The sequence below is a fragment of the Micromonospora sp. NPDC005707 genome, from assembly GCF_040631005.1.
Lineage (GTDB): Bacteria > Actinomycetota > Actinomycetes > Mycobacteriales > Micromonosporaceae > Micromonospora.
Window position 1 is genome coordinate 113837 of sequence record NZ_JBEXYR010000017.1, and the last position, 46291, is coordinate 160127.

Annotated in this window: 47 protein-coding genes (1 of these 47 only partly in view); 25 read left to right on the forward strand and 22 right to left on the reverse strand. The window is 73.1% G+C overall.

From position 1 onward, the window contains the following. The 10 genes from ABZ452_RS27660 to ABZ452_RS27705 form a co-directional block, all read left to right on the forward strand. Positions 1 to 528, forward strand: partial view of an ABC transporter substrate-binding protein gene (locus tag ABZ452_RS27660; RefSeq protein ID WP_357948832.1) — the 3' portion only. 489 nt of this gene lie to the left of the window's left edge; only the last 528 of its 1017 coding nucleotides appear in the window; its start codon lies beyond the left edge, outside the window; it ends in the stop codon at positions 526 to 528. A 5-nt stretch (positions 529 to 533) separates the two neighbouring features. Continuing rightward, positions 534 to 1355 carry an ABC transporter ATP-binding protein gene (locus tag ABZ452_RS27665; RefSeq protein ID WP_357948834.1) on the forward strand — a complete coding sequence of 274 codons (822 nt, stop codon included), beginning with the start codon at positions 534 to 536 and terminating at the stop codon, positions 1353 to 1355. A 19-nt stretch (positions 1356 to 1374) separates the two neighbouring features. After that, entirely contained in the window at positions 1375 to 2526 is a 1152-nt protein-coding gene (locus tag ABZ452_RS27670) for a Gfo/Idh/MocA family oxidoreductase (RefSeq protein ID WP_357948836.1), read from the forward strand. Further along, a complete protein-coding gene (locus ABZ452_RS27675; protein WP_357948839.1) occupies positions 2523 to 3686 on the forward strand; it encodes a dihydrodipicolinate synthase family protein in 1164 nt (387 codons plus the stop codon). The genes ABZ452_RS27670 and ABZ452_RS27675 overlap by 4 nt, the downstream gene beginning before the upstream one ends. Before the next feature lie 58 nt (positions 3687 to 3744). Continuing rightward, positions 3745 to 4584 carry a sugar phosphate isomerase/epimerase family protein gene (locus ABZ452_RS27680; RefSeq protein ID WP_357948841.1) on the forward strand — a complete coding sequence of 280 codons (840 nt, stop codon included), beginning with the start codon at positions 3745 to 3747 and terminating at the stop codon, positions 4582 to 4584. Continuing rightward, positions 4584 to 5726: a glycerate kinase gene (locus ABZ452_RS27685; protein ID WP_357948844.1), complete on the forward strand. Its 1143-nt coding sequence runs from the start codon at positions 4584 to 4586 to the stop codon at positions 5724 to 5726. Before ABZ452_RS27680 ends, ABZ452_RS27685 begins: the two co-directional genes overlap by 1 nt. Before the next feature lie 181 nt (positions 5727 to 5907). Then, the gene (locus tag ABZ452_RS27690; protein WP_357948846.1) at positions 5908 to 6894 is read left to right on the forward strand and encodes a serine hydrolase; all 987 of its coding nucleotides are present in this window, start codon (positions 5908 to 5910) and stop codon (positions 6892 to 6894) included. 79 nt (positions 6895 to 6973) lie between these two features. Then, positions 6974 to 7486, forward strand: a complete 513-nt coding sequence (locus tag ABZ452_RS27695) for a polyketide cyclase (RefSeq protein ID WP_357948849.1) — start codon at positions 6974 to 6976, stop codon at positions 7484 to 7486. 85 nt (positions 7487 to 7571) lie between these two features. Then, positions 7572 to 7730 carry a hypothetical protein gene (locus ABZ452_RS27700; RefSeq protein WP_357948852.1) on the forward strand — a complete coding sequence of 53 codons (159 nt, stop codon included), beginning with the start codon at positions 7572 to 7574 and terminating at the stop codon, positions 7728 to 7730. A gap of 62 nt (positions 7731 to 7792) precedes the next feature. Next, complete coding sequence (locus ABZ452_RS27705; protein WP_357948855.1) at positions 7793 to 8149, forward strand: VOC family protein; 357 nt, start codon at positions 7793 to 7795, stop codon at positions 8147 to 8149. A 54-nt stretch (positions 8150 to 8203) separates the two neighbouring features. Here the strand turns inward: ABZ452_RS27705 and ABZ452_RS27710 are convergent, their stop codons facing one another. The 6 genes from ABZ452_RS27710 to ABZ452_RS27735 all read right to left on the reverse strand — a co-directional run bounded on the left by ABZ452_RS27710 (position 8204) and on the right by ABZ452_RS27735 (position 13045). Then, entirely contained in the window at positions 8204 to 8959 is a 756-nt protein-coding gene (locus tag ABZ452_RS27710; protein ID WP_357948857.1) for a hypothetical protein, read from the reverse strand. A 47-nt stretch (positions 8960 to 9006) separates the two neighbouring features. Further along, positions 9007 to 9966: a WD40 repeat domain-containing protein gene (locus tag ABZ452_RS27715; protein ID WP_357948860.1), complete on the reverse strand. Its 960-nt coding sequence runs from the start codon at positions 9964 to 9966 to the stop codon at positions 9007 to 9009. A gap of 69 nt (positions 9967 to 10035) precedes the next feature. After that, positions 10036 to 10740 (reverse strand): DUF6069 family protein, encoded by a 705-nt coding sequence (locus ABZ452_RS27720; RefSeq protein WP_357948863.1) that lies wholly within the window; start codon positions 10738 to 10740, stop codon positions 10036 to 10038. 5 nt (positions 10741 to 10745) lie between these two features. Then, a complete protein-coding gene (locus ABZ452_RS27725) occupies positions 10746 to 11744 on the reverse strand; it encodes an RNA polymerase subunit sigma-70 (protein WP_357948866.1) in 999 nt (332 codons plus the stop codon). Positions 11745 to 11945: 201 nt separating this feature from the next. Continuing rightward, on the reverse strand, positions 11946 to 12512 hold the full coding sequence (locus ABZ452_RS27730; RefSeq protein ID WP_357948868.1) for a YciI family protein: 567 nt from the start codon (positions 12510 to 12512) through the stop codon (positions 11946 to 11948). Positions 12513 to 12739: 227 nt separating this feature from the next. After that, positions 12740 to 13045 carry a hypothetical protein gene (locus tag ABZ452_RS27735; RefSeq protein WP_357948870.1) on the reverse strand — a complete coding sequence of 102 codons (306 nt, stop codon included), beginning with the start codon at positions 13043 to 13045 and terminating at the stop codon, positions 12740 to 12742. 716 nt (positions 13046 to 13761) lie between these two features. On the opposite strand from ABZ452_RS27735, the gene ABZ452_RS27740 reads away from it, so the two are divergent. After that, positions 13762 to 13965: a cold-shock protein gene (locus tag ABZ452_RS27740; RefSeq protein WP_212836447.1), complete on the forward strand. Its 204-nt coding sequence runs from the start codon at positions 13762 to 13764 to the stop codon at positions 13963 to 13965. A gap of 653 nt (positions 13966 to 14618) precedes the next feature. On the opposite strand, the gene ABZ452_RS27745 is transcribed toward ABZ452_RS27740, so the two are convergent. Together ABZ452_RS27745 and ABZ452_RS27750 are read right to left on the reverse strand one after the other, a co-directional pair. Next, positions 14619 to 16721 carry a PQQ-dependent sugar dehydrogenase gene (locus ABZ452_RS27745; protein WP_357948872.1) on the reverse strand — a complete coding sequence of 701 codons (2103 nt, stop codon included), beginning with the start codon at positions 16719 to 16721 and terminating at the stop codon, positions 14619 to 14621. Positions 16722 to 16758: 37 nt separating this feature from the next. Then, the gene (locus tag ABZ452_RS27750; protein WP_357948875.1) at positions 16759 to 17709 is read right to left on the reverse strand and encodes a LamG-like jellyroll fold domain-containing protein; all 951 of its coding nucleotides are present in this window, start codon (positions 17707 to 17709) and stop codon (positions 16759 to 16761) included. Positions 17710 to 17953: 244 nt separating this feature from the next. Here ABZ452_RS27750 and ABZ452_RS27755 point away from each other — a divergent pair, with 244 nt between their 5' ends. Genes ABZ452_RS27755 through ABZ452_RS27765 form a run of 3 tightly spaced genes read left to right on the forward strand, consistent with a single transcriptional unit; the run spans position 17954 to position 19626 of the window. Beyond that, positions 17954 to 18994: a LacI family DNA-binding transcriptional regulator gene (locus ABZ452_RS27755; RefSeq protein ID WP_357948878.1), complete on the forward strand. Its 1041-nt coding sequence runs from the start codon at positions 17954 to 17956 to the stop codon at positions 18992 to 18994. 57 nt (positions 18995 to 19051) lie between these two features. Continuing rightward, positions 19052 to 19381, forward strand: a complete 330-nt coding sequence (locus ABZ452_RS27760) for a DUF4326 domain-containing protein (RefSeq protein ID WP_357948881.1) — start codon at positions 19052 to 19054, stop codon at positions 19379 to 19381. After that, the gene (locus ABZ452_RS27765; RefSeq protein ID WP_357948883.1) at positions 19378 to 19626 is read left to right on the forward strand and encodes a hypothetical protein; all 249 of its coding nucleotides are present in this window, start codon (positions 19378 to 19380) and stop codon (positions 19624 to 19626) included. Before ABZ452_RS27760 ends, ABZ452_RS27765 begins: the two co-directional genes overlap by 4 nt. A 32-nt stretch (positions 19627 to 19658) precedes the next feature. Here the strand turns inward: ABZ452_RS27765 and ABZ452_RS27770 are convergent, their stop codons facing one another. Then, positions 19659 to 20189 (reverse strand): GNAT family N-acetyltransferase, encoded by a 531-nt coding sequence (locus tag ABZ452_RS27770; RefSeq protein ID WP_357948886.1) that lies wholly within the window; start codon positions 20187 to 20189, stop codon positions 19659 to 19661. A gap of 110 nt (positions 20190 to 20299) precedes the next feature. On the opposite strand from ABZ452_RS27770, the gene ABZ452_RS27775 reads away from it, so the two are divergent. Beyond that, positions 20300 to 21187: an alpha/beta hydrolase gene (locus ABZ452_RS27775; protein WP_357948889.1), complete on the forward strand. Its 888-nt coding sequence runs from the start codon at positions 20300 to 20302 to the stop codon at positions 21185 to 21187. Between the two features lie 19 nt (positions 21188 to 21206). Here the strand turns inward: ABZ452_RS27775 and ABZ452_RS27780 are convergent, their stop codons facing one another. Further along, positions 21207 to 21515, reverse strand: coding sequence for a TraR/DksA C4-type zinc finger protein (locus ABZ452_RS27780; protein ID WP_357948891.1), 309 nt, complete (start codon positions 21513 to 21515; stop codon positions 21207 to 21209). 491 nt (positions 21516 to 22006) lie between these two features. Between ABZ452_RS27780 and ABZ452_RS27785 the strand changes: the two genes are divergently transcribed. Continuing rightward, complete coding sequence (locus tag ABZ452_RS27785) at positions 22007 to 22762, forward strand: BTAD domain-containing putative transcriptional regulator (protein WP_357948894.1); 756 nt, start codon at positions 22007 to 22009, stop codon at positions 22760 to 22762. Here ABZ452_RS27785 and ABZ452_RS27790 read toward each other — a convergent pair. The 5 genes from ABZ452_RS27790 to ABZ452_RS27810 form a co-directional block, all read right to left on the reverse strand. Beyond that, entirely contained in the window at positions 22693 to 23496 is an 804-nt protein-coding gene (locus ABZ452_RS27790; RefSeq protein ID WP_357948897.1) for a BTAD domain-containing putative transcriptional regulator, read from the reverse strand. The two genes, ABZ452_RS27785 and ABZ452_RS27790, sit on opposite strands and share 70 nt — an antisense overlap. A gap of 82 nt (positions 23497 to 23578) precedes the next feature. Next, positions 23579 to 23953: a hypothetical protein gene (locus ABZ452_RS27795; RefSeq protein WP_355058696.1), complete on the reverse strand. Its 375-nt coding sequence runs from the start codon at positions 23951 to 23953 to the stop codon at positions 23579 to 23581. A gap of 29 nt (positions 23954 to 23982) precedes the next feature. Next, entirely contained in the window at positions 23983 to 24198 is a 216-nt protein-coding gene (locus ABZ452_RS27800) for a hypothetical protein (RefSeq protein WP_357948902.1), read from the reverse strand. A 90-nt stretch (positions 24199 to 24288) separates the two neighbouring features. Then, positions 24289 to 24861 (reverse strand): hypothetical protein, encoded by a 573-nt coding sequence (locus tag ABZ452_RS27805; protein ID WP_357948905.1) that lies wholly within the window; start codon positions 24859 to 24861, stop codon positions 24289 to 24291. Positions 24862 to 24974: 113 nt separating this feature from the next. Beyond that, complete coding sequence (locus tag ABZ452_RS27810) at positions 24975 to 25814, reverse strand: DUF4253 domain-containing protein (protein ID WP_357948908.1); 840 nt, start codon at positions 25812 to 25814, stop codon at positions 24975 to 24977. A gap of 123 nt (positions 25815 to 25937) precedes the next feature. Here ABZ452_RS27810 and ABZ452_RS27815 point away from each other — a divergent pair, with 123 nt between their 5' ends. From ABZ452_RS27815 to ABZ452_RS27840, 6 genes are read left to right on the forward strand one after another with little or no spacing between them, the layout of a single operon-like run. After that, a complete protein-coding gene (locus ABZ452_RS27815) occupies positions 25938 to 27497 on the forward strand; it encodes a phage tail sheath subtilisin-like domain-containing protein (RefSeq protein ID WP_357948911.1) in 1560 nt (519 codons plus the stop codon). A gap of 11 nt (positions 27498 to 27508) precedes the next feature. Beyond that, entirely contained in the window at positions 27509 to 28030 is a 522-nt protein-coding gene (locus ABZ452_RS27820; RefSeq protein WP_262285740.1) for a phage tail protein, read from the forward strand. Positions 28031 to 28035: 5 nt separating this feature from the next. Continuing rightward, entirely contained in the window at positions 28036 to 28749 is a 714-nt protein-coding gene (locus tag ABZ452_RS27825) for a hypothetical protein (protein ID WP_357948915.1), read from the forward strand. Beyond that, entirely contained in the window at positions 28746 to 29627 is an 882-nt protein-coding gene (locus ABZ452_RS27830) for a hypothetical protein (protein ID WP_357948918.1), read from the forward strand. The genes ABZ452_RS27825 and ABZ452_RS27830 overlap by 4 nt, the downstream gene beginning before the upstream one ends. Further along, positions 29624 to 30874 (forward strand): DUF4255 domain-containing protein, encoded by a 1251-nt coding sequence (locus ABZ452_RS27835; RefSeq protein WP_357948921.1) that lies wholly within the window; start codon positions 29624 to 29626, stop codon positions 30872 to 30874. Before ABZ452_RS27830 ends, ABZ452_RS27835 begins: the two co-directional genes overlap by 4 nt. Next, entirely contained in the window at positions 30871 to 32781 is a 1911-nt protein-coding gene (locus ABZ452_RS27840) for an ATP-binding protein (protein WP_357948923.1), read from the forward strand. Before ABZ452_RS27835 ends, ABZ452_RS27840 begins: the two co-directional genes overlap by 4 nt. A 42-nt stretch (positions 32782 to 32823) precedes the next feature. Here the strand turns inward: ABZ452_RS27840 and gntF are convergent, their stop codons facing one another. From gntF to ABZ452_RS27855, 3 genes are read right to left on the reverse strand one after another with little or no spacing between them, the layout of a single operon-like run. Next, on the reverse strand, positions 32824 to 34134 hold the full coding sequence (gene gntF, locus ABZ452_RS27845; RefSeq protein WP_357948926.1) for a guanitoxin biosynthesis pre-guanitoxin forming N-methyltransferase GntF: 1311 nt from the start codon (positions 34132 to 34134) through the stop codon (positions 32824 to 32826). Continuing rightward, entirely contained in the window at positions 34131 to 34637 is a 507-nt protein-coding gene (locus tag ABZ452_RS27850; RefSeq protein ID WP_357948929.1) for a pyruvoyl-dependent arginine decarboxylase, read from the reverse strand. Before ABZ452_RS27850 ends, gntF begins: the two co-directional genes overlap by 4 nt. A 25-nt stretch (positions 34638 to 34662) precedes the next feature. Then, positions 34663 to 36264, reverse strand: a complete 1602-nt coding sequence (locus ABZ452_RS27855) for an AMP-binding protein (protein ID WP_357948932.1) — start codon at positions 36262 to 36264, stop codon at positions 34663 to 34665. 172 nt (positions 36265 to 36436) lie between these two features. Between ABZ452_RS27855 and ABZ452_RS27860 the strand changes: the two genes are divergently transcribed. Then, positions 36437 to 39922, forward strand: coding sequence for a BTAD domain-containing putative transcriptional regulator (locus tag ABZ452_RS27860; protein WP_357948935.1), 3486 nt, complete (start codon positions 36437 to 36439; stop codon positions 39920 to 39922). 27 nt (positions 39923 to 39949) lie between these two features. On the opposite strand, the gene ABZ452_RS27865 is transcribed toward ABZ452_RS27860, so the two are convergent. After that, on the reverse strand, positions 39950 to 40537 hold the full coding sequence (locus ABZ452_RS27865) for a MarR family transcriptional regulator (protein ID WP_357948938.1): 588 nt from the start codon (positions 40535 to 40537) through the stop codon (positions 39950 to 39952). An 86-nt stretch (positions 40538 to 40623) separates the two neighbouring features. Here ABZ452_RS27865 and ABZ452_RS27870 point away from each other — a divergent pair, with 86 nt between their 5' ends. Further along, positions 40624 to 41214: an NADPH-dependent FMN reductase gene (locus tag ABZ452_RS27870; RefSeq protein WP_357948941.1), complete on the forward strand. Its 591-nt coding sequence runs from the start codon at positions 40624 to 40626 to the stop codon at positions 41212 to 41214. A gap of 125 nt (positions 41215 to 41339) precedes the next feature. Then, positions 41340 to 42086, forward strand: coding sequence for an MBL fold metallo-hydrolase (locus ABZ452_RS27875; RefSeq protein ID WP_357948944.1), 747 nt, complete (start codon positions 41340 to 41342; stop codon positions 42084 to 42086). A 197-nt stretch (positions 42087 to 42283) separates the two neighbouring features. Here ABZ452_RS27875 and ABZ452_RS27880 read toward each other — a convergent pair whose 3' ends face one another. The 3 genes from ABZ452_RS27880 to ABZ452_RS27890 form a co-directional block, all read right to left on the reverse strand. Then, a complete protein-coding gene (locus ABZ452_RS27880; RefSeq protein WP_357948947.1) occupies positions 42284 to 43270 on the reverse strand; it encodes a zinc-dependent alcohol dehydrogenase family protein in 987 nt (328 codons plus the stop codon). Between the two features lie 106 nt (positions 43271 to 43376). Further along, positions 43377 to 44318, reverse strand: coding sequence for an inositol-3-phosphate synthase (locus ABZ452_RS27885; RefSeq protein ID WP_357948950.1), 942 nt, complete (start codon positions 44316 to 44318; stop codon positions 43377 to 43379). Positions 44319 to 44369: 51 nt separating this feature from the next. Continuing rightward, positions 44370 to 46291: hypothetical protein (locus ABZ452_RS27890; protein ID WP_357948953.1), on the reverse strand; the 1922-nt coding region annotated here is incomplete at its 5' end.

Consider the following 46291-nt stretch of genomic DNA (forward strand, 5'->3'; position numbering starts at 1 on the left):
GCCGCCGGCGACGTGACCCTGCAGAACACCGACCCGGCCGGCAAGATGGCCGCCGTCATGTCGGGCAAGACCGACGCGCTGCTCGGCTTCGCCACCGACCAGGGCCCGACCATGCAGGAGAAGGCCGGCAAGCAGGTCTCCTACCTGAAGTTCGCCGAGCACGGCCTGAGCTTCTACAGCAACGGCCTGATCGCCTCCAGCGACACCATCAAGAACAAGCAGGACCTGGTCAAGCGCATGGTCGCGGCCAGCAGCGAGGCGTGGTCCGCCGCCGAGAAGGACGCGGCCGGCGCGGTCGCGGCCATGTCCGGCGCCTCCCAGCAGCTGCCGTCGGAGAAGGTGCTGACCGACCAGTTCAACGCCACGGTGCAGCTCCTGCACACCGACGCCACCAAGGGCCAGGCCCCGGGCATCAACGACGAGGCCGACTGGCAGAAGACCATCACCGTCTTCGCCGACGCCGGTGTGATCACCAAGGCGGAGGCGCCGTCGGCCTACTGGGACGCGAGCTTCGCTCCGAAGGGATGAGACCGATGACGGTCGGCAACACCACCACGCAGCGCTCCGCGGACGCCACGGCGACCGGCGCCACGGTCGAGATCGATGAGGTCGCGGTCCGGTTCCGCACCAAGAAGAAGGACGTCACGGCCCTGCGCGACGTCTCGCTGCGGATCGAACCGGGTGAGTTCGTGGCCATCGTCGGCGCCTCCGGCTGCGGCAAGTCCACGCTGCTCAAGCTGGTGTCCGGCCTGCTGCGGCCCTCGTCCGGCCAGGTCCGCCTGCACGGCGAGGACGTACGGGGGCCGCGGCGCGACATCGGGTACGTCTTCCAGCGCGCCGCCCTGCTGGACTGGCGCACGGCCCGGCGCAACATCCTGCTCCAGGCCGAGATGCGGGGCATGCCCAAGGCGCAGGCCCGCCAGCGCGTCGACGAGCTGATCGCCATGACCGGGCTGACCGGCTTCGAGGACGCGTACCCGAACGAGCTCTCCGGTGGCATGCAGCAGCGCGTGGCCCTGTGCCGCGCGCTGCTGCACCGCCCCCCGGTGCTGCTCATGGACGAGCCGTTCGGGGCGCTCGACGCCCTCACCCGCGAGCAGATGAACGTCGAACTGCGGCGGATCTGGCGGGAGACCGGCACCACCGTCCTGCTGGTCACCCACTCCATCGCCGAGGCGGTCTACCTGGCCAACCGGGTGATCGTCATGACCCCTCGACCCGGCACCGTCGCCGAGGTCATCGATGTCGACCTGCCCGTCGAGCGGGACTACGGCCAGACGATGTCGGCACCGGAGTTCGCCCGCGCCACGGGACGCATCCGGGACCTGCTCGGTGCGACGACGACCGCCGAATAACCACTGGAAGGACACACACGTGGAGCGCACGTCAATCGGGATCATCCTCAACGGGGTGACCGGCCGGATGGGGTACCGGCAGCACCTGGTCCGGTCCCTGCTCGCCATCCGCGAGCAGGGCGGCCTGCCCGCCCGCGACGGCAGCCGCATCTGGCCCGAGCTGACCCTGGTCGGCCGCAACGAGGCCAAGCTCGCCGAGATCGCCGCCCGGCACGGGCTGACGTCGTACACGACCGACCTGGACGCCGCGCTCGCCGACGACTCCCACCAGATCTACTTCGACGCGCAGGTCACCGCGCAGCGGGAGAAGGCCATCCGGGCGGCCATCGAGGCCGGCAAGCACATCTACACCGAGAAGCCGCTCGCCGAGGGGCTGACCGGCTCGCTGGAGCTGGCCCGGCTCGCCGTGGCGAAGGGCGTCAAGAACGGTGTCGTGCAGGACAAGTTGTTCCTGCCCGGCCTGCGCAAGCTCAAGCGGCTGGTCGACAGCGGCTTCTTCGGCCGGATCCTGTCCGTGCGCGGCGAGTTCGGCTACTGGGTGTTCGAGGGTGACTGGCAGGACGCGCAGCGGCCGAGCTGGAACTACCGCGCCGAGGACGGCGGCGGCATCACCGTGGACATGTTCCCGCACTGGCACTACGTCCTGGAGCAGATCTTCGCCCCGGTCACCGCGGTGACCGCGCACATCGCCACGCACATCCCCGAGCGGGTGGACGAGACCGGCCAGACCTACCGGGCCACCGCCGACGACGCCGCGTACGGCATCTTCGAGCTGGCCGGCGGCATCACCGCGCAGATCAACTCCTCCTGGGCGGTCCGGGTCTACCGCGACGAGCTGGTCGAGTTCCAGGTCGATGGCACGCACGGCAGCGCCGTGGCCGGGCTGCGCGAGTGCCGCATCCAGCACCGCGGCGCCACCCCCATGCCGGTGTGGAACCCGGACCTGCCGGTCACCGAGCCCTTCCGCGCCCAGTGGCAGACGGTCCCCGACAACGAGGACTTCGACAACGGGTTCAAGGTGCAGTGGGAGGCGTTCCTGCGGCACGTCGTCGACGGCGAGCCGTTCCCGTGGGACTTCCTGGCCGGCGCCCGCGGCGTCCAGCTCGCCGAGGCCGGGCTGCTCTCGGCGCGGGAGGGGCGGCGGGTCGAGATCGAGGAGATCCGGCTGTGACCGCCCGGATCACCCTGCCCCGCCCGGACGGCGGCGCCGAGGAGCTGACCCTGCGCGAGCCGGCCGGCTGGCGGCGGCCGGCCACACCGCCGGCCAGCCGGATCGCGTACGCGGCGGCGCACGTGGTCGCCGACCCGCACGCCGACAACGCCCCCGGCCGGCCCGCCCGGCTGGACTGGGACGCCACCCTGGCCGTCCGGCGCAACCTCTGGTCCTGGGGGCTCGGTGTCGCCGAGGCCATGGACACCGCCCAGCGCGGCATGGGGCTGGACTGGGCGGCCACCCGGGAGCTGATCCGGCGCAGCGCCGCCGAGGCCGCCGCCTGCGGCGGGCGCATCGTCGCCGGGGCGGCCACCGACCAGCTCACCGGGCTGCCCGACACCCTGGACGAGGTCGTCGGCGCGTACGCCGAGCAGGTCGCCTTCGTGCAGGAGTGCGGCGCGATTCCCGTGGTGATGGCCAGCCGGCAGCTCGCCGCGCTGGCCACCGGGCCCGACGACTACCTGAGCGTCTACGAGCAGGTGCTGCGGGAGACGTCCACGCCGGTGGTGCTGCACTGGCTCGGGGACATGTTCGACCCGGCCCTCGCGGGCTACTGGGGGTCGACCGACCTCGACGAGGCGACCAAGACGTTCGTGGCGCTGGTGCAGGCGCACGCCGACCGGATCGACGGCGTGAAGGTGTCGCTGCTCGACGCCGAGCGGGAGGTGCGGCTGCGCGAGCTGCTGCCGCCCACCGTCAAGGTCTACACCGGCGACGACTACCACTACCCGGAGCTGATCGCCGGCGACGGCCGGCGGTCCAGTCACGCGCTGCTCGGCGCGTTCGCGGCCATCGCCCCGGCCGCGTCGGCGGCGCTGCAACGCCTCGACGCCGGTGACACGGCGGGCTTCCGGGAGATCCTGGACCCCACCGTGCCGCTGTCCCGGCACGTCTTCGCCCCGCCGACGCAGTACTACAAGACCGGCATCGCCTTCCTGTCCTGGCTCAACGGCTTCCAGCCGGGCTTCACCATGGTGGGCGGCCTGCACAGCGGGCGCAGCGTGCCGCACCTCGTGCAGGTGTTCCGGCTCGCCGATGCCGCCGGGCTGCTGCTCGACCCGGACCTGGCCGTCGCCCGGATGCGCCGCTACCTGTCCGTGGCCGGGGTGTCGGCGTGAGCGCGAGGAGTGAGCCGGCCCTGCGAGCCCCGCGGTCGCGAACGAAGGGAGGCACCGCATGAACGCCGTCGATCCTCGGCTGGCGAAGTTGTCGCTGAACCAGCGCACCACGGAGTCCTGGTCGGTGCGGGAGGCCGTCGAGGGCTGCGTCCGCGCCGGCATCCCGGCGATCGGGCTGTGGCGCGAGCCGGTGGCCGAGATCGGGGTGGCCGCCGCCGCGAAGCTGGTCGCCGACGCGGGACTGCGGGTGTCGTCGCTGTGCCGGGGCGGCTTCCTCACCGCGGGCGGCGACGCCGGCCGGGCCGCGCTGGAGGACAACCGGCGCGCCATCGACGAGGCCGCCGGGCTGGGCACGGACTGCCTGGTCATGGTCGTCGGCGGCCTGCCGCCCGGCTCCCGCGACCTGATCGGCGCCCGGCAGCGGGTGGCCGACGCCCTTGCGGAGCTGGCCCCGTACGCGGGCGAGCGGGGCGTGCGGCTGGCCCTGGAGCCGCTGCACCCGATGTACTGCGCGGACCGCGCGGTGCTGTCCACCCTGGGACAGGCGATCGACCTGGCCGAACCGTTCCCGGTCGCGCAGGTGGGGGTCGTCGTGGACACCTTCCACATCTGGTGGGACCCGGAGGTCTGGCGGCAGATCGCGCGTGCCGGCGACCGCATCGCCAGCTTCCAGGTCTGCGACTTCCTCACCCCGCTCCCGGCCGACGTGCTGCTCGGCCGGGGCATGATGGGCGACGGGCACATCGACTTCCCGCCGTTCCGGCGGGCGGTCGAGGAGGCCGGCTACACCGGCGACACCGAGGTGGAGATCTTCAACGCCGAGGTGTGGGCGACCGACCCCGACGAGGTCCTCGCCACCATGAAGGACCGCTACCTCCAGCTCGTACTCGCCGACTGATGCGGGTCGTCGTCGCGCCCGACTCGTTCAAGGGCTCGGTCGCCGCCGACGACGCGGCCCGGGCCCTGGCCCGCGGCTGGCTGGCCCACCGGCCCGGCGACGACGTACGGCTGCTCCCCCTCGCGGACGGCGGCGAAGGCACGGTCGACGCCTTCGCCGCGGCGCTACCGGACGCCGAGCGCCGGACGACGGTCGCGCCGGGGCCGGATGGCCGGCCGGTCGACGCGGCCTGGCTGCTGCTGCCGGACCGGACCGCCGTGCTGGAGCTGGCCCAGTCCAGCGGTCTGCCGCTGATGGCCTCCCCGGATCCGCTCGGCGCGCACACCTACGGGCTGGGCGTGGTGGCGCGGGCAGCCCTCGACGCCGGGGCCACCCGCCTCGTCATCGGACTCGGCGGGTCCGCCTCCACCGACGGCGGCACCGGCGCGCTGCGCGCCCTCGGCCTGCGGCTGCACGACGACCAGGGCCGGGAGCTGCCACTCGGCGGCGCCGCGCTGGCGGGGCTTGCCCGCCTCGACACCACCGATCTGGTGCCCGCGCCGCCCGGTGCCGTGCAACTGCTGGTCGACGTGACCGCGCCGTTGACCGGCGCGGCCGGGGCCGCCGCCGTCTACGGTCCGCAGAAGGGCGCCGGCCCGGCCGAGATAGCGCTGCTGGACGGGGCGCTGCGCCGGTTCGCGGACCTGGCCGGTGGTGACCCGGACCAGCCGGGTGCCGGCGCGGCGGGCGGCACCGCGTACGGTCTGGCTGCTTTGTGGGGCGCCACGATCACGCGGGGTGCGTCGACCATCGCTGCGCTGGTCGGGCTGGCGGACGCGATGGCCGGCGCGGATGTGGTGCTGACCGGCGAGGGGCGGTTCGACGAGACCTCGCTGGCCGGCAAGGTGGTCGGCTCGCTGCTCAAGGCGGCCGACTCCGCCGGCACACCGGTCGGCGTGGTCGCCGGCCAGATCGGCGGGCCCGTCCCGGGCTCGGTGTCTGCGGCGGTGTCCCTGGTGGAGATCGCCGGGTCGGTCGAGGCGGCTCTGGGCGAGCCGGCGAGGTGGCTGGCCGAGGCCGGCGAGCTGCTGTCCCGGCGGCTGACCCGCGGCCAGGGCGACGGCTCCGGTAGGACCGCGGTCGGATCCCGCGAGCCGTCGTAGCCTCGTGGCGCGCCCCCGGAGGCAGCCCGAGAGACCGTGACCGGTCCCCGCATGGGGACCGGCGTGGTCGTGTGCCGCCCGTGCTCGGTACCACCCCCGCGCCGGGGCCGTTCCCAACAGCACGATTCCGGTATAACGAGCATGCTGTTGTCTCGCCGACATCACCCTCTCGGAGTGCCCCATGACGACGCAGTTGCGTGACCGCCTCGACGAACTACGCCAAGCTGGCCAGGTCGGCGGTCTGCATGCTGTCGTGGCGGTTCGCGGTGGCCAGACCTTGCTGGAGTACTACGGGGCCGGCGAGGATTTCGCGTGGGGCGACTCGCTGGGCTTCGTCGAGTTCGGGCCCGAGACGCTGCACGACATCCGGTCCGTCACCAAGAGCGTGACCGTGCTGTTGTACGGCATCGCGCTCGGCGAAGGGCTGGTCCCGCCGCCGGCGGAGCCGCTCCTGCGGCTGTTCCCGCAGTACCCGGACCTGGCGGTCGACCCCCAGCGTGCCCGGCTCACCGTCGAGCACGCGCTGACGATGTCATTGGGCGTGGAATGGCGCGAAGATCTCCCGTACAACAGCCCGGCCAACGCCGAGATCGCGATGGAGCTGGCGCCGGATCGGTACCGGTACATCCTGGAGCGGCCAATCCTCGACCCGCCGGGCACCCGATGGACGTACTGCGGCGGTGCCACGGCTCTGCTCGGCCGACTGATCGCCGACGGCACCGGGCAGTCGCTGCCGCAATACGCGCAGGCCGTGCTGTTCGCGCCGCTGGGCCTCGACCGCTTCGAGTGGATGACCGGCGCGGACGCAGTGGCCTCCGCCGCGTCCGGGCTGCGACTCGCGCCCCGCGACCTGGCCAGGCTCGGCGAGCTGGTGCTGGCCGAGGGAACCTGGAACGGTCATCCGATCATCCCCGCCGACTGGATCCGTACGATGCTGCAGCCACGCCTGCAGACCACCTGGGGCGCGCAGTACGGCTACCAGTGGTACATCGAATCCATCGAGGGCCATCGGCTGGTGGCCGGCATGGGCAACGGCGGCCAGCGCCTGTTCGTCCTGCCCGACCTGGACCTCGCCGTGGCCATCACCGCCGGCAACTACGACGACCCCGACCAGTGGCGACCCCCGCTCACGGTGCTGGAACGGGCCATCCTTCCGGCACTGTCCTGACGGCACCGCGTCCGCCGGTCGGCCATCGGCAGGACACTCGGCTGGGCCGGGCGTCGCCGACACGGTGGAAGATGGATGCGTGATCGGCGACCGGTGGGGCGTGACTGACAGCGAGACACTGCGTTCCTATCCGTGCGACGACTTCGTGGTCTCGCCCGCGCTACAGGCGTGGCGGGGGGTGCAGGTGGGAGCGCCCGCCGCAGCGGTGTGGCCGTGGCTGGCCCAAGTGCGGCTGGCGCCGTACTCCTATGACTGGATCGACAACCTCGGCCATCGCTCACCTCGACAGCTGGTGGACCTACCCGAGCCCCGAGTCGGAGAGGCCTTCACCTCTGCTGGCGGACGGAAGTTGGGCCGGATCGTCTCGGTCGACCCCGGCAAACAGCTGACGAGCACCATCATGGGTGCCTTCATGTCCTACGTCCTTGTGCCCCAGGAGCACGACACGACGCGATTGCTGCTCAAGGTCGTCATGCAGACGACCCGCTGGGCCGCCCTCGGGCTGTCCGTCGGCGACCTGGTCATGGCTCGACGGCAACTGCTGAACCTGAAGCAACTCGCCGAACGCCACCAGGGGAAGGCCACGGAATAATCTCAGCCGCTCCCTCGTCGGCACGTCCGGTCGGCATCCAGGGCAGCTCGCCCACGTCTGCGGAGCACGCGGAGCGCGGCAGTCCTTGATCACCGCCGGCACATGCTCGCCGCTCGCCTTCGCCGGCCGTCGGTCCGGCGAGCGGCTGGCCGGACGGCTGTCCCCTCGTTGCGTCGACGGTCTCGTGGCCATCCTGCTGGCCGCCAGCGCCACCACCGCGATCGTCACCGCGGCCAGGAACTGAAGGAGCACGCGTGGCGCCGATTGCGTTTGATGCCGGCATGATGACGACCTACGGTGCTGCGAATGAGACTGCGTCACGTGACGATCGACTGCACGGACCCGTACGAGTTGGGCACGTTCTGGAGCCGGTTGACCGGCTGGCCGATTTCCGGGATTGATCAGCCCGGCGACGACGAGGTGCTCGTCGAAGCGCCGGACCCGGTGCCGGGTCTGCTGTTCGTCCGGGTCCCGGAGCCGCGCTCGGCGAAGAACCGGGTCCACTTCGACTGGAAGCCCGACGGGCGGTCCCGCGACGAGGAGGTCGAGCGGGCTGTCCGCCTCGGCGCCACGATCCACGAGGACCACCGCGGTCCCGAGGACCGCAGCTGGGTGACCCTGCGTGACCCCGAGGGCAACGAGTTCTGCATCGAACGGCATTGAACTGAGCGGCGGCACCACCAAGAGTGGCCGCGGCGGGGGCGCGTCGAGAACCGGTCAGGCGTAACGGAAGTCAGCCGGCGCAACTGCTGTGGTGCCGCAGCGGGGTGGAGTTCCGGTGCACTCCACCCAATGGTCCGTCCCGGCCATGACCCGATAGCCGTGCGGGCTGACGAAGCCGGTCGTCCGGAAGGGTTGGCCGTGGTTCGTCACCTCCACGGTCTGCGGCTCGCCGCCCACGACGAGGTCGAGACCGATGACCCACTCCACCGTGCCCTTGGTGGTGGCGGTCAGCTCGAAGACCTCCGTCTCCCCCTTTTCGAGGGTGAACCCGAAGAGCGGCAGCCGGCCGTCCACCTTGGTGGCGTACTCCGCTGACGGTTCCGCTGCGTCCAGGTCCATGGCGACCTGCCGCGGCGTGACGGTGCCCTGCCCGCCGCCGCAGGTCAGCGAGGTGCCGCCCGGGTCAGGGTTCGCCGAGCGCCGGGTGATGCGTGCCCGCATCCCGTCGATGAGCACGCCCTTGTCGGATGCGCCCTGCACGACCAGCCGTACCCTGGTGGCCTCCTGATCCACCCCGCCGTTGCCGTGCGCCCAGTCCACTATCGAGGGGCAGTCGAGCGGAGGACGTGTGGCGGGACGCGCGTCCCTGGGCATGACGAACGAGAACACGTCGTTACCCCAGGCCGGCACGGTGGCGGGGTTGCTCACCAGGTTGATCGCGATGGGCCGCTCGTCCTGCGGGTCGAGCATCTTCGGCACATAGATGCCCGCCGCGGCACCGATGACAGCCAGGACGGTGCCGCCGACCACGAACCACCAGCCCTTGCTGATGGACTGCAGCAGCCGCCGCCGCGGGCTCAGTTCCTGCCGCGCGGCAGAATCTTCACGGGGACGCCGTCGGGTATCGACCAGACCTGCCCGCCCTCGCCTCCGTCGAGCAGCAGCCATTTTCCGTCCTCCGTGAAGTGCGGCTCCACACCGAAGTACCGCAGTGGATAGTCCCCGTTGAGCGGCGGCAGCTCGGGCAGCGTCCAGACCCGCTGCTCGCGTCGGCCGGCCACCTCCCACAGCGACAGCTTGTTGTCCGGGATCACCAGGGCCACCAGGCTTCCGGCACGGTTCACCGCGCCCGTGTCGGCTCCGCAGCCGCACGGCACCCAGGTGAGCTTCTGGCTCTCCACCGCCCAGTGCAGGAACCCGTCGCTGCCGGCGGCCACGACCTGCTTCCCGTGATCGAAGACGGCGAACGATCCCGAGTACCAGTACTTGCCCGGATCGTTGGACACGCCGATCTTCGGCGGCACCGGTGAGGCGGTCCATTTCCCCGTCGCCACATCGATCACCACAAGGCGCCCGTTGCGGACCTTCTGGTAGTCCTCCCGGCCGACCAGGTAGGCGCTGTCCGCTGAGAAGCGAATGCTCTCCACGGACGGGGTGAACAGCGCCTTCGGCTGCTTCGTCGTCAGGTCATAGGTGATCACCGTATCGGGATGTGCTACGGCGAGATAATGTCCGTCCGGTGAGAAGTCGGCGCCGAGGACGCGCTCCGCGGCGGTGCCGAAACGGCCGAACTCCTTGCCGTCCCGGGTGACCACCATCCACTCGTTGACCTGCCTGGCCTCGAATCGTCCATCCTGGCTGAAATAATGATCGAGTTGACGCCACGACAGGTCGAAGGCCTCGGCCGGCATCGTGATCGACGTCGGTGACGGCTGGGTGGCGACGATCGGGTCGGAGCCGTCAGAGGTCGCCTGCTTGGGAGTTGGCTGGCATGCCGCCAGGCAGGCCAGCACCGCGACCCCCGCAACCAATCTCACCGGCGCTCTCCCCCGAAATCGCCACACACCTTCGCAGTACCTTATAGAGCCTTGTCAAGGTCCGGATCGTCAGTTGGTCCGGGTGCGGAGACTCCGGGCCAGGATGGGGATCATCGCCGCGGCGGGGACAAGGTGTAGCCCGAGGAGGGCGACGGTGGTGGCGGTGTCAGCCCCGGAGAGGAGGGGCGGGACCAACGAGATCGCGGTCAGCGACACCGCCGTCCACACGAATCGCCGGGCGGGGCGAGCGCTCCAACGGAGAAGTGCGACGGCGATGACGATGCCCACGACCGAGAAGAAGCCGGTCACCACCGCGAACCCGGCCAACGGGATCGCCTCACCACCGTCGGGGATCTCGAAGTCGACGCCGGCGGCCTGGGCGAGCGCGGCGGCGAGGGTGGTGGCCACCATCGCGGCGAGCGTGGCGATGAGGCCGGTGACGGCGAGCCCGCGGAATCGGTGGGTGGGGCTGGTCCGGGCCGATGCCGGGTCTGCGACGACCCCGGGTTCAGTCCTGCTATCCATGTCGTTCCTCCATTGATCGGGAGTGGGGGTGAGGATGCGCACCGTCGCCGTGCGACGGCCCGGGTTGCGCAGGGCGCGGACGCCGGTGCCGCGGAGCCAGAACCCGGCGTCGCGTCCGAGGACCGGCCCGGGCTCGCCGTCGCGCAGCTCCAGCTGCACCCGCCCGCGGGTGACGACGCCGAACGCGTCGTACCACTGGGCCGCGACCACCGCGACACGCGCGCCACCGCGCAGCGTGAGCGTCCGCACCAGGGTTACTCCGTGCCGCCCGCCGGCAGGCGCTCCGGCAGGCCGAGCCGCGGGAACTGGTCGTCGTGGAAGATGGTGATCTCGGTGATCGCCCCGCCGGTGACGCGCAGGACGTCGATCGTCAGCGGCAGGTATGCGTTCTCCCCCTCACGCCAGTGGTAGAAGGCGACCGCGGGCTGCCGGTTCACGGAGGTGAGGACGCCGCGAAGGCCCGTCATGCGGTCGAAGCCGTCCTCTATCCAGCTGTTCACCACGCTGTCGCGCCCGACGTGGAGGCCCGGCGTGGGCGGCATCGAGCAGCGGACGTCGTCGCGCAGCATCGTGGCGAGCCGGTCGACGTCCGTGGCCACGCTGGCGTCGGTGAAGCGGCGCACCAGCTCGCGCGTGCCGGCGTCATCCTCGCTCCCGGTCCAGTCCTGCCGCTCGGCGGGCAGGTGCTCCCGCATGCCGGCGCGGGCCCGCTGCAGCGCGCTGTTCACGGAGTTGACGGAGTCCCCGAGGAGCTCCGCGACGTCCCTCGCCGGCCAGCCGAGCACGTCCCGCAGGATCAGCACGGCCCGCGGGCGCGGCGCGAGGTGCTGGACCGCGACCAGGTACGCCAGCTCGATCGTCTCCCGCGCGACGGCGACAGTCTCCGGCTCGTCCGCGTCGCCCGCAGGCAGCTCGTCGAGCAGCCGGTCCGGGTAGGGCTGCAGCCACCGCACCTCGCCGCCGGTCGCGGGCTCCGGGCGGCGCTTGGCGAGCAGGTCCAGGCAGGCGTTGGTGGCGATCCGGTACAGCCAGGCCCGGAACGTCGACCGCCCCTCGAAGGTCTCCCGCCGCCGCCAGGCACGCAGGAACGTCTCCTGCACGGCGTCCTCGGCGTCCTCGAACGACCCGAGCATCCGGTAGCAGTGCACGTGCAACTCCCGCCGGTGCCGCTCCGCCAGCCCCGAGAACGCCGGCTCGTCGACCTCGCCCAGACCGCTCACGCCCAGCTCCTTCAGCCGCGTGTCCGTACTCATCACGTCATCCTTCCGTCTCGTCGTGTCCCGCCGTAGGTGTGACGGCCGCGGGCGCGACAACTCATCACCACGGTCGGTCGGCAGGGCGGACGGATCAGGTGGCGGAGCACGACGCGCGGAACGGCGAGGAGGGGGACGCGCGGACACGGCACGAGGTCGAGCGGAAGGACGGGCGGCCTGCTCCTGGCGCCGAGACCCGGTTCACCTGGGAGGATGCGCTCCCGGCCGCCCGCCGAACGCCCAGTCGTGCACCTCGATGTCGGCGTACCGGTCGGGGGTCAGGACGGCGCGCGCCCCGTCCGGGTCCGAGGCCTCGACCAGCGCCGCCGTGCCCAACCACGTGGCGCCGTCGTCGGAGAGCAACGGCCCGTACGCGATGAGGTCGTGCCGGTCGTCGGGCGCGGCGAGGTCGGCGGGCTGACCCGCGCCGAGCCCGAGCACCAGGTAGCGGTTACCGCCGGTCCGGCCTCCGGGGAAGTCCCACATGGTGCGCCCCAGCAGGTTGCGCCACCGGCGCAGGAGCACGTCCCGGTAGGCGCCGGCCTGGTAGCTGGGCTCGTCGAAGGCGAACGCCCTTGCGGCGGCGGGACCGGGCAGATCGAGGATGTGCACGCTGCCGGTGGGTGTGTCACCGTCGGCGGCGAAGGTCGGGCCGCGGGCAATCATCTCCGTCGCGTACCGGTCCATGTAGGCCCAGTGCTCCTCCAGCAACTCCCTGCGCAGTGCCGTCGAGCCGGGCCGATCGCGGTGGTAACAGAAGAACTCCATGCCCCACATCCTGGACGGGGGGGGCCGCATGCTCCCCGCCCCCAGATCGTCCGGCCGTCAGGCCGGGGAGCCGTCACGGTGAACCGACGGGCACGGTCGATGTTGTCGAAGGATCGGTGGCCGCAGCGGTGTCCCTGGTGCAGCGCGCCGGGTCGGTCGAGGCGGCCCTGAGCGACCCGGCGAGGTAGGTACTCACGCGGCAGCGATTCGCAGCGCGGCGAGCTGCCTCAATCCAGGGAGCTACCCTGGCGCAGGGGCGCGAGCTGCACCGTCCAGGTCCGGGCTGTCCCGACGACCGCAATTGCCCGACAGAGGAGGTCGCAGCCCAGCTGCGGACTACCTTCTGCGAAGCCGCGGTTGATGAAGCTGATCGCTCTCGGGTGGTCACCCGCTTCAAGAGCCTTCTCCAGCCCGGCGGCCAGCACCGCGGCGAGCGCCGCGTGAAAACTGTCTGCCCCTTTTTCGCGGAGGGTCTTGGTGGGCTCGCGCAATGGTGACGGAGAGACCATGGGCGGGGATAACACGAAAGTCATGTCCTTCTCCTGTGGTGGCGGTGCTGCCCGGCCAGGCCAGCCGGATCGGCGCTCACGTGCCGCAGCCGTCCGCAACGGCCTGTCGTACGGGCTGAGCGGGACTGGCCGAGTGCTGCCGCAAGGTAGCCGCCGACGACCGGCGTTGTCCGTCAGCACTGAAATGTCCGTGGCGATCGGATGATCTGCCAACGCTCGGCCCTCAAACCTCGACGTTGTCCTGGGGACACTGCCGAGACCTGGGCAGCACGCCCCGGTAGGCGCCGGCCCGCCAACGATGTTGACGAACTGATCCACTGCCCACTCTACGCGCACGAAGCGCAGCGGTGCCGCTGCCAGCTCAGGGAGCTGACTCCAGCGATGAGTGTGGCTCCCTCTTGGCGAGAACCGACGCGACCTCTGGCATCCCTACTCGACTGGCCTCTTACGACATGGCAACAACAGTGCTACTCGTCCGGCTCATCGGCGGCGACCGCGAAGTTGCGCCTCGCGGTGCCGTGCTGTGACGCGGCCACGGGCGTGGGTGGCACCGATCGACGGATTCTGTGTTACGGTTGCCCGGTTGCAGTTTTGATTTCCGTAGACGTTTCGGCGCCTGATGGGTTAACCAAAACCCACCCAGGTGCCTTTTTCGTTTCATGTCGTTTCCGGCGCGGCTGATCAACGCGGCAGCGCGAGTCCGCACAATGCGGTCTTCAACAGCCTGCGAAGGAGCAGACATGGCTACAGGCACCGTGAAGTGGTTCAACGGCGACAAGGGCTTCGGGTTCATCAGCCAGGACGGCGGAGGCGCCGACGTTTTCGCCCACTTCTCGGCGATCTCCGCGAGCGGCTTCCGCAGCCTCGAGGAGAACCAGCGGGTGGAGTTCGACATCACCCAGGGCCCGAAGGGCCCGCAGGCGTCGGATATCCGCCCGCTCTGACCCACGCTTTGCCGAACGGCGGCCCGACTGGTTCAGCGGGCCGTCGTTCGGCATTTCATCCATCATCTTGTTCAGGTTCGTTTTGCGATGTCCCGTGGCCTGCGGCCCGTGCCTTCTCTGCGACGCGCCGTTCGAGGAGGAAGGCACAGCATGACCGTGATCACCACGTCACCGCGCACACCAGACGCCCACCCGGCGACGGTTCCAGGCGGATTCAGCCGCGACCGGCACCCGGTTGCCGACGCTCCGCGTTTCCGCGGCCCGGCCCCTGCTCCGGCCTGCGGTTCCATCGCACAGTTTCTTTCACCGTCCACCGCGGAAGAAGAGAAGCCCGCGCCTCGTGCGTCCGACTGCGGTGAGGTGGCGATGCATCGATTGCGCCACCCGTTCACCGTCGCAGCCAGCACGATGCCCCACCGAACGACAGTAAAGACGGCCGCTCCGGTCGTGTGAGCTCAGACAGCTACGGCCGCTTCCGGCACGAGACCGGTGGGGCCAGCGGTTCACGCAGGCCGGCTGGCACGCGTCCTGCCTCCCGTGGCTGCATGAACGGGGGTTGCGCTGATCGGCGCTGACACCCCCCAGGACGTTCAGCCGTCGAGGTACGCCGGAGGGGACGGCGGCACCGGCCGCCGTCCCCTCCGCTCCTCGAATCAGGCCGGGGAGCCCGTCACGGTGAACTGACGGGTACGGCCGATGTTGTCGAACGAGCCGAAGCCGACCCGACCGGAGCTGAAGGTGGTGTCCTTCGCGGTCAGCAGCGGGTCCTTGTGCCCGTCGACGTAGACGGCGATCTCACCGGTGGCGGGCAGATGCACGACCCGCACCTTGTGCCAGTCGGCGTCGGTGATCGCCGGGTTGGCACCGCGCGAGCGACCGTTCCACTGGTGATCGATCCGCTCCCGGTCGGCGTTGTTGACCTTGAAGATGCCGTTGTGCGGGTAGATCGTGTTGTCGGTGGACAGGTGCGCGTAGTAGTACTGCGTGTCCGACTGCCAGCCGAAGACGATGATCACGTCCCGGTTGGTGACCTCCACCGGCTCGTCGAGGCGCACCCGGGCGTCGATCTGGACCGAGGACCAGGCCGGACCCTTGTCGAGGATGGCGTACTCGAACGGGCGGCGCGGGCCGGGGCGGCTCACGCCGGCCTCGGCGAGGATCACCTGGTCGCCCTCGAACCGCCACTTCGACGGGGTCACCGGCGTCCAGTTCTCCGCGCCCGCGGTGTGGACGACCTTGGTGTGGCCCACCTTGCCCTCCGCCACGGTCTTCGTGTCGACGACCTTCCAGATCTTCCCGTTGGCCTTGGCCACGATGTAGAGCTCACCGGCGGCGTCGGTGCCGAAGCGCAGGTCGACCCGGTTCGGGTCGCCGGGCGCGCCCGGGCTGGACAGGTCCTGCATGCGTACCAGGTCCCCGGCGGTGGTGTACAGCGCGAGCCGGTGGATCGGGGCGAGGCCGGCGCCGCGGCGCATCTCGTTCGCCTCGGTGTAGAGCACCCGGCCGTCGACCAGGTCGCCGAAGACGTACTTGCCCTTCAGGGCGGGCACGTCCTTCCCGCGGTAGACGAAGCCGCCGGCCACGGCGACGCCGACGTCGGAGGTGCAGTTCCAGTTCGCCGCCGGGTCGTGGTCGTACGCGGCGACCGGGTAGGTGTAGCCGTACTTCGCGTCGTCGGCGGGCAGCGGGTAGAGCTTGTCGCACGGGTTCGTCGCGGTCTTGTCGAAGACCCAGTTGCCCTCGCGCTCGCTCCAGCCGAAGTTGTCGCCGGCCCGGACCTCGTAGATGGACTCGATGGCGTGCTCGCCGATGTGGCCCAGGTACATCCGGCCGGTCGCCCGGTCCCAGCTGAACCGGTGCGGGTCGCGGAAGCCGACCGCGTAGATCTCACCGAGCGCGCCGTCGCGCCCGACGAACGGGTTGTCGGCCGGGATCCCGTACCGGCCGTTGGGCGCGTTGGTGCCGCGCGGGTCGATGCGCAGCAGCTTGCCATGCGGCATGCCCATGTTCTGCGGGTCGCCGTTGCGGTAGCCCTGGCCGCCGTCGCCGACGGCGAGGTAGAGCATCCCGTAGTCGGGGTCGCGCGGCTTCGCGGTCGGGTTGAAGTTGATCTCCTGGACGCCGTGGATCTGGCCGCCGAAGCCGATCCGCAGCACCTCGCGGTGGGTGCCGGCGAAGGTGTCCGCGGCCGGGTCGCTGGCCGTCCACTCGGTGATCACGGCCTGGTAGATGGTGTTCGGCTGGGCGTAGTCGGGCGTGCGGGTGGCCAGCGACGCCTGCTCGGTGTGGATCGTGTAGAAGCGGCCGTTACGCGCGAACTCGGGGTGGAAGGCGACGTACCCGAAGCCCTGGCCGAGGCCACGGCCGGAGAAGAACTGCGGCGCGAAGGTCGCCGCCACGTCCAGGTAGACGTGCGGCGTGCCGTTCTCCACGAGGTAGAGGTTGCCGTTGAGGTCCGGCACGGCCCGGCGGCCGGAGCCGTCGGGCAGCTCGCTGATCGTGTTGATCCGGGCCTTGCGCACCAGCCGCGCGTCGACCGGCGCCGGGTTCGGAGTGGACTGGGGGAAGCTGGCGTACTCCTGGAGCACCAGCCCCAGCCGCGACTGGATCTGCGACTCGGGGATCGGGTCGTAGACGGCGCCGTCGGCCCGGGCGGGTGCGGCGACCAGGGTGGACAGGACGAGGGTGGCGGCAGTGACCCCGGCGGTGAGGGCGGCTCTGCGGAGCCTGCCGGTGCTGCCAGCGCGAATGAACACGCGGTTCTCCTTCTCGGTGGGACGATCCGAGGGACGGTCAGCGGGCCATGTAGCGGTACTGCTTGGCGATGTCGCTCGCCGGGATCACGCTGTCGAGGAACATGAGGCCGTCCATGCGGCAGTCGCACGGGTTGCGTTCCAGGTTGTTCTGCGGGAAGCTCCCGCCGATCTTGATGCCGCGCGCGTCGGTGGCGCTGGTGACGTGCGGGCCGGGCCCGTTGAGCTGCCACGGGTCGCCGGCGGTCGTGTAGAAGCCGTCGACCGGCTCGCCGTTGCGGTAGAGCGCCATGGTGCCGCTGGTGAAGTCGTAGGTGGCCGCGAGGTGCACCCACTCCCCCTTCGGCAGCAGGGTCCGCCAGTCCTCGTTGGCGGCGAAGGTCTGCGAGGCGCCGCCGTCGACGCGGCGGCCGAGGGCGACCAGGTGCAGCTCGCCGCCCACGTCGATGAGTTCCAGCAGGGCGCGCACGCCGTGCCCGTCGGAGTCGCCGGTCAACACGCCGGCCAGGCCGATGGCGTTGTACCGGTCGGTCGGGTTGGCGGTGACGGAGTTCAACGCCGGCCCGTCCATCTCCCGCTTGAACCAGCCCATCACCGTGGTCCCCTCGGCGCCGCTGAACGCGCGCAGCGTGCGGACGCCGCTGGAGGACCAGATGCCGGCCTTCCAGTCGTCGTTGCCGGCGGCCTGCGGGTTGACCTGCCGGGTCTGCAGCGCGTCGCCGCTGCCCTTGTACGCCCGGTCGGGCACCCGCATGGCCGCACCGCCGTTGACCAGCTCGATCTCGGTGCCGGACCGGCCCAGGTCCCGCTCGAGCGCGGGGTCGCCGACCACCGGGTGGTCGAAGTCGTAGAAGGCGACCAGGTGCGACCAGAGGGCGGGGTGGACGTCGTGCGGTCCGGGCCGGTCGGCCTGGGCCGGGCTCGCCGCCGCGGTCAGCGCCAGCGCCAGCAGGGCGGTGGCCGCGACGGCGGCGCGTCGGTGTCTTCTCATGGGGAGGTGCTCCCTTCGTCGGTGCGATGTGGCGGTGACGAAAGCGCTTACGTACCGGGCGTGGATCGGTGCCCGGATGTGGAGTCGGGGTGTCGGGACAGGACGGTCCACCGTGAGGCCGGCCGGACGGCCGAGGCGGCGCCGCGCTTACGAAAGCGCTTACGTAAGCGCTTTCGTACCCTATGCTGTGCCCTACGCCACACGCAAGAGCGCGGTGCGGATCAATGTCTGCCAGGAGTTACCCATGCCCCGACCCGGACCACGGTTGCGTCTCGTCGACGTGGCGGAGCGCGCCGGCGTCTCGCTGGCGACCGCCTCCCGCGCCCTCGCCGGGCGCGAGGGCGTCAGCGAGGAGGTCGCCCGGCACGTCCGCCAGGTCTCCCGGGAACTCGGGTACGTCGCCAACCCGTACGCCCGCACCCTCGCCGGGGGCGCCAGCACCACCGTCGGCCTGATCGTCCACCAGATCGACGACCCGTACTTCTCCGAGATCGCCAGCGGCGTGCTCCAGGTCGCCGCCGAGGAGGGCCTCCTGGTCCAGATCGCCCACTCCGGACGCGACCCGGAGAACGAGCTGCGCCAACTGCGGCACCTCATCAACCAGCAGGTCGGAATCATCCTCATCGCCGGCTCCGGCTACGACGACCCGCGCGTGGAGGCCGAGGCCCGCGCCGAACTCGCCGGCTTCCAGCGGGCCGGCGGACGGGTCGCCGTCATCGGGCGGCACGCCCTGGGCGTCGACGCGGTGGTGCCGGACAACGAGGCCGGAGGCCGCGACATCGGCGCCCACCTGCTGGCCCTGGGCCACCGTCGGATCGCCGTGGCCGCCGGCACCCCGGGTCTGACCACCGTGGCCGACCGGCTCGCCGGGGTGACCGCCGCGCTCGCCGCGCACGGGCACTCCCGCGACGACCTCGCCGTCGTCCACTCCGACTTCACCCGCGACGGCGGCCGGGTGGCCGCCGAGCGGATCCTGCACTACCACCCGGACAGTACGGCGATCATCGCGCTCAACGACGCCATGGCGATCGGCGTGCTGTCCGTGCTGCGGTCGCGGCGCATCCCGGTGCCCGAGCGCGTGTCGGTGGTCGGCTTCGACGACGTGTCCGTCGCCGCCGACCTGGCACCCAGCCTCACCACGGTCCGGCTGCCGATGACCGAGATGGGGCGGATGGCACTGACCCTCGCGCTGAAGCCCAGGGCGACCCGGCCGCGACGACGGTCCACCGGTCACACGCTGATCGTCCGCGACTCCACCGGCCCGGCGCCCGCGCCCGGCGCCTGACCGGATCGGCCGATGCTGCGACACTGACGATCGGGCGGGAACATCGGAGGAGGTGCCGTGCCGGCAACGACGGTCGTGAACCTCAAGGGCCATCGCGACGACCCAGCGTACGCCGACGTCGTCTACGTCGGGCGGGCCATGTCCCGCGGCGGCTGGCGGCTGCCCCAGTCCCCGCTGTCCAGCCCGTACCGGCCCGGCCCCGACGGCACCCGCGACGAGGTGATCGAGAAGTACCGGGCGTACCTGCTCGGCCGGCCCGACCTGCTCGCGCTGCTGCCCGACCTGCGCGGGCGCCGGCTCGGCTGCTGGTGCGTGCCGGAGCGCTGCCACGCTGAGGTGATCGCCGAGCTCGCCGACGCGCCGCCGGAGTCGAGGCCCGAGCCATGATCCCGAGCCTCATCCTCCTCGGCCTCCTGCTCGGGCGCTGGTGGTGGCTGGCGCTGCCGGTCGCCGCCGCCGGTTGGCCCGCCCTGCTGGTCGCCACCGGGGCGATGGACGTCGAGCCGGGGCTGATCGCCGCGTCCGGGCTGGCGCTGCTCAACACCGGCGTCGGCGTGGCCGTCCACCAGGGCGTTCTCCACCTCGTCCGGCGGCTACGCCCGGCGACGGACGGCCCGGCACGCCGTCGGTGAACGGCCGCCATCGGTGGTCGGCGACCCGTTCGTCAGCCGAGCTTCTTCCGCAGGGTCTCGAAGGCCAGGTCCGGCCGCAGGGGCAGGCCGAACCGCACGTCGCCGTACGGGAACGGGCTCAGCTCGCCGGTGCGGACGTAGCCGCGCCGCTCGTACCAGGCGATCAGGTCCTCCCGCTGCGTGATCACGGTCATCCGCAGCTCGCCGCTGTGCCACTGCTCCCGCGCGTGCCGCTCGGCCTCGGCCAGCAGGTCCCGGCCCAGCCCGCCGCCCTGCCGCCCCGGTGCCACCGCGAACATGCCGAAGTAGACGTGGTCGTCGCGGCGCTCCAACTGGCAGCAGGCGACGATCTCCGTGCCGTCCTCGACCACCAGGACCGTCCCGCCCGGGCTCGACACGGCCTCGGCCACCATGTCCGGGTCGGTGCGCTGCCCGGCGAGCAGGTCGGCCTCGGTGGTCCAGCCGGCCCGGCTGCGCTCCCCGCGGTACGCCGACTCGACCAGGTCGACGAGGGCGGCCACGTCGGCGGGACGGGCGGTGCGGACGGTGCGCGGGCTGGTCATCGGCGGTCTCCACGGTCACGACGGGTCACCGGGCCAGGGTACGCAGCCCGGCGGACGAGCGACGATCGGCGGGGCGGCCGGGGTCCCGTGCGGCGTGGTTGACTGCCGGCATGGAGCTGCGCGTCGGTGAGCTCGACCTGCCCGCGACCCTGGACGTCCCGGCCGCGCCGCCGCGCGGCGGCCTGGTGGTGCTGCACGGCTCGCACGCCGACCGGCGGTCGTACTTCCTGTACGAGCATTTGGCCCGGCTGCTGCCACCGGCCGGGATCGCGGTGCTGCGCTACGACCGACGGCCCCGGGTGAACGGGCACGACGTGCCGCTGACCGCGCAGGCCGACGACGCGGCATCGGCCCTCGACGTGCTGCGCCGACAGGTCGGGGACGCCCCCGTCGGGCTGTGGGGGTTCAGCCAGGGCGCGTGGGCGGCGACGCTGACCGTCACCCGGCGCCCGGTGGACTTCCTCGTCCTGCTCGGGTGCAGCGGGGTCAGCCCCGCCGTGCAGATGCGGTACGGCACCGCCGAGCAGTTGCGCCGGCACGGGTACGGTCCGGCCGACCTCGCCGAGCTGGACCGGCTGCGCGGTGTCGCGGAGGGCTTCCTGCGCGGCGACGTGCCCCGGGCGACCGCCCAGGCGGAGCTGGACGCCGCCGTGCGGCGGCCCTGGTTTCCCCTGGTGTACCTGCCCCGCGAGCTGCCCGACGCGCCGGGCAGCTGGGTCGACATGGATTTCGACCCGGAGCCGGTCCTCGCGAAGCTGTCCGGCCCGGTGCTGCTCTGCTACGGCGAGACCGACGCCTGGACGCCGGTCGAGCAGAGCCTGGCCGTGTGGCGGCGCGCCGCGCGCGACGCGGAGCTGACCGTGGCCCGGCTGGCCGGCTGCGACCACGCTCCCACCCTGGGCGGGCGCGAGGACCTGGCCGGCGTCAGCCCGGAGTACGAGCAGGTCCTGCTGGACTGGCTCGGGCGCCGGCTGCCGGGGCGCCGGGCCGTACGGTGACGGCCCGGCACCCGCCGGGTCAGCCGTGCTTCTGCTGGCAGGGCACGCAGAAGCGGGCGTGCGGCAGCGCTTCCAGGCGCTCCACCGGGATCGGCGCGGCGCACCGCTCGCAGCGGCCGTAGCCGCCGTCGGCCATCCGGCGCAGCGCGTCGCCGATCTGCCCGAGGCTCTGCCGGGTGGCCACGATCATCGCGGCGCGGGTGTGCGCCTCGCCGGGGTCGCCGGTGTCCGCCGTGAGCTCGGTCAACCGGGCCGTCTGCGCCGCGAAGTCGTCGGTCAGCGTGGCCCGCAACCGGGTGAGTCGGTCGTCGTGCAGGTCGGTGCCCATCTGGATCCCCTTCCAGGAAAAGAAAAAGGGCCGAAGCCGGATGGCTTCGCCCTGGGTGGCCGTACGCGGATCAACGGGATCCGGGTGGGCCACGGTCGGTGGGGACCGGGCTCGGCAGGCCGTGGATGGGCGCGACGGAACGGCTGCCCGCCGGACGGGCGGGCACGGCCTCGGGACGCCGGCCGCGGGCAGCAGCGAACGCCGCCGTGGTGACGGCGGTCGTGGACAGCAGCCCGGCCGGGTACATCCGCCCACCATAGGCCAGCCCCCGCGGTTCGCCAACGACTTTGCCCAACCGCCGCTCCCCCGGCACGCACGTTCCCGGAGGCAGCCGTTCGGCCGGTCCCGGCCGCCGATCATGACCGGTCGCCGGGCCGGGTGGACGAACGGGATGTCCGGCCACCGACAGGCCCGTTCCCGGGGACCCGCGACCTGCGGTATTCGAAAGGTGACCCTCCGCCCCAACACCCCGGACAGAGCGGAGCGCCGACGTGTGGATCACCACGGGAACAGCGCCGGAGGCCGTACCCCCGCACCGGGCCGGCTGGCGGCTGCGGCTGCTCGGCGGCTTCGCGCTCGACCGCGACGGCGAGCCCGTCGCCCTGCCGGCGACCGCGCAGCGGCTGGTGGCCTTCCTGGCCGTGCGCGGCGCCTCGGACCGGGCCCGCACCGCCTGGTCGATGTGGGCGAGCAAGCCCGAGGAACGGGCCTCGGCCGACCTGCGCACGGCGCTGTGGCGGCTGCGCAAGGCCGCACCCGGCCTGCTCGCCGACTCCACCGGCGCGCTCGCGCTGGCCGCCGGGGTGACGGTGGACACCCGCTGCCTCGCGGGTCGCGGCCCGGTCGACCCGGCGTTCCTGCGCCGGCACGCCGCCGACGGCTGCCCCGACCTGCTCCCCGGCTGGTACGACGACTGGGTGCTCATGCACCGGGAGCTGCTGCGGCACCGGGCCCTGCGGGCACTCGAGGACGCCGCCGGGGCCGCGATCCGCGCCGGTGACCCGGCCGCCGGGCTGAGCTGGGCGCTGGAGGCGGTCGCCGCGGACGCGTTGCGGGAGAGCGGCCACCGGCTGGTGCTCACCGCGATGCTGGCCGACGGGAACGTCAGCGACGCGCTGCGCCACGCCGACCTGGTGGTCCGGCTGCTCGCCGAGCAGCTCGGGGTCCGGCCCTCGCCTCAGCTCATGGCGTTGATCGAGGAGGCGCGCGCCCGGTCGGCGGTGGCCGCCGGCCGGGCGCGCGGGTAGGCGTCGAGCAGCTCGCCCAGCCGCGGATCGGGCTCCATGTCCAACTCCCGCGCCAGCAGCCGGCGGTAGGTGTCCAGGCCGCGGCGGCCCTCCACCCAGTTCCCCTCGGCCAGGTGCGCCTCCAGCAGCACCCGCTGGGCGCTCTCCCGCAGCGGCTCCGCCCCGGCGGCGGTCAGCGCCACCTCGACGGCCTCGGCGCAGCGGCCCGTGGTGACCAGGTGCCGGCTCATCGCCTCCATCCCGTGCAGCACCCGCTGGCGGACCCGCTCCCGTTCGGTGAGCACCCAGTCGTCGTACCAGCCGGGGAGCAGGTCGAACAGGACCCCGCCGGTCGGCAGCGCGGACAGGTCGGCGCCGGCCGGGCGGCCCGCGATCAACCGGCCGGCCCAGGCCGTGACGAGGTCGATGTCGACCAGCACGCCGGGCCGGAACGCGAGGTGGTGCCGGTCCACCCCGATCAGCCCGACGTGCGCCTGGTTGAGCCGCCACAGCGCCGAGCGCAGGTTGCCGGCCGCGCGCGCGTCCGTAGCGTCCGGCCACAGGGTGGCGGCGGCATGACCACGGTCGAGGCGGCGGCGGTGCAGGGCGACGTAGACGAGCAGCCGCTTGCTGCCCTCGGGCACGTCGTACCAGCGGGAACCGTGGCTGACCCGGACGTCGCCGAGCAGCCGCAGCACCGGACCGGACCCGGCCGGCTGGTCGGCCACGAGGGCGTCGACGAAGTCGGCGGTCATCCGGGACCTCCCCTGCGGCGCGGGCCTGGCCCCGGCAGGGTAGAACGCGCTGCGTCACCCCGGCGTCACATCGCGGTGGCCCTCACGGGGTGACGTCCCGGCCGACCAGGATGTCCAGCCGGGCCGGCTCGGCGGTGTCGTTGGTGAAGGTCAGGCTCGCCGGGTCCGCGCCGAGCAGCCGGGCCGCCCCGGTGCCGAGGAAGGCGTGCGCGCCGTCGAGCGCGATCGCCGTGCCGTCGATCTCGTACGACAGGTCGGCGCTGGGTGTGGCCGGCACGATCAGCACCATGCCCACCCGCTCGGTGCCGGCGGGCACCAGGTCCACCTGCTGGCTCTCCCCGGCCGCGATCTCGACCGAGACCTTGTCGTACGCCTCGACGTCGACGACGCCGGTCGCCGCGATCTGCGGGCCGTGGGCCACGCGGACCTGGAGGCTCCAGTTGATCTTCTCGGTCATGTGCCTTCCCCTGGGTCGGGCGGTGGGCGTCACCGCGCTCGGTGACCGGCGAGGATCTCCACCAGTCGGCTGCGCACCACCTCGACGACCGCGTCCGGCGAGGTCACCGCCCGGCTCTCCGGCCGGCCCCCGGCCAGGTCGACGCAGCTCGTCACCAGGGCGCGGAAGCCCAGCTCGTCCGGCCGGTCCTCGAACCACACCCGGACGACCACCACCCCACCGCGGTCGGGGTCAGGGGCTGTCACGGGAGCGCCTCCGGAGCGGGAGTCTGGTGCGCGGGCCCGCCCAGCCTGCGGCCTGCTCGTCACCGGCGCGTCGCCCGCCGCGTCACCGGGCTACCTGGCGGCCGTGCCGGGTACCTCGCCGCCAGAGAAGTTGTGCCGGTTTGCCGCCGCCCGCAGCGCTGCCATCAAGGAGCGCCCTGGGTAGTCGATGAGCGTAGGGTAGCGCCGGCGGTGGTAACAGGCCCAGTAGCTGGCAACCCGCTGTCCGGTGAGCGCCACGAACCCCGGGTTCTCGGCGACGAACCGCCCGTAGACGGCGTCCGTCGGGCTGTGCGGGACGACCAGTTCCGGCCCGAGGACTCTCCGAATGACCAGCAGGATCTCGTCCACGTATTCGCCCACCAACTGCACCACGAACGGGGCCACCCACGGTTGGATCAATCCGACCACCCGCTCCAGCCGCCGCTGCCTCACCCGGCCGTCGTGGTGCCGGGTGTACAGGCAATCCAGCAGCGCACGCTGGACGGCGGACAGCGCCGCCTCCGCGCCAGCGGGCGGCTCGTCAGTGTAGATCCGATATGGAATCACGACGGGCTCAGCATCGACCAGCACACGGAACGGTGAGGCCGGAGCGTGCGGCGCCGGCGGTAGGACCGCCAGTGCCTGCCGCACGTCATCGCTCATCCGACGTGGGAAGGCAGCGGCCAAGGCTGCGGCCTCACCCGAATCCGAGCTGTCGAAGGGCACGGCCGATCGTAGCCCCGGCGGCAGCCGCCGCAGCCATGACGGGACGCCGCTCAGGGGCGGTCGTGCAGGAACCAGGCGTCGCTGTGGGCCACCGCCATGGCCAGCTGCCACTGCTCGTGCTGGAGGCTGCCGCCGAGGGCGAGGAGCTGACCGGCCAGCTCCCAGGCCGGCGGGCCCGGCTGCGGTCGCCGGTTCACGACGAGGTGCAACGTGGTGCTGAAGGCGGCCACCAACTCGGCGCCCCAGTGCTGATGCCACTGCCGCATCGCCGCGGCCCACGCCTCCGGTCCACCGGGGCGGAGCGCGCCGAAGTAGCTGATCCAGGCCGGCGCGAGCCACGGGGACGTCGTGGGCAGCAGCACCAGTTGCACTTCCCGCATCGGATGCCAGGTGCGGGTGCCGACCAGGGGCTCGTAGTACCGGCGGGCGTGGTCGGCGAGGACCGGGTCGGCCAGCAGCGTGTCGTAGAGCCACCGGTCCAGTTCCGGCTCGCTCGTCGGTGCGGGCGGCGGCGCGGCGGCCGAGGACAGCCCTTCGGCGCCCAGGAAGGCGCTGACGTAGCTCTCGATCCGCCAGGGCTCCATCGGACGGTCGTCCGGGTGCCGCCGGAACACCGCCCACGGGTCGACCGCCCGCGCCGCTTGCGCCAGGTCGTTGATCTCGGTCGGGGTGGGCTCGTGGTGCAGGTCGCCGGGAAGTGTGAAGACCGGGCACCGGCCCGTGGTCGGCGTGACCGCCCGGGCCGCCCGCCACGCATCCAGCAGGCGGCCCGGGTCCACCTCGTCGACGATGACGGTGCCGCCGATCCCTTCCTCGACGGGATGGTCCTGGAGAACCGTGCCGTGGAACCCTGCCGCGATCGTCCGGAGGTCCCACTCTGGCGCTGTCACGGCGCCGACCGTACCGGCAGCCACCGACACCGGGCCGACACGGCCGGGTGACGGCGCGGTGACGGGCGGGCGGCACAGTCGCGCCAGCGGCGTACGGCACGCCCGTGGAGTCGAGGAGTCGTCATGGCGGCAACGCTCAGCCATCCCGGGGTCTACATCCAGGAGATACCCGGCGGCAGTCGCACCATCACCGGCGTCGCCACGGCCGTGGCCGCGTTCGTCGGGCGGGCGCTGCGCGGGCCGGTCGACGTGCCGGTGGCCATCTCCTCGTACGCGGAGTTCGAACGCACCTTCGGTGGCCTGTGGCGGGACAGCGGCCTCGGCTACGCGGTGCGCGACTTCTACCTCAACGGCGGCAACCAGGCCGTGATCGTCCGGCTGGCCCGCGACGCCACCAGCGCGCAACTCGACCTCAACGGGGCGCTCACCCTCGACGCGCTCGGGCCGGGCGGCTGGGGCAACGCGTTGCACGCCGAGGTGACCCACGCGACCGGCGAGGAGGCCGCCACGATCGCCGACCAGCAGGGGGTGGACGCCGACGAGCTGTTCCACCTGACCGTGCGGGAGGGCCCGGCGGAGAACCCGGTGCTGGTCGAGACGTACCCGAACGTGACCCTGGTGGACGGACCGCGCCGGCTGGACACCGTGCTGGCCGCCTCCCGGCTGGTCCGGGTCGGCGCCTCGCCGGCGCTGCCCGGCACCGGCCGTCCCGACGCGGGCGGCTACGACGTGGACACCGCCGACGCGGCCGCCACCGGCACCGACGGCACCCACCTGACCGCCGCCGAGTACACCGACGGCGGCGCGCTGGAGGGCACCAAGCAGGGCATCTACGCGCTGCGCGACGCCGACCTGTTCACCCTGCTCTGCCTGCCGCCGTCCGTGCCCGACCAGGCGCTCGACGACACCGTGTGGGCCGACGCGCTGGATTTCTGCGTACGCCAGCGGGCCTTCCTGCTGGTCGACCCGCCGCCCACCGAGACCGCCGACACCGTGCGGGCCTGGGTCGGCGCGCGCGGGCTGACCGCCAACGGCCGCAACGGCGCGCTCTACTTCCCCCGGGTGCGCCGGCCCGACCCGCTGCGCGACGGCGCGGTGCGCGAGTTCGCGCCGTGCGGCGCGGTCGCCGGGGTGATGGCCCGCACCGACGCGGCGCGCGGGGTGTGGAAGGCGCCCGCCGGGGTGGAGGCGGCCCTCGCCGGGGTGACCGGGCCGGCGCTCGCGCTCACCGACGGCGAGAACGGCAACCTCAACCCGTACGCGGTGAACTGCCTGCGCACCTTCCGGGCCACCGGAACCCTGGTCTGGGGCGCGCGGACGTTGCGCGGCGCGGACGTGCTCGCCGACGAGTACCGGTACGTGCCGGTGCGACGGCTGGCGCTGTTCCTGGAGGAGACGCTGGTGCGCTCCACCCAGTGGGTGGTGTTCGAGCCCAACGACGAGCCGCTGTGGGCGCAGGTCCGCGCCTCCATCGGCGGGTTCCTCCAGGACCTGTTCCGGCAGGGCGCCTTCCAGGGCCGCACCCCGCGGGAGGCGTACTTCGTCAAGTGCGACAGCGAGACCACCACGCAGTACGACATCGACCGGGGGGTGCTGAACATCCTGGTCGGCTTCGCGGCCGTGAAGCCGGCCGAGTTCGTGGTGATCGGCATCCAGCAGCGGACCGCGGCCGCGGCGACCTAGGAGGGGCGGGCATGGCCGAGTTCACGGTCAACGCGCAGCGCTTCGACCCGTACAAGAACTTCAAGTTCCGGGCGAAGTGGGACGGGCGATACGTCGCCGGGATCAGCAAGATCGGCACGCTGAAGCGGAGCACCGAGGTGGTCACCCACCGCCACGGCGGCGACCCCAGCAGCAGCCGCAAGTCGCCGGGGCGCACCGAGTACGACGCGATCATGCTGGAGCGCGGCGTCACCCACGACCCGGACTTCGAGCAGTGGGCCAACAAGGTGTGGAACTACGGCTCCGGGCTGGGCGCCGAGACCTCCCTGGCGGACTTCCGCAAGGACATCATCATCGAGATGTACAACGAGGCCGGGCAGCTGGTCATCGCGTACAAGGTCTACCGGTGCTGGGTGTCCGAGTGGGTCGCGCTGCCCGAACTGGACGCCAACGCCAACGCCGTGGCCATCCAGAGCATCAAGCTGGAGAACGAGGGCTGGGAACGCGACTACACGGTGGCCGAGCCCGCCGAACCGTCCTTCGTCGAACCCTGACCGCGATGACCACGCTGGACGACCCCGGCCGGCTGCTCGCCGTCTGGGAGGCCGCCGCGACCGCACCGCCGGCCGCCCGCGGCCCGGTGCTGCTGCACGCCGCCGGGCTCCTCCCCGACCTCGACGCCGCCCTGGACCTGCCGGTCGGCACGGTGGCCGCGCTCGCCGCCCGGCTGAGCGTCGACAGCTTCGGCGACCCGGTCGACGCCGTGCTCACCTGCGGCTGCGGCGAGGTCCTCGACGTGGCGCTGCCCCTCGACCCGGTGGCCGGGCTCCCGGCCGGCGACGCCGGCGCCGTGGCCGGCGGCACGCTGCGGGTCCGCGCCCCCACCGCCCGGGACCTGCTGGCCGCCGGGCGGTCCGACGACCCGCTCGGCACGCTGCTGGCCCGCTGCGTCCGCGACACCGACGGCCGGCCCGTCGCACCCGGCGACCTGACCGCCGAGCAGCGCCGGGCCGTCGACGCCGCCGCCGAGGAACTGGCCGGCGCGGCGGCCGTGGTGCTGCGGACCCGCTGCCCCGGCTGCGGGGACACCGTGGTCGCCGCGCTGGACGTGGCCGAGCTGCTGTGGGAGCGGGTGGCCGGCCGCGCCCCGGCGGTGCTGGCCGAGGTGGCCACCCTCGCCGCCGCGTACGGCTGGGCCGAGACCGACATCCTCGCCCTGCCGGCCGGGCGGCGGCGCGCGTACCTGGCCCTCGCGGCGGGGCGGGCGGCGTGAGCGGCGCCGAGGGGTTCTTCGCCCGGATGGCCCAGCGGGCCACCGGCCGGGAACCGCTGGTGCGGCTCCGCGCCCCGCAGCCCTTCGAGGTCCCGTTGCCCGACCCGCCGGCCGACGTGCCGGTCGAGGTGCCCGCGTCGTGGTCAGGGTCGACCGCGCGGACGCCGGCACCGTCCCGCGGGATCCCGGAACGGCCGGCCGCGCCGCCCGGCCCCGCTGCCCTGCGCACGACACCGGTACCGGCGGTGCCGGCCGACCCGGACCGGTTCCCGACCGACCGGAACCCGCCCGCCACGCCGCCCGAGGCCGCCCCGGCCGCCCCGGACCGGACCGCCGCGCGGACATCACCCGCCGACCCGGCGGGCCCCGAGCCGGATGCCGCCGCCCCGACCACCACCGCTCCCCCGCCGGTCACCCGAGCACCCGACGCCGAGCCGCCACCCGACCCCACCCGGCCGGCCGCCGCCGTCCCGCCCGCGCCGCCGGCCCCGCCGCCCGCCGCCCGCCGGCCCGCACCCACTCCGGTACGCGCCGCCGCGCCGGACCTGGCCCGGCTGCTCCGCGAACGCCTCGGCCCGGCGCTGATCGCCCGTCGCGCCGTGGAACCCGGAGAGCGCCTCGTCTTCGTCGACCGGCCGGTCCGGGCCGGCGCGCCGCCCCGGCCCGGCACCGCCGAGGTGCTCACCGGCCCGATCCGTCCCGCACCCGGCTCGCCCGGGACGGCCGAGGACGCCCCGCCGGCCGGCGACGTGCACCTGCACATCGACCGGGTGGTGGTCACCCGGGCGCCCGCACCGCCACCACCCGCGCCGCCCGGGCCGCCGCCGTCCACGGTGGACCACACCGCGTACCTCGCCCGCCGCCGGGAGGGCCGATGAGCAACGGCCTGGCCATCGCCGCGGTCACCTCGACCCTGCGGTACGTGCTCGAACGCGCCCTCGACGCCACCCACCCCGGGCCGGTCGGCGGCGCCACCGTCACCACCCTGCGCCCCAACCAGCTCTCCGACACCACGCTGGTCTCCACGCCCGGCATCAACATCTACCTGTACGACGTGCGACCCAACCACGCCTGGAACCTCACCGACCTGCCCACCCGCAGCCGCGACGGCGGCTTCACCCGCCGGCCCGTCGCCGCGCTGGACCTGTACTACCTGCTCACCTGCTACGGAGAGGCCGAGTCCCTCGACGCGCAGCGGCTGCTCGGCCGGGCCGTGCTCGCCCTCGCGGTCACCCCGACGCTCACCCGGGACCTGGTCACCGCGGCCATCGACCTGTACGCCGACGACGTGCCGACCGCGTTCCTCGCCGAATCCGACCTGGCCGACCAGGTGGAGCGGGTCAAGGTCGCCCCGTACACGCTGTCGGTGGAGGAGATGTCCAAGCTGTGGGCCACCTTCGCCACCCCGCACCAGCTCTCCCAGACGTACGTGGCGACGGCCGCGCTGGTCGAGGCGGACGTCATCCCGCGTCGGGCCCTGCCGGTGCGGCAGCGCACGGTCACCGTGCTGGCCGGTGGTCCCGCCGTGCTGACCGCCCTGGTCACCGACCCGCCCGGCGGGACCGCCGCCACCGGGGACCGGATCGAGCTGCGCGGCGCCGGGCTGCGCGGCCGGCCCGGGCAGACCACCCGGGTCCACGTCGGACCGGCCATCCTCACCCCCGAGGCGGGCGGCACCGACACCACCCTGTCCGTCACCCTCGACGGCACCGTGCCGGCCGGGCTGCACGGCGTACGGGTCGCGCACGTCACGCCGGCCGCCGGCGGCGCGCCCGCCCGGGTCACCGCAGGCTCCAACGCGCTGCCGCTGCTGGTGCGCCCCACCGCGTCGGTGGTGGACGGCCCGCCCGACATCGTGCTCGGCGTCGACCCGCCGCTGGTGGCCCGGCAGCGCGCCACGGTCCTGCTCACCCGGCTCACCCCCGGCCCGGCCGGCGAACCGGACGCGCTGGCCATCCGGCTCGCCCCGCTCGGCCCGGACGCCGCCCCGCAGGACCGGCTCGCCCTCGCCGCCGCTGACGTGCCCACCGGCGACTGGCTGGTCCGGGTGCAGGTCGACGGCGTCGACAGCCTGCCCGACCTGGTCGGAGAGGTTTACGGCGCGCCCGCCCTGACCGTGCCGTGACCGCCGCCGACCGCCGGGCCCGCCCGACCGACCCGCCCGCGGTGCCGTGGGACGAGGCGAACCGGCTGGCGCTGGTGGCCGAGCTGGACGTGCTGCGGGTGCGGCTGGTCGCGTACCCGGGAGAACCCGACCGGGCGGAACTCGCCGCGGCCGAGGGGCGGTTGGCGGCCGCCCGCGCGCTGCTCGACCGGCCCACGGCGCTCGACGCGCTCGCCGCCGCGCTGCGCCTCACCGGCTTCGAACGGGCCGTCCTGCTGCTGGCCACCGGACCGGAGCTGGCCGGCGAGGTGGCCGACGAACTCACCGCCGCGCACGGGCAGCCCCGCCCCACCTTCGGCCTCGCCCTGGCCGCGCTGCCCGGCGCGCACTGGAACGCGCTCACCCCCGACGGGCCGCTGCGCCGCTGGGGCCTCGTGCGCCTGCTCGACCCGGACACCCCCACCGGCAGCCCCCTGGTCACCGAGGAACGGGTGCTGCACCACCTCATGGGCGTCCGCTACCTGGAACCCGACCTCGCCGCCGTGGCCCGGCCCGTCCCGCCACCGGCCGCGCTGCCGCCCGCCTTCGCCGCCGTCGCGGCGGCCATCCGCACCGTCTGGGAGCACGGCCGCCCCGCCGTGCTCCAGGGACCGCAGCCGGCCAACCTGCCGGTGGTCGCGGCCGCCGCCGCCGACGCCGCCGGCCGCGAGCTGCGGCTGGTCGCCGTGGCCGACCTGCCCTCCGCGGTACGCGACCGCGACCGGCTGCTGCGCCTGATCGGGCGCGAGAGCCTGCTCGCGCCGGCCGCCTGGGCGTTCGACGCCGACGGGGCCCGCCCCGAGGATGCCCGCGCCCTGATCCGCGCCCTGGGCACCCTGCCCGCCCCGGTCGCCGTGCTGGGCGCCGTCGACACCGTGTTGGCCGACGGCGTGCTGGTCGGCGTACCCCGGTTGCCCATCGCGGAACGGGCGGCGGCGCTGGACGCCGCGCTCGACCGGCACCTAGCCGACCGGGCGGCGGGCGAGGCGGCCGCGGTGGCCGGGGTGTTCGACCTGGCCCTGCCCGACCTGGAGCTGGCCGCCGGGGACGCCGCCGCCGGCACGCCGCTGTGGCAGGCGTGCCGGGCCCGCTCCCGCAGCCGCTACGGCGGGCAGGCCCGGGTGGTCCGGCCCCGCGCCGGCTGGGCCGACCTGGTGCTGCCCGACACCCACGTGGCGCAGCTGCGCTCGCTGGTCGCCGCCGTGCACCACCGCACCCGGGTGCTGCACGACTGGGGGTTCGCCGAGCGGAGCAGCCGCGGCCTGGGCACCGCCGCGCTGTTCGCCGGCCCCAGCGGCACCGGCAAGACCCTCGCCGCCGAGGTGATCGCCCAGGAGCTGGGCCTGGACCTGGTGGTGGTCGACCTCAGCCAGGTGGTCAGCAAGTTCATCGGCGAGACGGAGAAGAACCTCAGCCGGGTTTTCGACGCCGCCGAGGACGGCGCGGCCGTGCTGCTGTTCGACGAGGCGGACACCCTGTTCGGCAAGCGCACCGAGGTGCGCGACAGCCACGACCGGTACGCGAACCTCGAGGTCGGCTACATGCTCCAGCGGATGGAGTCGTTCACCGGGCTGGCCATCCTCACCACCAACGCCCGGTCCGTGCTGGACCAGGCGTTCCTGCGCCGGCTGCGGCTCGTGGTGACGTTCCCCTACCCGGACCGGGCCGCCCGGGAGACCCTGTGGCGGCGGGCGTTCCCGGGGGGCGTGCCGGCCGACGTCGACCCGCAACGGCTGGCCGCCGTGGACCTGCCCGGGGGCGGGATCGCGGCGGCGGCGCTGACCGCCGCCTACCTGGGGGCGGACGGGGAGCGGATCACCGGGGAGCAGGTGGCGACCGCGACCCGGTGGGAGCTGGCCAAGAACGGGCGCTCCCTGGGCGGCCGCTGACTCCTGGTCCGGAGCGTTCGGGTCACGTGCGGCCCACCTTGTCTATTGTTCGCGGCTGCGGGCCCAGCCGAGCACGACCGCCGAGTAGCCGTGTGCGGCGTCCTGGGCCACCTGCCGGACCTCGATCGATCCGTCCAGAGGCCCGAATGCGCGCCGGAGCGACGCCCGGAGGTCGTGTTCGTCGACGTTGGCACTGGGAAAGGTCTTACCGGCCACGGTGTAGCCGCGGCAGCGGCGCAGGGCTGCGGTGACGAACAGGCCTCCCGGCCGGACCAGACCGGTGATGTGGTGCATGAACAGGGCCCAGGTGGCGCGGTCGTCGGTGGCGGAGTCGGCGCAGTAGGCACTGATCACCGTCGCGTAACGCCGGTCCACCGGGCGCGGATGCCGGGCGTCCACCCGGATCAGCCGGGTGATCTTCTCCCGGACGAGGTTCTCCCGAGCGGTCACGTCCTCGTCGGTCGGGCAGCTGACTCCCTCGCACTGCAGCGTGTAGCGGACGAAGGGTCGCCAGTCGTGGGCATCGGGATCGCGGTCGATCCACCGCTGGATCTCGGCGAGGTTCGCCGGCAGGTAGTCGCCCAGATGGATCTCGGAGGCGATCCGAGCGGCCGCGAACACGTGATGCAGGGTGGGCCCGACCCCGAAGAACAGGACGGCCCGACCTGGTTCCGCCCGGCGCATCGCGTCGACGAGGAACGCGATGGTGGCGATCTCGTCCGGTTCGACCGCGCGGTAGTAGCCGGTGAGGTACTCCGCCGGAACCCACTCCCTGTCGAACGACGCGTATCTGCGGCGGCGGGCCAGGAAGGCCCTGCTGGCGCGGGCCAGCCCGAATTCGTACAGCGCGGCACCGACATTCGCGCCGCTGAGGAAGACGAGTGCCTCGTTCGACGTGATCGAGTTGCTGACGATGGCGGCGCCGAAAGCACCCGCGTAGTAGGGCAGCTCCTTGGCGACCTCCGTGCCGGCGTAACCGATGGCCGCCGCCAGACGCGGTACGCGGGCATTGCCGGTGGTGCGCCGGGCTACCTCGTAGGCGGCTTTGGACAGCACGTTCGTGCTCGTCCCCGTCGCCGCCAGCAGCGTCCAGTTCGCGCGCAGATTGGCGCGCAGGCCATACCCCCAGATGGCGTAGCTCGCGGCGAGGAGAACCAGCGCCGACTCTCGATCGAGGCCGTCGAGCACCCCGGAGGCGACCAGGCCGACCCCCGCCGTCGCCGCGATCGAGTCCAACGCATAGGCCGACGCCGCGGTGGCAGCGATGCTGACGGCCCAGTTCCTGAGCCCCCGGCGACCCGTCACGGTGGCCCTGGGGATCCGAATCGCGTTCCGGGCGGCGGTCCCGTTCATGCCGGCGCCCCCGCCCGGGCAGGTCGACGGCCCGGATTCCAGGCCTCTGCGGTGAACACCGCGACCACCAGCGCGCAGACCGGTTGCCCGGTGCAGCGAACACCCGCTACTTCGACTCCACGAGACGGGAAGCTGACGCCGCGATTGCGGGACAGTGCGTCGAGGGAGGAACCGATCAGTCCGCGCACGCTCACTTCGTCGTCAGCCTCGTGTTCCACCAGCAGCCCATGGCCACGCGCGTCCTGCACCCAGCCGATGCCGGCCCACACCTGCGCCCCCGGCACCGTGGTGCGGGCCTCCGCCAGCACACAGTAGAGCCGGTCCCCCCACCTGCCGGGTGCGGAGCTGAGCCGGTCGACCTGGTGCACGGAACTGGCGGGCGGCAGTACCGAGCTCAGGCGAATCAGGTTTCGATCGGCGATGCCTGCCGCCACCAGCGCGGCGTCGAAGGCTGCCAGACAGGTCGGACCGCGGCCGACGGCGCCGGTCACCAGGATGATCATCGTGTGCTCCGATCGGGATTCAAGATCAGGCTCCACTCGTCCGGCTCGCGGGGGCCGGTTCCGACCGGAGCCGTTCGGCCTCGACCAGCACGCGGCGCAGCAGTTTGCCCGACGGCGCCCTCGGCACCGACGCGGTGAACTGGACGGCGCGGAGCCGCTTGTAGGGAGCGACCCGCTCGGCCACATAGCTGAGCAGTTCCTCGGCTGTCGCCTGCCCCTTCAGGACCACGTGCGCGACCGGCACCTCGCCGGCGTCCGGGTCGGGTCGGGGCACCACGGCGACGTCGGCGACCGCGGGATGAGTGAGAAGCAGGTACTCGAGCTCGGCCGGGGCGACCTGGTAGCCCTGGTACTTGATGAGCTCCTTCAACCGGTCGACCACGTACAGGTGGCCATCCTCGTCGAAGTAGCAGAGATCGCCCGTGTGCAGCCAGCCGTCAGCGTCGATGGTGGCGGCCGTCGCCGCCGGGCGGCCGCGATAACCCCGCATGAGCTGCGGGCCGCGAACCCACAACTCGCCGGCGCGGCCGGCGGGCAGGTCGGCGCCCCGGTCCGGGTCGACGATGCGCGCCTCGGTGTTGGGCACCAGCCTGCCGACCGATCCGCGCCGCACGTCGTCCAGCGGCCCGACGGCGATGAGAGCGGAGGCCTCCGTCATGCCGAAGCCCTGGCTGGTCACGCAACCGAGCCGCTCGGCGCAGCGCTGCTCGACGTCGGCGCCGAGGGGCGCCGCACCCACGCCGAGGTTCCGCAACGACGACAGGTCGTACCTGTCGACCAGCGGATCGTTGGCCAGCGCCAGCGCCAGCGGTGGGGACACGATGGTGACCGTCCCCCGGTGATCCTGAATCGCCCGCAGGAAGGCCTCGACGTCGGGGCGCGCCACGGTGACGACGGTGGCACCCACCGCCAGGCTGCACGGCAGGATGATGTTGAGCCCGATGACGTGGAAGAACGGTGCGGCGGCGACGACCACGTCGTCCTCCCGGAACCCCAGCACGGCCTGGCTCTGGCGGACGTTCGTGACCAGGCTGGCGTGGGTGAGTTCCACCGCCTTGGGGAGGCCGCTGGTGCCGCTCGAACAGGGCAGGGCGGCCAGTGCGCCGTCGCAGTCGGTCGCCACCGTCGTCGGCGGATGCCGATGGTCGATCAGTTCGCGGAACGGGGTCGCGCCCGCTGCCTGCCCGAAGACGAACACCTCCTCGACGCCGGCCTGCTCGGCGGCGGCCAGCGCTCGGTCGAGGAACGGCGGCACCGTGACCAGCAGTCGCGCCCTGGCATCGACGAGCTGGTGGGTCAACTCCTGGACGGTGAGCATCGGGTTGGCCCCGGTGACGACCCCGCCGGCCGCCATCGTTCCGTAGACCGCCAGGGCGTACTCGGGCAGATTGGGACTGTAGAGGGCCAGCACGTCCCCCGGCGCGAAGCCGCGGGCGGCCAGGCCGGCCGCGACCCGCTGCGCCCCCGCAGCGAGGTCGCGGTAGCTGATCGTACGGCCGCTCGCGGCGTCGACCAGGGCTGGTTTGTCACCGAGCCGGGCGGCCTGCCGCAGGGCGAGCGCGTGCACGGTGGTGCCGCCGACCTCCACCTGCGGAAGGTCACTGCGGAACGTGTGGACGACGGGCATGATGACTCCCTCTGCCGCCGGACGCCGACACCGGCGCGAGCGGGCTGTCGCTGGTGGACCGGGGTCTGACTCCGGTGACCGGACCGTAACGAGCCATCGTTTGCCGGCCGTTTGCCCATCGTTTTCGCGGCGTGGATCGCGGTAGGGTTTTTTCCCGAAGGCGGCGGTGGCGATGACGAAGCAGGAGCTGCACGTTCGCGTACTCGGCGGGGCCGAGCTGACGATCGACGGACGTCCACTGGTCGGGTTGGCCTCCGCCAAGGCGGCCGCGCTGCTGTTCTATCTGGCGGTGACCGGCACCGGACACTCGCGCTCGACGCTGGCGGGGATGCTCTGGAGCGACCTCCCCGAGTCGGCGGCCCGGGCCAATCTGAGGCTCGTGCTGATGAAGCTGCGCCGTGTGGTCCCCGAGCACGTCGTGGTGACCCGGCAGACGGTGGCGTTGACCGGTGGACCGCAGGTCCGGGTCGACGCCGCGGAGGTGACCCGGATGGTCGCCTCCGACCAGCACGACGACGACGAGCTGCTGGCGGCCGTCCGGCTCTGCCGCGGCGACCTCCTCGAAGGCTTCGAGGTCGCCGGTGCCCCGGTGTTCGATGAATGGCTGGCCGGGCGGCGAGCCGCCGTCCGCGCCGACATGCTCGCGCTCCTGGACCGTGCCGTGCGACGAGCCAGGGACCGCAGGGACGTGACGGGCGGGACCGAGGTGGCCCGCCGCCTGCTGGAGTTGGAGCGGCTGCACGAGGAGGCGCACCGCGCGTTGATGTGGTTCCTTGCCGTCGGCGGTCAGCCCAGCGCCGCTCTCGCCCAGTACGAGACCTGCCGCTACCTGCTCAGGGAGGAGTTGGGTATCGAGCCGTCGGCGGCAACCGTCGCTCTGCGCGACGAGATCGTCCGGGCCGGCGGATTCCGCGAGCTGGGCGTCCCCCCGGCGGCGGTCGGGCGACCCGACCGGGGTGCGACACCCGGGATCGCCCGGCCCGACCCGCCCCGCCCGCTCACCACGCTGATCGGCCGCGACGGTGAGCTGACCCGCCTGCACGAGCTGCTCGACGACCCCACCTGCCGGCTCGTGACCCTGCTCGGGCCCGGCGGCATCGGCAAGACGCGGCTGGCGGTGGAGGTCGCTGCCACTCGGCACACCCGTCACGGCGACGGGACGGTGTTCGTGTCGTTCGTGGGAACGAACCCGGCCCGTCTCGACGAGGCCGCGGATCTGGTCGTCGCCAACCTCGCCCGCGCGCTGGAGGTGCCGTTGGCGGTGCCCCGCGACCCGCTGGACCTGCTCGCCGAGCACCTGGCCGGCCGCGAGGTGTTGCTGGTGCTCGACAACCTGGAGCACCTCCGGGACGGGGCGGGTGTCATTGCCGAGCTGCTGCGCAGGGCGACGGGCCTGCAGGTGCTGGTGACCTCCAGGCGACCACTGGGACTGGGTGTGGAGTGGCTTGTCGAGGTCCCCGGCCTGCCCTACCCGCCGCTCGCCTGCGACGCGGACGCCGCCGACTACGAGGCGGTGCAGCTCTTCGAAGCGCGGGCCCGGCTGTTGCGTCCGGACTTCCGAGCCGGCGACGACGCGGAGGGCATCGGCCGCGTGTGCCGCCTGGTGGCCGGCGTGCCGCTGGCCATCGAGCTGGCCGCCCGCTGGACGCGGTCCGTCGGCCCCGCCGCCATCGCCGACCGGCTCACCGACGGGCTCGAACTGCTCGAGACCACCTCACCGGACGTCGACGACCGGCACCGCAGCCTCCGCTCGGTGTTCAACTGGTCATGTCAGCTTCTCACCGGGGACGAACTCGACACTCTTCGCCGGCTCTCGGTGCTGCGCGGCGGGTTCGATCTGGAAGCCGCCGCCGCTGTCGCGGACGCCGACCTTCCGTTGCTGGCGGGCCTGGTCGACCAGTCGTTGGTCGCGGTCGGCGCGGACGGCCGCTACGAGATGCACGAGCTACTACGGCAGTATTCCGCCGAGCTTCTGGCCACGGACCCCGCTGACGAGTCGCGGACGCGCCGGCGCCATGCCGAGCACTACGCCTCGCTGCTGCCCACCTCGGCGGACGCTCTCACCGGTGACGGCGCCAGGCTGGCCGCCGAGGCGGAGAATCTGCGGGCGGCCATCGACTGGCTCGTCCGTCATGCCGAACCGTCCGCGCTGGACGGTCACCTCCAGCGCGTCTGGGCGCTGTACCGGCGAACCGGCTGGTTTCGGGAGGCGCGGGCGTACTTCGAGGCGGCACTGGACCGTCCGGAGATCACGCCCCTGCAGCGGGCCCGCTGGCACCGCCTGCTCGGCGAAGCACATCAGCAGCTCGGTGAGGCGACCGCGGCGCGGCACCACCTGGAGCGCGCACTACAGGTGCTCGGCAGCAGGGTGCCGGCGGCGACGGCGGGATGGCTCGGGGTACTCGGGCTGCAGCTCGGCCTGCGCGCGCTGCGCGGCCCGCTGCCGGGCGGCACCGTCACACGTAACGCGGACCGGCGGGCCGCGGCCCGGGAGCGTGCTGCCACGTGCTTCACCATCGCCGAGGTCTACTGGGTGCTCGAGAAGCAGCTTCCGGTGCTCCCCACCTCGATCTGGGCGTTGAACGACGCCGAACGTGCCGGGGACGTCGATCTCACCGTCCGGGCGCAGGCCGGCGTCGGGATGATGCTCGGCACTCTCGGGTTGCACCGGACCGCGCGTCGCCACCTCAGTGCCGCGAGCGCCGCCGTCGAGCGGACCAGCGACCCGCTCACCGCCTGCTGGGTCGGCATCGTGGGCGGGCTCCACTGGACCGGGGTCGGCAACTGGGCGGCGGTCGACGCCAACGCCGCCCGGGTGCTGAACCTCCGACGCCGGACACCCATGCACCGGTGGGCCGACGAGGCGGTGCTCATCAGCGGGATCGCCCGCTATCTGACCTCGCGCTACGAGGAGGCGGCCGCAGCGGCCGCCGAGAGCATGGCATCCGGTCGCGACCGCCGCGACCCGATCGTGCACCTGTGGGGTCTGCTCCTTCTGATCGAGACGGCTCTTCGGGCCGAACCGGATGCGCCGGCGTTGGCCAACTGGTGCGAGGAGGCCGAACGGCTCCTGCCGAAGGTGGCCACGATCGACGCCGCGCGCTTCCACGCGGCCACGGCCAGGCGGCATCTCGCCGCCGGCAGGTGGGCGGACGCCTGGCAGGCGATCGGCACCGCCGATCGCCTGATGGGTCCACGCCCGTCCTTCGAGCAGTACGCCCTCGAGGCCCACGCCGGTGTCCCCGAGGTCTACCTGACGCTCCTGGAGCTGGCCGGCAGCGGTGAGACCTCGGGAGAGCTGAGCTCGGGCACCCTGCGCGCGGCCGCGGCCGCCGCCCTGCGCCGGCTGCGTCGCTACGCCCGCACGGTTCCCATGGCCCGCCCGAGGGCGCTCATCTGCGCGGGGTGGTACAGCTGGCTCGATGGCCGCGCCGGGGCCGCCAGGCAGGCGTGGGTCCGAGCCGTTGGCGAGGCAGCGAGGCTTCAGATGCCCTACGAGCTGGCACGCTCGCACTACGAGCTCGGTCGTCACCTCGCTCCGGGTCAGCGGTCACCTCTTTCCCTGAGCGGTTCCGAGCACCTGGAGGAGGCGATGGCCGGTTTCCGCGGCGCCGGCTGCAGCGGGGATCTTCACCGCGTCCAGGTGCTGCTGAGCTGACCATGTCGTCAAGGACCGGAACCGGGGTCAGGGGTTCCCGTCCCCCCGGTTCCGCTCCATGACGTGATCCTGCTGCTGCCCCGCGCTTTCGCGGTTGCTGGTGGCGAGGTGAACGCTCCGGTTGTCGGCCGTTCGCGGGGCCGGGCCGCCGGTGCGGGAGATGCCCGTGAGGCCGGCGGCGTCGGCCACCCGCTCGGCGATGTCCGTCAAACGGGTCAGGTCGTGCTGGTCGAGCTGGTCGAACAGCACCCGGCGGACCGTCTCGACGTGCCCCGGGGCGGCGGCGGTGATCGCCGTGCGGCCGAGGTCGGTGAGTTGGACCATCGTGCCCCGCCGGTCGGTCGTGCTGCCGGACCGCGCGATGAGCCCGCGCTGTTCCATGCGCCGGAGCTGGTGGGCGATGCGGCTTCGGTCCCAGCCGATGAGCGCGGCCAGGTCCCGCACGCGCAGCGCTTCGCCGCTCTGGGAGAGCGGGACCAGCACGTCGTAGTCGGCGGGCGACAGCCCGGCCTCGGCGAGCTGACCGTCGATCGCCACGTCGAGCGCCCGCCGCATGCGCAGGAAGGCCAACCACAGACGTTCTTCCTCGGGGTTCAGCCACCGGGGTTGGGTCATGCGTCACAGTCTACGACGAGTTGCTGACACATCAGCATCTTGCGGATAGGTTGCTGATACGTCAGCGACTTTCGAGGAAACGAAGCATGCCTACCTTGCAGATCATCATTGCCAGCACCCGGCCGGGCCGGCTCGGCCTGCCGGTCGCCGAGTGGATCCAGGCCGCCGCGGTCAAGCACGGCGGCTTCGACCAGGTGGAGCTCGTCGACCTCGCCGAGTGGAACCTGCCGTTCATGAACGAGCCGAACCACCCGCGCCTGCGCCGCTACGAACACCAGCACACCCGCGACTGGAGCGCCACGATCGACCGCGCCGACGCGTTCCTGATCGTCATGCCGGAGTACAACTACGGCTACACGGCCCCGCTCAAGAACGCGATCGACTACCTCGCGCATGAGTGGGCCTACAAGCCGGTCGGCCTGGTCAGCTACGGAGGCGTCAGCGCCGGCACCCGTGCCGCGCAGATGATCAAGCAGGTGCTGACCACGCTGAAGATGACGCCGATCCCCGAGGCCGTACACATCCCGTTCGTCGCCACGTTCATCGACGACGACGGCGCGCTGCGACCCAACGACACCATGGACGCCAGCGCCGAGGCGATGCTCGACGAACTGGTGCACTGGACCTCCGCCCTTACCCCGCTGCGGGAACGAGCACGGCAGCGCGCCGCCGGATGATCTTCCTGGCGTAACGGACGGTCCACACTCGTCGGTCCCGGACGTCGGTCCTTCGCCGCATCGCGGCGGAGGATCGACGTCCGGCAGGATCGAAACGGCATCGTCGCGCTGGCAGACTTGCCGACATGGTCGACTGGTATACGCAGACCGACGTGGGTAGCGACGTCATCCGGATCTCGGAACCGCACGCCAACGAACTGGTGTCGGCCAACTTCTGGTGGTTGCGCGGCGACGATCGGGACATCGTGGTCGACGCCGGGCTCGGTGTCGTCGCCCTGCGGGAGGCGATTCCGGGCCTGTTCGAGCGCGAACCGATGGTCGTGCTCACCCATGCGCACCTGGATCACGTCGGTGGGGCGCCTGAGTTCGACGACCGGGCCGCCCACCCCGCCGAGGCGGGGGTGCTGGCCGCGGGTGTACCGGCGAGCCTGTACGGCGCGGAGCTCTTCGACAAGCTGGGGATCGACGCAGCGGGAGAACCTGTCCCGGCGGTCATGATCGACGTCCTGCCCGATCCCGGCTACGACCCGGCCACCTATCGCGTCGAACCCATGGCCCTCAACCGCAGGCTCGACGACGGCGACCGGATCGACCTGGGCGGGCGGGCACTGACTGTGCTGCACCTTCCCGGCCACACACCGGGAAGCATCGCCCTGTTCGAGGAGCGCACCGGGACCCTGTACTCCGGCGACGTCGTCTACGAGGGCGCCCTGATCGACAACCTGCCGAACTCCGACGTGGCTGCGTACCGGCGAAGCATGGAGTTCCTCGCCGACCTCGACGTGTCCGTCGTCCATCCCGGCCACGGGCACAGCTTCGACAGGACACGCCTTCGCCAGTTGGCCGAGACCTACCTGCGCGGGAAAGCTTAGGTGGAGCCGGGTTCGAGGGTCAGCGCGGCGTGGGCGACGAAGCCGTCCACCACGTCCGGCCGGTAGTGGATTCGGCTGAGCCGACGCCGCCCGCGGCGCCGATGGCCATCACCTGCCGGTCCGGGTGGTCACCGCGACCCGGCGGGAGCCGCCCAGGAACCGTCGCTCCCGCGTGAGCCACCGGCCCCGCGACGCGATCAGCTTCCGACGTCGACGACGACCTTGCCGGCCGCGGTGGCGCCGGCGACCACGTTGTGCGCCTCCGTCACCGTGTCGAGGGTGAATCGGCGCGGGTCGAGTCGTGGACGCAGCGCCCCGGCGTCGGCCAGGGCCGCGGCCTCGCGCAGGATCTCGCCGTGATGCTCCCGGCCCGCTCCGGTCAGCATGGGCAACAGGGTGAACACCCCGGAGTACGTCGCGCCACGGAACGACAGCGGCGCGAGCGAGTGGGATCCCCAGCCCAGTGCGCTGACGACGTGCCCGTGGTAGGTGCGCACCGCCGCGAACGACGCGTCGAGCGTGGCACCGCCCACGTTGTCGGCGACGATGTCGAAGCCCTCACCCGCGGTGTGCCTCGCCACGTACTCGTCCACGCCGGTCGTGGTGTAGTCGATCGGCACCGCGCCCAGCTCCTCGATCACCCGCAGGCTCGACGGGGTGCCCGTCGCGTACACCTCGGCGCCCCGGGACCGGGCGAGTTGGATGGCCACGTGCCCGACACCGCCGGCGCCGCCCTGCACCAGCACCTTCTGCCCGGCGTGGACCCCGGCCCGATCGATGAGCCCCTCCCACGAGGTGATCACGGCCAGCGGCAACGCGGCCGCCTGACGCATGGACAGCGTGCGCGGCTTGCGCGCCAGCAGCCGGGCATCCACCGCGGCGTACTCGGCCAGCGAGCCCTGCAGAGCACCGACGCCGCCGGTGAGCCCGTACACCTCGTCGCCCGGCTCGAAGCCGGTCACCCCGGGGCCCACCGCGTCGACAACGCCGGCGAGGTCCAGACCGAGCACCGCCGGCGGTTGGACGCGGGCATGCGGAGCCGCCCCCGCCTGGATCTTGGTGTCCAGCGGGTTCACGCCACTGGCCACGACCCGTACCAGCACCTGACCGGCACCAGCGGTCGGCCGGTCGATCTCGTCGACCGTCAACGGAGCACCGAACTCCCGTAGCACCACGGCACGCATGACTGCCCGCATTTTCTGTTCAACGATCCGGCTCGCGGGACGGCCCGGGCGCGGTCCGGGACACCCGGGAGGCCCTCGGCTACCCGGCGGCGTCGCCTCGTCGGTCTCAGATCGCCGTCCCCGGTGGCGACTTCAGCATCGACGCCGCCTCGGGGAGGTACCCGCCGCGCCCCGCGCGCAGTGCGGCGGCGGCCATACGGACCAGGTCGATGTTGACGCCGGCCGCGCCGCTCGGGTCGTGCACCTTCAGCCGCACGTCCAGGCTCACCGCCGTGCCGCCCCAGCCCTGCGCCTCGACGTTGAGGTGGGCGATCTTCTGCGACCCCAGGTGCGGGAGGTACCCGAGCGGGGCCATCGCGACCTTGTCCGAGCCCACCGCGTTCGCCTTGGACCGCTGCTTGGTGTTCGGGTGCTCGACCAGGTTACGGAAGTCCTCGGTGCCGCCCAGGTTGACCTGGTAGGAGCTCACCAGGGTGAGGCCGCGCTCCGCCAGCAACCGCAGCAGCGTGTGATGCACCACGGAGGTGCCGAACTGGCTGGCCAGGTCGTCACCGAGCAGCGGCAGGCCGGCCGCCTCGAAACGGTCGACCCAGGAGGGGTCCCGGGCCACCCCGTCGGACGTGGTGTTGACGAACGCCACGCCCGCCCGCAGCGCCGCCTCGGCGTAGGCGCGGGCGGTTTCCGGCCGGCCGCTCGGCGCGGAGTAGAGCAGCACCTCGGCGCCCCGCAGCGCCTGTGCCACCCGCTCGATCTCCGTCGCGTCCACGAGACCGCGCTGCACCGTCACGCCCGACGGCGGCAGTTCCGCGTCCAGGCGGGGGAAGTTGTTGGGCGGCTGGAAGATCGCCTCGTGCAGGTCCGTGCCCACCTTGCCGTCGGAGATGGCGAACGCCGCGACGACGTCGACGTCCCCGACGCCCAACCCCGCCACCTCGGCGCGGTGGATGCCCACGAGGCTGCCGGTGCGGCGGTAGAAGTGGAGCCCCTGCACCAGCGCCGACGTGTTGTTGCCGACGCCGACGACCGCGACCTTCGCGCTTTCGATCATGGCAGGAGGCTACCCGGCAGATCCGCTCGTCATGATCCGGTGGCCGCCGGGTCAGAAGTCCACGATCTTCAGCAGGACGATCGCGTCCGGGTCGTTGCTGAGGATCCGCCGCGCGTGCGCCAGGGCCCGGTCGCCGGGCGCCCGGTCGTACTCGATGTGGATCCGCCGGCCGTTCAAGGTCGCCTGCACGTCGGGGCGGTTCGTGCCGAGCCGGAAGCTGTCGGTGACGTCGACCTGGGTCTGGTTGATCCGGAAGTCGCTGGCGCCGGCCGCCTCCAGCAACTCGATGTCGTGCCGTACGTCGATGTTCTGCACGCTGCTGCGCCCCACCCCACGGCTGGTGAACTGGCCGGACGCGTCGCGGATCGGGATCGCCGCGGGCGCGGCGCGGGTCGGCACCGGCCCGCTGGTGGGCAGCGCGGCCTCGAAGTCGGCCCGGGTCATCGGGGTGGCGTCGCCGAGGATCGCATCCGGCACCCCGGCCTCCCGGGCGACGGCCTGGCTCTCCGCCGCGGCGAGTTCCGGACGCGGCCGGCCCGGGCCCTGGTGGCCGGGTCCGAAGTGCTCGCCCGCCTCCGCCAGGTCGGCCTCGGCCTGGGCGGCCAGGCCGGTGCGGCCACCGGCCCGCTCGGCCATCTCCTGCCGCACCCGGGCGGCCAGCTGCGCGAAACCCTCCGGATCGGCCGCCGCAGCCCGTTCCAGTTCCTCCCGGCTCAGCCGCTGCCCGAGTCCCTCGGCCTCGGCCATCAGCCGGTCGATCTCGGCCGCGTGCGGGCTGCGCGCCCCGGGCAGGCGCGGCGGGCCGCCGGTGGTGTAGCGGCCCAGCGAGGTACGGCTGGCGATCATCTCCACCTCGTAGACCCCGGGGCCGACCGGGGTGGCGGCGAACGTCTCGATCCAGCGGTACCGGCGCTTGAGCACCATGAGCGAGGCCAGCAGCACCGGGACCGGGCTGTCGAGCGCGTCGTTGGCGGCCTCGATGGCCCGGGCCTCGGCCACCGCCTCCGGGTACTGGGCGGCCTTGGCCGCGTCGTCGGCCAGGGTCGGGGCGCCCGCTTCGTCGGTGGCGCGGACCGCTCCCTCGCCCAGCTCGTCGGCCTCCCGGGTGGCCGCGCCCTCGGCGCCTTCCCGGCCGGCCCGCGCCGTGCCGGCCTCGGTGGCCTCGCGGGCGGCGCCGGCCTCGACCGCCTCCCGGCCGGTGCGGGACACGCCGGTCGTCGCGCCCTCCCGGGCCACGCCCGCCTCGACCGCCTCTCGGGCGGTGCGCGACGCGCCGGCCTCGGCGCCCTGGGCGGCCCGGCTCGCGGCGAGGGCCGCCTCGTCGCCCAGGCCGAGCATCCGCCCGGCCAGCCCCTCGACCCGTTCGAGGAGGCCGGCGGCGAAACGGAACCGGCTGAGGAAGCCGCGCGCGGCCCCGATGCCGCGCATGAGCGGTCCGCGCAGCGGGCGCAGCGCCCGGCCCAGCACGCCGAGCAGCTCGCCGCCGAGGTCCAGGAAGCGCAGCAGGTAGACCAGCAGGGTGCGCAGTCCCGGCTCGACGGCCTTCAGGGCGGCGTAGTTGCCCGCGCTGAAGTAGATGATGGCGGCCTGGAGCAGCAGGAACCCGGCCACGAAGCCGATCTTCCGGCCCAGCTCGAAGTCCGGCAGCATGATGAATTCGAGCAGCGCGTCGGCGGCCCGCGCGCCGAGCGACTGGGCGCCGGCGACCATGGCCGCCCAGGCGTCGCCGAGGAGCTGGGCCAGCCCGCCCACGGAGGCGCCCTCGCTCTGCACCTCGCCCCGCATGTCGGTCTCGAGGGTGGCGGGGTCGATGTCGACCTCCACCGCGCCGGCCGCCGCCTCGGCGAGGGCGCCGGCCGGCAGCGCCGCGACGATCTGCGCGTCGGTCGGCGCCCCGGGCACCGCCGCCAGCTCGACGGCGCCACCGCCCCGGCCCCCCACCAGAACCGGCCGCCCGGTCCCGCCGGTGGATC

Bases quoted from the DNA above. Each gene is read 5' to 3' on its own strand.
- gntF (WP_357948926.1), bottom strand. From the start codon at position 34,134: ATGAACGGGACCGCCGCCCGGAACGCGATTCGGATCCCCAGGGCCACC.
- ABZ452_RS27680 (WP_357948841.1), top strand. From the start codon at position 3,745: ATGAACGCCGTCGATCCTCGGCTGGCGAAGTTGTCGCTGAACCAGCGC.
- ABZ452_RS27770 (WP_357948886.1), bottom strand. From the start codon at position 20,189: ATGACCAGCCCGCGCACCGTCCGCACCGCCCGTCCCGCCGACGTGGCC.
- ABZ452_RS27880 (WP_357948947.1), bottom strand. From the start codon at position 43,270: ATGCGTGCCGTGGTGCTACGGGAGTTCGGTGCTCCGTTGACGGTCGAC.
- ABZ452_RS27740 (WP_212836447.1), top strand. From the start codon at position 13,762: ATGGCTACAGGCACCGTGAAGTGGTTCAACGGCGACAAGGGCTTCGGG.
- ABZ452_RS27690 (WP_357948846.1), top strand. From the start codon at position 5,908: ATGACGACGCAGTTGCGTGACCGCCTCGACGAACTACGCCAAGCTGGC.
- ABZ452_RS27685 (WP_357948844.1), top strand. From the start codon at position 4,584: ATGCGGGTCGTCGTCGCGCCCGACTCGTTCAAGGGCTCGGTCGCCGCC.
- ABZ452_RS27825 (WP_357948915.1), top strand. From the start codon at position 28,036: ATGACCACGCTGGACGACCCCGGCCGGCTGCTCGCCGTCTGGGAGGCC.
- ABZ452_RS27795 (WP_355058696.1), bottom strand. From the start codon at position 23,953: ATGACCGAGAAGATCAACTGGAGCCTCCAGGTCCGCGTGGCCCACGGC.
- ABZ452_RS27835 (WP_357948921.1), top strand. From the start codon at position 29,624: ATGAGCAACGGCCTGGCCATCGCCGCGGTCACCTCGACCCTGCGGTAC.
- ABZ452_RS27730 (WP_357948868.1), bottom strand. From the start codon at position 12,512: ATGGAGTTCTTCTGTTACCACCGCGATCGGCCCGGCTCGACGGCACTG.
- ABZ452_RS27755 (WP_357948878.1), top strand. From the start codon at position 17,954: ATGCCCCGACCCGGACCACGGTTGCGTCTCGTCGACGTGGCGGAGCGC.
- ABZ452_RS27805 (WP_357948905.1), bottom strand. From the start codon at position 24,861: ATGAGCGATGACGTGCGGCAGGCACTGGCGGTCCTACCGCCGGCGCCG.
- ABZ452_RS27820 (WP_262285740.1), top strand. From the start codon at position 27,509: ATGGCCGAGTTCACGGTCAACGCGCAGCGCTTCGACCCGTACAAGAAC.
- ABZ452_RS27790 (WP_357948897.1), bottom strand. From the start codon at position 23,496: ATGACCGCCGACTTCGTCGACGCCCTCGTGGCCGACCAGCCGGCCGGG.
- ABZ452_RS27665 (WP_357948834.1), top strand. From the start codon at position 534: ATGACGGTCGGCAACACCACCACGCAGCGCTCCGCGGACGCCACGGCG.
- ABZ452_RS27735 (WP_357948870.1), bottom strand. From the start codon at position 13,045: ATGACTTTCGTGTTATCCCCGCCCATGGTCTCTCCGTCACCATTGCGC.
- ABZ452_RS27860 (WP_357948935.1), top strand. From the start codon at position 36,437: ATGACGAAGCAGGAGCTGCACGTTCGCGTACTCGGCGGGGCCGAGCTG.
- ABZ452_RS27885 (WP_357948950.1), bottom strand. From the start codon at position 44,318: ATGATCGAAAGCGCGAAGGTCGCGGTCGTCGGCGTCGGCAACAACACG.
- ABZ452_RS27750 (WP_357948875.1), bottom strand. From the start codon at position 17,709: ATGAGAAGACACCGACGCGCCGCCGTCGCGGCCACCGCCCTGCTGGCG.
- ABZ452_RS27725 (WP_357948866.1), bottom strand. From the start codon at position 11,744: ATGAGTACGGACACGCGGCTGAAGGAGCTGGGCGTGAGCGGTCTGGGC.
- ABZ452_RS27815 (WP_357948911.1), top strand. From the start codon at position 25,938: ATGGCGGCAACGCTCAGCCATCCCGGGGTCTACATCCAGGAGATACCC.
- ABZ452_RS27855 (WP_357948932.1), bottom strand. From the start codon at position 36,264: ATGCCCGTCGTCCACACGTTCCGCAGTGACCTTCCGCAGGTGGAGGTC.
- ABZ452_RS27705 (WP_357948855.1), top strand. From the start codon at position 7,793: ATGAGACTGCGTCACGTGACGATCGACTGCACGGACCCGTACGAGTTG.
- ABZ452_RS27775 (WP_357948889.1), top strand. From the start codon at position 20,300: ATGGAGCTGCGCGTCGGTGAGCTCGACCTGCCCGCGACCCTGGACGTC.
- ABZ452_RS27875 (WP_357948944.1), top strand. From the start codon at position 41,340: ATGGTCGACTGGTATACGCAGACCGACGTGGGTAGCGACGTCATCCGG.
- ABZ452_RS27865 (WP_357948938.1), bottom strand. From the start codon at position 40,537: ATGACCCAACCCCGGTGGCTGAACCCCGAGGAAGAACGTCTGTGGTTG.
- ABZ452_RS27780 (WP_357948891.1), bottom strand. From the start codon at position 21,515: ATGGGCACCGACCTGCACGACGACCGACTCACCCGGTTGCGGGCCACG.
- ABZ452_RS27870 (WP_357948941.1), top strand. From the start codon at position 40,624: ATGCCTACCTTGCAGATCATCATTGCCAGCACCCGGCCGGGCCGGCTC.
- ABZ452_RS27850 (WP_357948929.1), bottom strand. From the start codon at position 34,637: ATGATCATCCTGGTGACCGGCGCCGTCGGCCGCGGTCCGACCTGTCTG.
- ABZ452_RS27765 (WP_357948883.1), top strand. From the start codon at position 19,378: ATGATCCCGAGCCTCATCCTCCTCGGCCTCCTGCTCGGGCGCTGGTGG.